56 protein-coding genes and 3 pseudogenes (2 of these 59 running past the window's edge) are annotated in these 55,106 nt (G+C 61.0%); 32 read left to right on the forward strand and 27 right to left on the reverse strand.

The genetic code is table 11. The features are described from left to right. Positions 1–57: the 3' end of a DMT family transporter gene (locus ACZ9DP_RS20325; RefSeq protein ID WP_074069146.1), read on the forward strand. 834 nt of this gene lie to the left of the window's left edge; 57 of the gene's 891 nt are visible here — the last part of the coding sequence; its start codon lies beyond the left edge, outside the window; it ends in the stop codon at positions 55–57. Between the two features lie 6 nt (positions 58–63). Here ACZ9DP_RS20325 and ACZ9DP_RS20330 read toward each other — a convergent pair whose 3' ends face one another. The 3 genes from ACZ9DP_RS20330 to ACZ9DP_RS20340 all read right to left on the reverse strand — a co-directional run bounded on the left by ACZ9DP_RS20330 (position 64) and on the right by ACZ9DP_RS20340 (position 4,524). Next, positions 64–1,839: a B12-binding domain-containing radical SAM protein gene (locus tag ACZ9DP_RS20330; RefSeq protein ID WP_074069145.1), complete on the reverse strand. Its 1,776-nt coding sequence runs from the start codon at positions 1,837–1,839 to the stop codon at positions 64–66. Positions 1,840–2,093: 254 nt separating this feature from the next. Beyond that, positions 2,094–3,749, reverse strand: a complete 1,656-nt coding sequence (locus ACZ9DP_RS20335) for a DEAD/DEAH box helicase (RefSeq protein WP_476203399.1) — start codon at positions 3,747–3,749, stop codon at positions 2,094–2,096. A 334-nt stretch (positions 3,750–4,083) separates the two neighbouring features. Then, positions 4,084–4,524 (reverse strand): hypothetical protein, encoded by a 441-nt coding sequence (locus ACZ9DP_RS20340; RefSeq protein ID WP_239597930.1) that lies wholly within the window; start codon positions 4,522–4,524, stop codon positions 4,084–4,086. A gap of 253 nt (positions 4,525–4,777) precedes the next feature. Here ACZ9DP_RS20340 and ACZ9DP_RS20345 point away from each other — a divergent pair, with 253 nt between their 5' ends. Then, entirely contained in the window at positions 4,778–8,158 is a 3,381-nt protein-coding gene (locus ACZ9DP_RS20345) for a PAS domain-containing hybrid sensor histidine kinase/response regulator (protein WP_476203400.1), read from the forward strand. On the opposite strand, the gene mnmC2 is transcribed toward ACZ9DP_RS20345, so the two are convergent. After that, positions 8,155–8,871 carry a tRNA (5-methylaminomethyl-2-thiouridine)(34)-methyltransferase MnmC2 gene (gene mnmC2 / locus ACZ9DP_RS20350; RefSeq protein WP_476203401.1) on the reverse strand — a complete coding sequence of 239 codons (717 nt, stop codon included), beginning with the start codon at positions 8,869–8,871 and terminating at the stop codon, positions 8,155–8,157. The two genes, ACZ9DP_RS20345 and mnmC2, sit on opposite strands and share 4 nt — an antisense overlap. Here mnmC2 and ACZ9DP_RS20355 point away from each other — a divergent pair. The 13 genes and pseudogenes from ACZ9DP_RS20355 (at position 8,870) to ACZ9DP_RS20415 (ending at position 17,717) form a co-directional block, all read left to right on the forward strand. Next, positions 8,870–10,048 (forward strand): NAD(P)/FAD-dependent oxidoreductase, encoded by a 1,179-nt coding sequence (locus tag ACZ9DP_RS20355; RefSeq protein WP_476203402.1) that lies wholly within the window; start codon positions 8,870–8,872, stop codon positions 10,046–10,048. The genes mnmC2 and ACZ9DP_RS20355 overlap by 2 nt on opposite strands. 114 nt (positions 10,049–10,162) lie before the next feature. Further along, positions 10,163–10,871, forward strand: a pseudogene (locus ACZ9DP_RS20360) (DUF1045 domain-containing protein). 47 nt (positions 10,872–10,918) lie between these two features. Beyond that, a complete protein-coding gene (locus ACZ9DP_RS20365) occupies positions 10,919–11,776 on the forward strand; it encodes an AraC family transcriptional regulator (protein ID WP_194727655.1) in 858 nt (285 codons plus the stop codon). 106 nt (positions 11,777–11,882) lie between these two features. After that, a complete protein-coding gene (locus ACZ9DP_RS20370; RefSeq protein WP_194730170.1) occupies positions 11,883–12,548 on the forward strand; it encodes an AzlC family ABC transporter permease in 666 nt (221 codons plus the stop codon). Next, positions 12,545–12,847 carry an AzlD family protein gene (locus tag ACZ9DP_RS20375; RefSeq protein ID WP_476203403.1) on the forward strand — a complete coding sequence of 101 codons (303 nt, stop codon included), beginning with the start codon at positions 12,545–12,547 and terminating at the stop codon, positions 12,845–12,847. The genes ACZ9DP_RS20370 and ACZ9DP_RS20375 overlap by 4 nt, the downstream gene beginning before the upstream one ends. Positions 12,848–12,962: 115 nt before the next feature. Further along, a complete protein-coding gene (gene puuE / locus ACZ9DP_RS20380; protein ID WP_074069136.1) occupies positions 12,963–13,886 on the forward strand; it encodes an allantoinase PuuE in 924 nt (307 codons plus the stop codon). Further along, positions 13,886–14,383 carry a 2-oxo-4-hydroxy-4-carboxy-5-ureidoimidazoline decarboxylase gene (gene uraD / locus ACZ9DP_RS20385; protein WP_476203404.1) on the forward strand — a complete coding sequence of 166 codons (498 nt, stop codon included), beginning with the start codon at positions 13,886–13,888 and terminating at the stop codon, positions 14,381–14,383. Before puuE ends, uraD begins: the two co-directional genes overlap by 1 nt. Then, the gene (alc, locus tag ACZ9DP_RS20390; RefSeq protein ID WP_476203405.1) at positions 14,384–15,406 is read left to right on the forward strand and encodes an allantoicase; all 1,023 of its coding nucleotides are present in this window, start codon (positions 14,384–14,386) and stop codon (positions 15,404–15,406) included. A gap of 57 nt (positions 15,407–15,463) precedes the next feature. Then, positions 15,464–15,757, forward strand: coding sequence for a nucleotidyltransferase family protein (locus tag ACZ9DP_RS20395; RefSeq protein WP_074069133.1), 294 nt, complete (start codon positions 15,464–15,466; stop codon positions 15,755–15,757). Then, positions 15,754–16,116 (forward strand): HepT-like ribonuclease domain-containing protein, encoded by a 363-nt coding sequence (locus ACZ9DP_RS20400; RefSeq protein WP_074069132.1) that lies wholly within the window; start codon positions 15,754–15,756, stop codon positions 16,114–16,116. The genes ACZ9DP_RS20395 and ACZ9DP_RS20400 overlap by 4 nt, the downstream gene beginning before the upstream one ends. Positions 16,117–16,119: 3 nt before the next feature. After that, on the forward strand, positions 16,120–16,620 hold the full coding sequence (locus tag ACZ9DP_RS20405) for an ureidoglycolate lyase (protein ID WP_476203406.1): 501 nt from the start codon (positions 16,120–16,122) through the stop codon (positions 16,618–16,620). After that, positions 16,617–16,973, forward strand: coding sequence for a hydroxyisourate hydrolase (uraH, locus tag ACZ9DP_RS20410; protein WP_074069130.1), 357 nt, complete (start codon positions 16,617–16,619; stop codon positions 16,971–16,973). Before ACZ9DP_RS20405 ends, uraH begins: the two co-directional genes overlap by 4 nt. Before the next feature lie 3 nt (positions 16,974–16,976). Then, on the forward strand, positions 16,977–17,717 hold the full coding sequence (locus ACZ9DP_RS20415) for a metallophosphoesterase family protein (RefSeq protein ID WP_194727648.1): 741 nt from the start codon (positions 16,977–16,979) through the stop codon (positions 17,715–17,717). Positions 17,718–17,721: 4 nt separating this feature from the next. On the opposite strand, the pseudogene ACZ9DP_RS20420 reads toward ACZ9DP_RS20415, so the two are convergent. From ACZ9DP_RS20420 to ACZ9DP_RS20440, 5 genes and pseudogenes are all read right to left on the reverse strand, one after another. Continuing rightward, a pseudogene (locus tag ACZ9DP_RS20420) lies at positions 17,722–17,943 on the reverse strand (flotillin family protein); the annotation flags it as partial. Next, a pseudogene (locus ACZ9DP_RS20425) lies at positions 17,910–18,077 on the reverse strand (Ku protein); the annotation flags it as partial. The pseudogenes ACZ9DP_RS20425 and ACZ9DP_RS20420, both read right to left, overlap by 34 nt. A 7-nt stretch (positions 18,078–18,084) precedes the next feature. Further along, the gene (locus ACZ9DP_RS20430) at positions 18,085–18,489 is read right to left on the reverse strand and encodes a hypothetical protein (protein WP_476203407.1); all 405 of its coding nucleotides are present in this window, start codon (positions 18,487–18,489) and stop codon (positions 18,085–18,087) included. A gap of 765 nt (positions 18,490–19,254) precedes the next feature. Next, on the reverse strand, positions 19,255–20,397 hold the full coding sequence (locus tag ACZ9DP_RS20435) for an alpha-hydroxy acid oxidase (RefSeq protein WP_476203408.1): 1,143 nt from the start codon (positions 20,395–20,397) through the stop codon (positions 19,255–19,257). 76 nt (positions 20,398–20,473) lie between these two features. Beyond that, entirely contained in the window at positions 20,474–21,439 is a 966-nt protein-coding gene (locus ACZ9DP_RS20440) for a quinone oxidoreductase family protein (RefSeq protein WP_476203409.1), read from the reverse strand. A gap of 95 nt (positions 21,440–21,534) precedes the next feature. Here ACZ9DP_RS20440 and ACZ9DP_RS20445 point away from each other — a divergent pair, with 95 nt between their 5' ends. Next, positions 21,535–22,383 carry a LysR family transcriptional regulator gene (locus ACZ9DP_RS20445; RefSeq protein WP_194727643.1) on the forward strand — a complete coding sequence of 283 codons (849 nt, stop codon included), beginning with the start codon at positions 21,535–21,537 and terminating at the stop codon, positions 22,381–22,383. 4 nt (positions 22,384–22,387) lie between these two features. Here ACZ9DP_RS20445 and ACZ9DP_RS20450 read toward each other — a convergent pair whose 3' ends face one another. The 3 genes from ACZ9DP_RS20450 to ACZ9DP_RS20460 all read right to left on the reverse strand — a co-directional run bounded on the left by ACZ9DP_RS20450 (position 22,388) and on the right by ACZ9DP_RS20460 (position 25,219). Then, the gene (locus ACZ9DP_RS20450) at positions 22,388–22,531 is read right to left on the reverse strand and encodes a hypothetical protein (RefSeq protein ID WP_476203410.1); all 144 of its coding nucleotides are present in this window, start codon (positions 22,529–22,531) and stop codon (positions 22,388–22,390) included. A gap of 139 nt (positions 22,532–22,670) precedes the next feature. Further along, complete coding sequence (guaD, locus tag ACZ9DP_RS20455; RefSeq protein WP_476203411.1) at positions 22,671–23,984, reverse strand: guanine deaminase; 1,314 nt, start codon at positions 23,982–23,984, stop codon at positions 22,671–22,673. Next, complete coding sequence (locus ACZ9DP_RS20460) at positions 23,981–25,219, reverse strand: urate hydroxylase PuuD (protein ID WP_476203412.1); 1,239 nt, start codon at positions 25,217–25,219, stop codon at positions 23,981–23,983. Before ACZ9DP_RS20460 ends, guaD begins: the two co-directional genes overlap by 4 nt. A 537-nt stretch (positions 25,220–25,756) precedes the next feature. Between ACZ9DP_RS20460 and ACZ9DP_RS20465 the strand changes: the two genes are divergently transcribed. Then, a complete protein-coding gene (locus ACZ9DP_RS20465; protein WP_022714113.1) occupies positions 25,757–26,089 on the forward strand; it encodes a hypothetical protein in 333 nt (110 codons plus the stop codon). Positions 26,090–26,095: 6 nt separating this feature from the next. Here ACZ9DP_RS20465 and ACZ9DP_RS20470 read toward each other — a convergent pair whose 3' ends face one another. Beyond that, positions 26,096–26,992 (reverse strand): LysR substrate-binding domain-containing protein, encoded by an 897-nt coding sequence (locus ACZ9DP_RS20470; RefSeq protein WP_476203413.1) that lies wholly within the window; start codon positions 26,990–26,992, stop codon positions 26,096–26,098. A 102-nt stretch (positions 26,993–27,094) separates the two neighbouring features. On the opposite strand from ACZ9DP_RS20470, the gene ACZ9DP_RS20475 reads away from it, so the two are divergent. Continuing rightward, positions 27,095–27,298 carry a hypothetical protein gene (locus tag ACZ9DP_RS20475; RefSeq protein ID WP_476203414.1) on the forward strand — a complete coding sequence of 68 codons (204 nt, stop codon included), beginning with the start codon at positions 27,095–27,097 and terminating at the stop codon, positions 27,296–27,298. On the opposite strand, the gene xdhC is transcribed toward ACZ9DP_RS20475, so the two are convergent. From xdhC to ACZ9DP_RS20500, 5 genes are all read right to left on the reverse strand, one after another. Further along, positions 27,274–28,086, reverse strand: coding sequence for a xanthine dehydrogenase accessory protein XdhC (gene xdhC, locus ACZ9DP_RS20480; protein ID WP_476203415.1), 813 nt, complete (start codon positions 28,084–28,086; stop codon positions 27,274–27,276). The genes ACZ9DP_RS20475 and xdhC overlap by 25 nt on opposite strands. A gap of 169 nt (positions 28,087–28,255) precedes the next feature. Next, positions 28,256–30,595, reverse strand: a complete 2,340-nt coding sequence (xdhB, locus tag ACZ9DP_RS20485) for a xanthine dehydrogenase molybdopterin binding subunit (RefSeq protein ID WP_476203416.1) — start codon at positions 30,593–30,595, stop codon at positions 28,256–28,258. Then, positions 30,595–30,756: a hypothetical protein gene (locus ACZ9DP_RS20490; RefSeq protein ID WP_476203417.1), complete on the reverse strand. Its 162-nt coding sequence runs from the start codon at positions 30,754–30,756 to the stop codon at positions 30,595–30,597. Before ACZ9DP_RS20490 ends, xdhB begins: the two co-directional genes overlap by 1 nt. Then, a complete protein-coding gene (gene xdhA, locus ACZ9DP_RS20495) occupies positions 30,756–32,222 on the reverse strand; it encodes a xanthine dehydrogenase small subunit (RefSeq protein WP_074069117.1) in 1,467 nt (488 codons plus the stop codon). The genes ACZ9DP_RS20490 and xdhA overlap by 1 nt, the downstream gene beginning before the upstream one ends. Positions 32,223–32,251: 29 nt before the next feature. Further along, entirely contained in the window at positions 32,252–33,028 is a 777-nt protein-coding gene (locus ACZ9DP_RS20500) for a 3-hydroxybutyrate dehydrogenase (protein WP_092585026.1), read from the reverse strand. Between the two features lie 221 nt (positions 33,029–33,249). Here ACZ9DP_RS20500 and glpK point away from each other — a divergent pair, with 221 nt between their 5' ends. Then, complete coding sequence (gene glpK / locus ACZ9DP_RS20505) at positions 33,250–34,743, forward strand: glycerol kinase GlpK (RefSeq protein ID WP_476203418.1); 1,494 nt, start codon at positions 33,250–33,252, stop codon at positions 34,741–34,743. Positions 34,744–34,773: 30 nt separating this feature from the next. Here glpK and ACZ9DP_RS20510 read toward each other — a convergent pair whose 3' ends face one another. Further along, positions 34,774–35,799 (reverse strand): acyltransferase family protein, encoded by a 1,026-nt coding sequence (locus ACZ9DP_RS20510; RefSeq protein WP_476203419.1) that lies wholly within the window; start codon positions 35,797–35,799, stop codon positions 34,774–34,776. 165 nt (positions 35,800–35,964) lie between these two features. Between ACZ9DP_RS20510 and ACZ9DP_RS20515 the strand changes: the two genes are divergently transcribed. The 7 genes from ACZ9DP_RS20515 to map all read left to right on the forward strand — a co-directional run bounded on the left by ACZ9DP_RS20515 (position 35,965) and on the right by map (position 41,559). Beyond that, positions 35,965–36,426 carry a nuclear transport factor 2 family protein gene (locus ACZ9DP_RS20515; RefSeq protein WP_074069113.1) on the forward strand — a complete coding sequence of 154 codons (462 nt, stop codon included), beginning with the start codon at positions 35,965–35,967 and terminating at the stop codon, positions 36,424–36,426. Between the two features lie 15 nt (positions 36,427–36,441). Continuing rightward, positions 36,442–36,996, forward strand: coding sequence for a TetR/AcrR family transcriptional regulator (locus ACZ9DP_RS20520; protein ID WP_476205428.1), 555 nt, complete (start codon positions 36,442–36,444; stop codon positions 36,994–36,996). 141 nt (positions 36,997–37,137) lie between these two features. Continuing rightward, on the forward strand, positions 37,138–37,512 hold the full coding sequence (locus ACZ9DP_RS20525; protein ID WP_074069112.1) for a YciI family protein: 375 nt from the start codon (positions 37,138–37,140) through the stop codon (positions 37,510–37,512). Next, positions 37,509–38,768: an RNA polymerase sigma factor gene (locus tag ACZ9DP_RS20530; RefSeq protein ID WP_194727634.1), complete on the forward strand. Its 1,260-nt coding sequence runs from the start codon at positions 37,509–37,511 to the stop codon at positions 38,766–38,768. Before ACZ9DP_RS20525 ends, ACZ9DP_RS20530 begins: the two co-directional genes overlap by 4 nt. A 103-nt stretch (positions 38,769–38,871) precedes the next feature. Next, positions 38,872–39,339 (forward strand): SRPBCC family protein, encoded by a 468-nt coding sequence (locus ACZ9DP_RS20535; protein ID WP_074069110.1) that lies wholly within the window; start codon positions 38,872–38,874, stop codon positions 39,337–39,339. A 358-nt stretch (positions 39,340–39,697) separates the two neighbouring features. After that, complete coding sequence (locus ACZ9DP_RS20540) at positions 39,698–40,759, forward strand: LLM class flavin-dependent oxidoreductase (RefSeq protein ID WP_194727633.1); 1,062 nt, start codon at positions 39,698–39,700, stop codon at positions 40,757–40,759. A gap of 41 nt (positions 40,760–40,800) precedes the next feature. Next, positions 40,801–41,559 (forward strand): type I methionyl aminopeptidase, encoded by a 759-nt coding sequence (gene map, locus ACZ9DP_RS20545; RefSeq protein ID WP_039845544.1) that lies wholly within the window; start codon positions 40,801–40,803, stop codon positions 41,557–41,559. 109 nt (positions 41,560–41,668) lie between these two features. On the opposite strand, the gene ACZ9DP_RS20550 is transcribed toward map, so the two are convergent. Continuing rightward, on the reverse strand, positions 41,669–42,259 hold the full coding sequence (locus ACZ9DP_RS20550) for a PadR family transcriptional regulator (protein WP_194727632.1): 591 nt from the start codon (positions 42,257–42,259) through the stop codon (positions 41,669–41,671). A 157-nt stretch (positions 42,260–42,416) separates the two neighbouring features. On the opposite strand from ACZ9DP_RS20550, the gene ACZ9DP_RS20555 reads away from it, so the two are divergent. Both ACZ9DP_RS20555 and sbmA read left to right on the forward strand, forming a co-directional pair. Then, positions 42,417–43,598: a YbfB/YjiJ family MFS transporter gene (locus ACZ9DP_RS20555; RefSeq protein ID WP_476203420.1), complete on the forward strand. Its 1,182-nt coding sequence runs from the start codon at positions 42,417–42,419 to the stop codon at positions 43,596–43,598. Positions 43,599–43,718: 120 nt separating this feature from the next. Next, the gene (gene sbmA, locus ACZ9DP_RS20560; protein WP_283068744.1) at positions 43,719–44,984 is read left to right on the forward strand and encodes a peptide antibiotic transporter SbmA; all 1,266 of its coding nucleotides are present in this window, start codon (positions 43,719–43,721) and stop codon (positions 44,982–44,984) included. A 219-nt stretch (positions 44,985–45,203) separates the two neighbouring features. On the opposite strand, the gene ACZ9DP_RS20565 is transcribed toward sbmA, so the two are convergent. Next, complete coding sequence (locus ACZ9DP_RS20565; RefSeq protein WP_476203421.1) at positions 45,204–46,202, reverse strand: polysaccharide deacetylase family protein; 999 nt, start codon at positions 46,200–46,202, stop codon at positions 45,204–45,206. A 120-nt stretch (positions 46,203–46,322) separates the two neighbouring features. Between ACZ9DP_RS20565 and ACZ9DP_RS20570 the strand changes: the two genes are divergently transcribed. The 3 genes from ACZ9DP_RS20570 to der all read left to right on the forward strand — a co-directional run bounded on the left by ACZ9DP_RS20570 (position 46,323) and on the right by der (position 49,126). Next, on the forward strand, positions 46,323–46,907 hold the full coding sequence (locus ACZ9DP_RS20570; RefSeq protein WP_476203422.1) for an NnrU family protein: 585 nt from the start codon (positions 46,323–46,325) through the stop codon (positions 46,905–46,907). Between the two features lie 101 nt (positions 46,908–47,008). After that, a complete protein-coding gene (locus tag ACZ9DP_RS20575) occupies positions 47,009–47,692 on the forward strand; it encodes a tetratricopeptide repeat protein (protein ID WP_476203423.1) in 684 nt (227 codons plus the stop codon). A gap of 15 nt (positions 47,693–47,707) precedes the next feature. Next, positions 47,708–49,126 (forward strand): ribosome biogenesis GTPase Der, encoded by a 1,419-nt coding sequence (der, locus tag ACZ9DP_RS20580; protein ID WP_039845538.1) that lies wholly within the window; start codon positions 47,708–47,710, stop codon positions 49,124–49,126. A 104-nt stretch (positions 49,127–49,230) separates the two neighbouring features. Here the strand turns inward: der and ACZ9DP_RS20585 are convergent, their stop codons facing one another. Beyond that, positions 49,231–49,668 carry a hypothetical protein gene (locus ACZ9DP_RS20585; protein WP_074061913.1) on the reverse strand — a complete coding sequence of 146 codons (438 nt, stop codon included), beginning with the start codon at positions 49,666–49,668 and terminating at the stop codon, positions 49,231–49,233. A gap of 497 nt (positions 49,669–50,165) precedes the next feature. Continuing rightward, positions 50,166–50,606 carry a MarR family winged helix-turn-helix transcriptional regulator gene (locus ACZ9DP_RS20590; protein ID WP_239597988.1) on the reverse strand — a complete coding sequence of 147 codons (441 nt, stop codon included), beginning with the start codon at positions 50,604–50,606 and terminating at the stop codon, positions 50,166–50,168. A gap of 158 nt (positions 50,607–50,764) precedes the next feature. Between ACZ9DP_RS20590 and ACZ9DP_RS20595 the strand changes: the two genes are divergently transcribed. Beyond that, entirely contained in the window at positions 50,765–51,778 is a 1,014-nt protein-coding gene (locus ACZ9DP_RS20595; protein ID WP_476203424.1) for an alpha/beta hydrolase, read from the forward strand. A gap of 4 nt (positions 51,779–51,782) precedes the next feature. On the opposite strand, the gene ACZ9DP_RS20600 is transcribed toward ACZ9DP_RS20595, so the two are convergent. The 4 genes from ACZ9DP_RS20600 to ACZ9DP_RS20615 all read right to left on the reverse strand — a co-directional run. Then, positions 51,783–52,961, reverse strand: coding sequence for a glycosyltransferase family 4 protein (locus ACZ9DP_RS20600; RefSeq protein WP_476203425.1), 1,179 nt, complete (start codon positions 52,959–52,961; stop codon positions 51,783–51,785). Between the two features lie 135 nt (positions 52,962–53,096). Continuing rightward, positions 53,097–54,008, reverse strand: a complete 912-nt coding sequence (locus ACZ9DP_RS20605) for a sugar kinase (protein ID WP_476203426.1) — start codon at positions 54,006–54,008, stop codon at positions 53,097–53,099. Positions 54,009–54,148: 140 nt separating this feature from the next. Next, positions 54,149–54,490 carry a hypothetical protein gene (locus ACZ9DP_RS20610; RefSeq protein ID WP_476203427.1) on the reverse strand — a complete coding sequence of 114 codons (342 nt, stop codon included), beginning with the start codon at positions 54,488–54,490 and terminating at the stop codon, positions 54,149–54,151. Positions 54,491–54,627: 137 nt separating this feature from the next. Beyond that, positions 54,628–55,106 carry the final stretch of an ABC transporter ATP-binding protein gene (locus ACZ9DP_RS20615; RefSeq protein WP_476203428.1) on the reverse strand. 505 nt of this gene lie beyond the right edge of the window, so the window shows 479 of its 984 coding nt (coding positions 506–984); the start codon falls outside the window, past its right edge — the gene reads right to left on this strand; the stop codon is at positions 54,628–54,630.

Below are 55,106 nucleotides of genomic sequence, written 5' to 3' on the forward strand. Positions count from 1 at the left end.
GTCGTCACCGGCGTCTATCTGACGAACCGGAAAAGCGCCCGGATGGCTGAGGCTTGATCAAGCCTAATGGTTGGCATGGGTCAACTGCGCGATTTTCCGCACATGCGTGACGGCCGCGGTACCGCCGGCTGTCTTGGTGAACAGATCGAGCTTCTCTTCCTCGCTGTCATCAACCGGCGTCAGCGCCTGGTCCATGTAGTTTTTTGATGCCGGATTTCTTTTGATGAGGAACGCAGTTGCGCTCATGCGCAGGATGGAGCCTGCCAACGCGACGTGCTTGGCAACGGTTTCCCACACGAATTGCGGCCAGAAGACGAGGGGATGCTGCTGCGGCAATCCGGGCCGCCGTTCCGAGGGGTGCTTCAGCCGCAGCAGACCGCTTTGCAGGGGATGCACTTTTTCGAGCGGCACCGTTGTTGCAAAGGACACCAGCACCTTGACGAGGCTTGCAAGCGGCAAGCCGCTCGCAACGGCCCGGCGCAGCAACGTCTTCACATGCTCCGGCGAATAGTAAAGCGACCAGGCCTCGTGATAGATGCTCTCCCATTCCTGCCGGCTCATCTTCTCGTGCGCAGTGCAGACATGTTCGACGTCATAGGTATTGAGGTCGGCGTCCATCGGGATACCCTTGCGCCAGAGTGTCTGGTGATCCTCCGAGCCCGGCAGCGGCGTCAGGACGAAGAACTCGATGACATCGAGCGGCAGCTCGTGCTGAATGATCTTGATGTCGCGGCGAATGGTTTCCGGCGTGTCGGAAGGAAAGCCGAGGATGTAACCTGCGAGCGTCATGATGCCCTGCGCTTTCCAGGCGAGCAGCATCTTCCGGTATTCGGTGATCTTGTTCTGGTTCTTCTTGGCGGCCGTCAGGTTGTCCGGATTGACGTTCTCCAGGCCGATGAAGACCCGCGTGACGCCGGCGCGTTTTGCCTTTTCGATGAAGTGCGGGATCTTGTGACAGAGCGTATCGACCTGGATCATTAGGCCGAGCGGGATGCCATGCCTTTCCTTCAGTTCGATCAGCCGGTCGAAGATCGCTTCCCAGTCCCTGTTGCGGGCGAAGTTGTCGTCGGTGATGAAAAATTTGTGGATGCCCTGCGCCCAGTTCATCCGCACCAGCTTTTCGATATCGTCGGTGGAGCGGAAACGTGATTTGCGGCCCTGCACATTGATGATCGTACAGAACGAGCACTGGTAGGGGCAGCCGCGGCCGGCATCGAAGCTGCTGCTTAGCCCGAGCGTGTGTTCGACATTCTTTTTGGGCAGAAAGGGCACAGGCGTGCCGCCGATGCCCGGAAGGTCGTTCATGAAATTGTAGACCGGCTCGAGCTCGCCATAAGCCGCGTCCTGCAAGACCTTGTCGAGCCTGCCTTCGGCCTCGCCGGCGAACATCGAAATGCCCATCTCCCGGCAGGCGTCGAGTTCGACCGCCTTGCCGTCGAGCATCGAAAGGCAACCGGAAACGTGAAAGCCGCCCATCGAGACTGGAATGCCCGCCGCGCGAAACGGCCGGGCAATGTCGAGCGCCCGCGGATACTGGTTCGACTGAACGCCGACCAGCGCGACCATGCCGAAATTACCGTGCTGCCTCAGCAGCGCGAGCAGTTCCGGAATATGCACGCGTGTATTGGTTTCGTCGATCACCTTGATGTCGATGCCGACGCCGGGGCCGAGCACTTCGCGCTCCGCGCAGTCTGCCGCAATGCCAAAGAGAGCCGCCAGCGAGTTCGAAGGGATCATGGCCCGCCACCAGCGGATCACATAGCCGTCGTCGTCATAATGCGACGGCTTGAGCAGAATGAGCTGAAAGCGGCGGCTGCCGGACGCTACGGGTGATCGCAAGGTCTATCTCTCTTATTGAATAAGCAGTCTGTCGTTGAATGCACTCAATGAGGGCCAGTGTCGCGAAGGCGCTGGCATGCAACCGGAATTGCTAAGATCGGCAGATATGCCCGGAAAATAGCAATGCAGATTGCGATAGTGTTCGCATGTCGCCGGCGCGCAGTCCTTTGAGACCGTCTCGCCGGGGTAAGCCGTTCACCTAGGCTTAAAGCAAAAAAAGGCCGGAAGCTACCCGGCCTCTTTCAGTTCTGTATTCAAGCCTGTTCGCGACGTTGGCCGCCGCCATTGCGGGGGCCTTTGCGACGTATGCCGCCAGAGCCGTCCTGGCGGTGCTCACCGTGAGCCTGCTGGCCGCGATCCTCACCATGCTTGCGGCCAGGGCGGCCGTGTGTGTTACGGGCGCCGCCGGGATGATGGCGGTTCGCATCGGCGCTGCCGTGCGGGCGCTGTTGCGGCTTCTTGGCCGGTCGGAAATCCGAGGTCGATACGAGGTCGTTGTCCGGCCCCTGGGGTGTCGCTTCGCCGCGGCGCTGGCCGCGGAAGTCCTCGTTGCGGGCAGTCTGGCGCTCGGGACGCGGACGGCGCTCGCGGCGTTCCTCGTTGTTCGCGCGGACCTCGCCTGCTTCGCCTTCGCGGCGCGGACGGCGGTCCTGGCGATTGCCGGAGCGCTGTTCACCCGGACGGCCATCGCCGCGACCTTCGCCACCACGGCCCTGGCCACCGCGATTGCGGTTGTTGCCGTTGCCGTTGCCGCGGCGCGGAGCCGCGCGCATGTCTGCCGGCGGTTCGCCGCTGGCAACGATGATCTCGATGCCCATCAGCCTTTCGATATCGCGCAGCAGGCGTGCCTCATCCGGCGCGCAGAAGGCGATTGCGATGCCGTCGCGGCCGGCGCGAGCCGTGCGCCCGATGCGGTGCACATAGGCGTCCGGCACTTCCGGCAGATCATAGTTGAACACATGGCTGACGGCCGGGATATCGATGCCGCGGGCGGCAACGTCGGTTGCAATCAAAGTCTTGATGCCGCCGTCGCGGAATGCCTTCAGGGCACGCTCGCGCTGGCCCTGGCTCTTGTTGCCGTGGATGGAAGCGACCGAATAGCCGACGTGATCGAGATGCTTCATCAGCTTCTCGGCGCCGTGCTTGGTGCGCAGGAACACGATCGCGCGGCCATCCGGATTTTCGGAAAGCGACTTCTTCAGCAGTTCCGTCTTGTCATTCTTGCCGCCGACGAAGTGGACGTACTGTTCGACCTTGTCCGCAGCCTTGCCGGGAGGCGTCACTTCCACCTTGATCGGATCGGTCAGGTATTCGCCCGCAAGATCGGCGATCGCCTTCGGCATCGTTGCCGAGAAGAGCATGGTCTGGCGGCGCTTCGGAACGAGCTTGGCGATCTTGCGCAGATCATGCACGAAGCCGAGATCGAGCATCTGGTCGGCTTCGTCGAGCACGAGATAGCGCACCGTCGTCAGCGTGATGGCGCGGCGGTTGACGAGGTCGAGGAGGCGGCCGGGTGTCGCGACGAGAATGTCGGTGCCGCGTTCGAGCTGCAGCTGCTGCTTGTTGATGGACACGCCGCCGACAACGACATTGATGCGCAGCGGCGACTTACGGACGAAGTTCTTGAGGTTCTCGGCGATCTGGTTCACCAGCTCGCGGGTCGGAGCGAGGATGAGCGTACGCGTCGTGCGGTTGTCGGGACGCCTGTCATCGGCGAGCAGTTTTTCAATCAGCGGCAGGCCGAAGGCAGCCGTCTTGCCAGTGCCGGTCTGGGCGAGGCCGATCAGATCGCGGCCTTCCAGGAGAAGAGGGATTGCCTGCGCCTGAATGGGCGTGGGCGTTTCAATGCCGAGCTGAAAAAGCGTGGCGACGATCGGCTTGGAGACACCAAGCGATTCAAAATTAGTCAAGTCATAACCTTTCGGGGCGCCGAAACGATGTGCCGGATCACACCATGCGGTCCGGTATCATTCTGGCGTCAAGAACCCCGCGTGAAGTGGGAACTTGTGTGTTGGAAAAACTTTCCAGCGCTTCTGGCCGCACTTGGGATCGCGGCATCCTATGAAATGCGCTTTTATCCTTCTTCTTGCGTTTGTCTTTTTTCGCAGGGGCAGCTCACGCGGCGGCCGGAAGGTGAAAGCTGGCCTGCATTTGGTCTAGTTCAGGTTGAAAGTCAAGAGACGAGCGAGAGAAAGGTGCTGCGCCGCCGCCTAAACGAGCGGCGGCGTGCCGCACGCATATTCCTTAATAGCCGGGGCAGACCCGAACGCTGACCCATACGTCCGCTCGGTGATCGTAGCGGCGTTCCACACCGCAATATCCATAATTGCGGTAATAGGCCGGGTAAGGCCGATAGTAGGAGCGATAGTAAGGCCGGTACGGCCGGTAGTAGCTGCGATAGACCGGGTACGGCCTGTAGTAAGGCCTGTAGTACGGTCTATAGTAGGCTCCGTAATAGGGCCCGGAGTCGGCTCCATAGTAAGGTCCGGGATAATAATAGCCGTAGCCAGGGTAGGGACGCGCAGCCTGCGAGAGCAGGATGCCGCCGATTGCTCCGGCCGCAACACCGCCCCAAAAGGCATCGCGTCGCGAACGGGCGTCCGCCGGCGTTGCCGGAATGAGGGAGGTGCCAGTCAAAGTCAACGCCATCAAGCCCGCCGCCATGCTTTTGTGAAGTACGGACATGATCGTCTCCTTTCATAGACGAACTTGTTTCTTGAAGCCGTCAGGAGAAACCGTGGCGAAACGCGGCCAACTGATCGAGTTCAGTCTTACAACGTGGGAGATTATAGCATAGTTCCTGATACTCTTGGGCCGAACTTCGTTGTCCCGGGGTCGGATTTCCGGAACGTGTCATGGTTAAAACCTTGTTAAACGGCTTACACCTATAGTGGATGCCAGAACAAAACTCCTTCTCCTGACAGCGAGGCGAGATCTTTTGACATCGAGCGGGGACCTTCTCGAACTGGCATGCAGCCGGATCGCAGATCTGGATACGCCTGCCTATGTCAAGAACAGCGAGCTTCGCTACGTTGCCGTCAACGAAGCCTATGCCCGCTTCTTCGGCAAGGAAATTTCCGATTTCATCGGCCGCCGGACCCGCGAAATTCTCGATCGTCCGGAAGAGGAGGAGCGTGAAGACAAGGAGCGCCGCGCGCTCGTCTTCGGCACCGAAGAAACCGCCATCTGCTTCGATGCTGCCGCAACCGAGCATGAGCGGATCCGGATCGAGAGCTTCATGCCGTCGGAAGACCGGGCCTATGTTCTCGGTATCTTCGAGGCGCGCGCGCAGCCCCGCCGGCCGGTTCTCTCGGGGCCGGATCAGGCTTTGCTCGCCGATTTCGAGCGCGTCCGTGCCACGCTGGAAAAACTCGATCATCCGGTCGGCATTTTCGCTGACGACGGCCGCCCGCTGATCGTCAATTCGGCCTATCGAAGTGGAGGCAAAGCATCGCCCGCTGAAACCGGATGGCACGAGAGCGTGAACGAGCTCGATCTCCTCCAGACCATCATGGAAGACCTGCCGGTCGCCGCCTTCGCGCGCGATGAACAGCACCGCCTCGTCTATGCCAACCAGTATTACGAGACCTTCACCGGCCATGTCCGGTCAAAGGTGCTTGGCCTCACAGAGTCTGAGATGTTCGGCGAGGAGAGTGGCGCCAGCATCTATGAGGAAAACGCTCTGGCGCTCAAGGACGGCTCGCTAACGGAGGTGGAAGGTAAGCTTCCAAGCACGGACGGAACAGTTTATCCGATCTTGACGCGCGTCAATCGCGTGCAGACGCCCGACAGCAGGGTCTATGTCGTCGGCTCTTTTTCGGACATCTCACCGCTCAAGGAGCGTGAAGCCAAGCTGATCGAGGCGCAGAAGCATGCCGAAATCCTGCATCGCGACATTGAAAACATCCTGCGTTCGCTGCCGGTCGGCGTGCTGATCCTCGATAACAATCTCGATATCCTCTACATAAACGACGAATTCTACACGATCTGTGATCTGCCGCCTGACGATCGTTTTGACGGCCGGCCGTTCATCGATGTCATCCGCCGCAATTGTGAACTCGGGCGCTATGGCCACGAGCACAGCCCGGAAGAGATCCTGGCGGAGCGCCAGCGCCATTTCGGTTCGGATGGGGAGCAGGAGCCGATCGAACTCAGCTGGTCGGGCGGCAAATCGATCATCTTCGACAGCCGCCGCATCTCGAACGACCGCATTCTTCTCTCCTATTCCGATATGAGCGCCATTCGCGCGAGCGAGAAGGAAATCCATGAAGCGCGCGCTGCCCTGGAGCAACTCGGCGAACTGATGCGGGATGCGACGCGGGCCATGCCGCAAGGCCTGACGATCGTCCAGGACGGCATCATCAAGCTCTCCAACGATGCGCTTTCGGACGTTCTGCGTATTCCGCCGGAATACCTCGTTGCAGGCCGCGGCTGGATCGACCTCTTCAATTTCTGCGCCGATCGCGGCGACTTCAAGAGTCCCGCCGCCGAGGTGTTGCACTATTGGCGTTCAAACATCGCTGCGAAGCAGCCGATCGCCACTGTTTTTCATGTGGCCGGCGAGCGCTGGGTGAACATGGAGGCGACGATCAGCGAGCGCGGCCATTGGGTCGCGCTCTTCACCGACGTCACCGAAATGAAAGAGCGTGAGGAAGAGCTTGAGAGGCTGCTGGCACGGGCTGAAGCTGCCGATCGCGCCAAGTCGGAATTTCTCGCCAATATGAGCCATGAAATCCGCACGCCGATGAATGGCGTGCTCGGCATGGCCGAGCTGATGGCGAAGACCGATCTTGACGCGCGGCAGAAGACCTTCATCGACATCATCGTCAAGTCCGGCAACGCGCTTCTGACGATCATCAACGACATTCTGGACTTCTCCAAAATCGATGCCGGACAGATGACGCTGCGCAAGGCGGCCTTCGATCCGGTGGAAGCGGTCGAGGATGTCGCGACGCTGCTTTCTTCGCCCGCGGCGGAGAAGGATCTCGAGCTTCTGGTGCGCGCCGATCCGAACCTGCCTGCCGCCGTCATCGGCGATGCCGGGCGGTTTCGCCAGATCGTCACAAATCTCGTCGGCAACGCCGTCAAGTTTACCGAGAAGGGGCATGTCTTCGTCGATATCGGTTTCCGGCCTGGCTCGGACGGCGAGGTCATGGTCGAGATCAGGATCGAGGATACCGGCATCGGCATCCCGGCAGACAAACTGCAATCGGTCTTCGACAAATTCTCGCAGGTCGATTCCTCTTCGACGCGGCGCCACGAGGGTACCGGCCTTGGTCTTGCCATCACTGCCGGTCTGGTCGATCTCTTTGGCGGCTACGTCAACGCCGAGAGCGAACCGGGCAAGGGCTCGGTCTTCACCGTCAACCTGCCCTTCGCCATCGCTGCCGCCCGCCTCGATCCCAAGCCGCTGCCCGTCAATGTACGCGGCGCACGCGTGCTCGTCATCGACGACAACGAGGTGAACCGCCGCATTCTCTCCGAGCAGCTGTCGCTTTGGGGTTTTGACGGCGTGGCTGCGGAAGACGGCAGGACCGGCATTGCCATCCTTGAGGCCGCACACCAGATCGGCGTCCAGGTCGATGCCCTGGTGCTCGACTATCACATGCCGGAAATGAACGGTGCGGAAGTCGCCCGCAGGCTCAGGGACGACGCCCGCTTCGAGAGCCTGCCGATCATCTTCCTGACCTCAATGGATATCTCCGGCACGGAAAAGGAGTTCGCAGCCCTCAACGGCCATGCGCATCTGATGAAGCCGGCCCGCGCCAACCTTCTTCGCAACACGATCGTCGAGGTCGTGCGCGCAAGCCGCGTGAAGCGGGCTTCTGCAGCCGAAATCGCCCGCCTGCAGGCAGAAACCGAGATGAGGGAACCGGAGCCTTCTGCGCCGCCGGCATCAAAACAGCGCAAGACTGCCTTCATCGATGTGCTCGTCGCCGAAGACAACGAGGTGAACCAGATCGTCTTCACGCAGATCCTGCAGGGCACCGGCCTGAGTTTCCTCGTCGTCAACAACGGCCAGGAGGCGGTCAACGCCTGGGAAAGCCATGCGCCGCGGATCATCATGATGGACGTCTCGATGCCGGTGATGAACGGCCACGACGCGACCCGCGCGATCCGTGTCCGAGAGCGCGGACAGGGCCACCGCGTGCCGATCATCGGCGTAACGGCGCATGCGCTCGAAAGCGACCGCGAGCTCTGTCTCGACGCCGGCATGGACGATTGCATGTCGAAGCCGATCAGCCCCGAACTGCTGGAAGAGAAAATCCAGGTCTGGCTCGGCAAGAGCGCGCAGTTGCCCGGCCGCTCAGGCCACTAGGGTTTTACGCCGCAGAGCATCTCGCGCTTGCCGGCGAAACCCTTGCGCCGCTCGACCGCAAATCCCGCCGCCATCAGATTGCGCCTGACGAAGCCGGCCGCGGCATAGGTCGCGAAGCTTCCTCCAGAGAGGGTCTTCTCGCAGATGAGTCGCATCAGCTCTTCCGACCACATGTCGGGGTTGCGCGACGGCGCGAAACCATCGAGATACCAGGCGTCGAAGCCGGGTTCGGCGGCCGCAACGCCATCGATTGCCGGGCCGCAGACAACGCTCAAGGTCGTCTGCTCGTCCAATGCCAGCGTCACGGTGCCTTGCGGCTGGCCGGGCCACAGCGCCGTCAGCGCCTGCCGCTCGGCATCGATTTGCGGCCAGTGCGAAAGCGCGCGACCGATCTCCTGCGGGCGCATCGGGTAAAGCTCGAAGGAAATGAAATTCAGATGTTGGTCCCTTTGGCGATGCGCTTTCCATTGCCGCCATGTTTCCGCGAAGTTCAGCCCGGTGCCGAACCCCAACTCTCCAATGCGGAAATTGTCCTTGCCGGTCCACCGTTCCGGCAGGCCATTGCCCGCCAGAAAGACGTGGCCGCATTCGAGCCGCCCGTCCGTCTGGCAATAAAAGTGGTCGCCAAAAGCCTGCGAATAGGGCATATCGCCGTCGCGCCATTCGAGCGGCTGGCTCGTGCTGCCAATCTGATCGGGATCAATCTCTGTCATGCCTAAAGCCGATAGTGCGGCCATCTCCTCCGGTCAATCGTCCGTCAGCCTGCTGATTGCCGGCGGCGGCATCATGGGGCTGTGGGCGGCGGTTCATGCCGAGCGGCTTGGCATCGACACGCTCCTCGTCGATGCCGGTGAATTGGGGCAGGGTGCGAGCGGCGGGCTGCTCGGGGCGCTGATGCCGCATTTGCCGGACAAATGGAATGCCAAGAAGCAGTTCCAGTTCGATGCGCTGGTTTCCCTCGAAGCCGAGATCGCTGCGATCGAAGCTGCCACCGGCCTTTCCACCGGCTTCCGCCGCTCCGGCCGCATCATCCCGCTGCCGAAGCCGCATCTGCTCAAGATCGCGCTTACCCATTCCGCCGATGCCGAAACACATTGGCATCGGCACGGCCGCAGCTTCCATTGGTATGTCGCCGATGCCCCGCCGGTTGCAGGTTGGATCGACCCTGCCGCTGGTGCGAGCGGCTTCGTGTACGACACGCTCGCTGCCCGCGTCGCACCCCGCTCGCTGGTCGCCGCTCTTGTCGCCTTTCTGAGGCAGGCAAAGCGTGTGAGCATTATCGAGAATGCTACAGTTGGCGGTCTCGAACCGGAACGCGGGATCGCCGACGCCGGTGGGAGAACAATCGCCTTCGGCCGCTGCATCGTCGCGGCAGGTCACCAGTCATTTCCACTTCTGCAGCGGTTCACGCCCGGATTGGAAAGGCCGCTCGGCCAACCGGTCAAGGGGCAGGCGGCGCTGTTGAAGGCCGAGATCGATCCCGCCTTTCCCACCATCTTCCGCGACGGCCTCTATATCATTGCTCATGAGGGCGGCCATGCTGCGATCGGCAGCACCAGCGAGGACCGTTTTGACAATCCCAATACGACCGATGCTCAACTCGACGCTCTGATCGAAGCGGCGCGCGAGATGGCCCCCGTGCTTGGCGAGGCGCCGGTCGTCGAGCGCTGGGCCGGCCTTCGTCCGAAGGCGATCGACCGCGATCCGATGATCGGTCCGCATCCGATGTATCCGAAGCTCATCGCCTTGACCGGCGGCTTCAAGGTCAGCTTCGGCCTTGCCCACCGTCTTGCCGAAGCTGCCGTACATATGGCCGACGGCCGTTCCGCACCTTTCGCCCTGCCGGAAAGTTTCGCGTTTTCGAGCCATATCGCGGCTGCTTCACGTTAAACGTGAATTAGAAGCTGGTGCTTTTCGTTATTCTGTCATGCAAATCACCTATCTGCTTGCGCATCGACGGCGCCGGAATCGTCTGCGCGCCCTTCCTTTGGTGGAGGAGATTGCATGCGCTACGCCATTTGCTTCACCGCCGACGCCGAGCGATCCGCTCAGCCAGGTGGCGGCCAATTGGCTTGGCCGCAACGTCTTTTCCGGCGAGATGGTCGAACCTCCGGCCATTGGCGGCATCGGCATCCACGATATAGCGTTCCATACTGCCGTGCCGCGCCGCTACGGTTTCCATGGTGTGCTGAAGGCGCCGTTTCATCTTGCACCCGATGTTTCGGAAACGCAACTTTTACGCGATATGATGCGCTTTTCCGGCAGCTTCCGGCCGTTCCGGATTCCAAGGATCGAGGTCGCGCGCCTGCGCAATTACTTCAGCCTCGTGCCGTCGGTCCCCTGCGAACACATGCACTATCTCGCTTCTGCGGTCGTGCAGCATTTCGACCGCTTCCGTGCACCCCTTTCCGAAGCCGAGATCGAGCGCATCGATCCGGATGGGCTTTCGGCCGCGCAGTTTGCCAACCTGCATCGCTGGGGCAATCCCTATGTGATGGACGAGTTCCGCTTCCACATGCCTGTGACGGGTCCTGTCAATCTTGTCGATATGCCGCGCATCGAGCAGGCGCTGCGTAACGTCTTCGAGCCTGTTCTCGCTGAGCCGGTCACCGTCGCCAACATCGCGCTGATGATCGAGGAAGGCACAGGCGGGCCGTTCCGCGTCCATTCGCTGCATCCGATGGGCAAGGTCAGCGCGCGCAAGATCGCCTGATCACTTTTGTTCAAGAATGGGGGGCCCAAAGATGCTATATCCGGCCGATGGACAACATCTCCCAGGAACAGGCAACCGAAGCCATGCCGCTGTCTGGAGCGGAGACGACGCGATTCTGGCGTGACAGCCGTTTCGGCGGCATGGAGTGCCTGAGCGCGACGTTCCTGACGCATGAGTTCGCGCCGCATGCCCACGAGACCTTCAGCATTGGCGCTATCGAAAGCGGCAGCCAGATTGCGACGATCCGGGGGGCGCGCGAAAGCTCGGGGCCGGGCGATCTCTATCTGATCAATCCGGGCGAAATCCATGACGGCGTGCCTGTCGAGGGCGGCTATCGCTACCGGATGATCTACCCGGACACGTCACTCTTCCGCGAAATCCTGGAAGATGTCACCGGCCGCACCTTCAGCGGCATGCCGGCCTTCGGCAAGCAGATCCTTCACGATCCCCGGCTTGCCGAGGCTTTTTATGATGCGCACCGCGCGCTGGAATTGGGGGCCGGTGCGCTGGAGACCAGTCAGGGCATGTTCCTTGTGCTCGAGGCCATGTTTCGGCATCACGGCAGTTCAATCATCGTACCGATCGACACGCAGGAGCGGTCGGCCGTGCAGCGCGCCCGTGACTACCTGATGGAAAACTACGCCTTTGATGTCGGACTTGAAGAACTCGCCGCCGTGGCGGGCCTCAGCCGTGCGCATCTGATACGCGCCTTCCGCAAGGAATTCCACATCACGCCCCACGCCTTCCTCACTGATATCCGCATTCGCGTTGCCCGGCGCAAGCTGCAGGCTGGCGGACAGCCGGCGGAGATTGCGCTCGAATGCGGTTTCGCCGACCAGGCGCATTTCAGCCGGCATTTCAAGGCGCGCACCGGCGTGACGCCCGGCCAATACCGCGCGCGGTAGTCACTTTCGTTCAAGACGACCATTCATCTCCATTCTAAAACCTCCGCATCAAATCGGAGATCCTGTCGTGAATGAGAATGGAAAATGGGCGGAGTTCCTGGGCGGCATGAGAGCCATTTCGCCGCTCATCGCTGCCGTCATACCGATCGGCCTCGTCTTCGGCGCGGTCGCAGTCACGAAAGGGCTTTCCCCGGTCGAGACGGCACTGATGAGCGCGTTGGTCTTTGCCGGCGGTTCGCAGTTCGTGGCAATGGATATCTGGACGCATCCGGCCTCGTGGACGAGCGTCGGTTTTGCGGCCCTGCTCGTCAATATCCGCCATGTGCTGATGAGTGCTTCGCTCGGCACCAAGATGCAGGCTTTTGGCGGACGCAGGCGCTATTTCGCATGTCTGTTTCTTGCAGACGAGATCTGGGCGATGGCGGAATTCCGCGCCGGTCTTGCGCGGCTCACGCCCGCCTGGTTCGCTGGGCTTGCCGCGCCCTTCTATCTCGCCTGGGTGCTTTCGAGCCTTGCGGGCGCGACGCTCGGCGCTTTCCTCGGTGATCCCGTGGCGCTTGGACTGGATTTCGCCTTTCCGGCCGTCTTCATCGTGCTCGTCATGGGCTTCTGGAAGGGACCGGAAACCGGCGCTGTGCTTATCGCAAGCGGTGCGGCCGCGGTAGCGACCCAACATTTCGTACCGGGCGTCTGGTACATCGCAGCCGGCGCCGGCGCCGGTCTGCTTGCGGCAGTCGCCAGCGGCAGTCGGCGCGTGGAGGTAACGCAATGACAGTCGATTTCTCCACCCTTGTCGCGATCATCGCCATGGCAGCCGTGACGGTGCTCACGCGCCTGAGCGGTCTTGTGCTCGTGTGGCATGTGTCCTTGGAGGGAAGCCGCCGAAAGGCGATCGAATCCATTCCGCCTGCCGTTCTGATGGCGGTCGTCGCGCCGACCGCCTTTGCCACCGGCATTGCGGAAACGATCGCCTGCGCGCTCACCGCCATTGCCGCACTCCGTCTGCCGATGCTCGTTTCCGTGGCGCTTGGCGTCTTCTGCGTCGCGCTATTGCGGGCCGCAGGCATATGATCCAGCCGCAGAGCCGGCGACTTGTGCCGTAGCGGCGAAAGTCAGTTTCGCATTTCCGTCTCGACATTCCGTCTCCGGGTGCTACCGTTTCGCCTGACTTTCAAAAGGTGATTTGATGGCTTCCGATACCTATCCGCGCAATCTCGTCGGCTATGGTCGCAATACCCCCGATCCGAAATGGCCGGACGAGGCCCGCCTCGCCGTGCAGTTCGTCATCAATTACGAAGAGGGCGGCGAGAGCTCGATCCTCGATGGTGATCCGTCGTCCGAGAACCTGCTGTCGGAAATCGTGGGAGCGGCGCCCTGGCCCGGCCAGCGCAACTTGAACATGGAATCGATCTACGAATACGGTTCGCGCGCCGGGTTCTGGCGGCTCTGGCGCATGTTCACCGAGCTCAAGGTTCAGGCGACCGTCTACGGCGTGACGCTTGCGATGGCCCGCAATCCGGAGGCCGTCGCGGCGATGAAAGAAGCCGGCTGGGAGATCGCCAGCCATGGCTACCGCTGGCTGGAGTACAAGGATTTTCCGGAAGACCTCGAGCGCAAGCACATTCTCGAAGCGGTGCGTCTCCACACCGAACTCACCGGCGAGCGCCCCTTCGGCATGTACCAGGGAAAGCCCTCCGACAATACGCTGCGGCTGGTTCAAGAGGAGGGCGGGTTCCTTTATTCGTCAGACTCTTATGCCGATGACCTGCCCTACTGGGTGAAGGGGGTTGATGACAAACCGTTCCTCATCATTCCTTATACGCTTGAAACGAACGACATGCGCTTTGCGACGCCGCAGGGCTTCAATTCCGGCGATCAATTCTTCACTTATCTCAAGGATGCCTTCGATACGCTCTACGAAGAAGGCAAGGCCGGCAACCCGAAGATGATGTCGGTCGGCCTGCATTGCCGTCTGGTCGGTCGGCCCGGCCGCGCTGCAGCCCTGAAGCGTTTCATCGAATATGTGCTGAAGCACGACAACGTGTGGATCCCTCGCCGCATCGAGATTGCCGAGCATTGGCACAAGAACCACAAGCAGGACATGACCTGATGATCCGGCGGGATGAATTCGTGTCGCGTTTCGGCGGTGTCTTCGAACATTCGCCCTTCATTGCCGAGCGCGCCTATGACGACGGTTTCATTGGCGATGAGTTGACTGTGGACAAGGTGCACATTCCGCTCGTCGCGATCTTCCGCGCGGCAAGCGAGGACGAGCGTCTTGGCGTGCTTCGCGCCCATCCCGATCTTGCCGGACGCCTGGCAGTCGCGGGCGAACTGACGGAAGACAGCAAGAAGGAGCAGGCAAGTGCCGGACTTGACCGGCTGAGCCGCGAAGAGCATGCCCGCTTCACCGAACTCAACGCCGCCTATGTCCAGAAATTCGGCTTTCCCTTCATCGTCGCCGTGAAGGGACTGAACAAGGACGATATTCTTGCGGCTTTCGAAAAACGCATCGGCAACAGCCGCGACGAGGAACTTGCGACCGCCTGCGCTGAGGTCGAAAAGATTGCGCTTTTGCGCCTGACATCCATGCTTCCGGAGAAGTGAATGACCGAGAATACCAATGCCAGCCTGCCGTCCTTCGCGAACGGCGCGATCAACCTTGCTTCCGCGCGCCTCGGCGCCAGGGGCCTCTATGCGACGGACGAGTTCTTTGCGCCGCTGGAGCGCATGCTGCAGGATGTGCCGGCGAGCTTCGATCCGGACCTTTACGACGACAACGGCAAGTACATGGACGGCTGGGAAAGCCGCCGCAAGCGCGTGCCCGGCCATGACTGGGCGATCGTCAAGCTTGCCATGCCCGGCCGCATCTTCGGCTTCGACGTCGATACCAGCTATTTTACCGGCAACTATCCGCCGCATTGCTCGATCGAGGCCGCTTTCGTCGAAGACGGCGATCCGACCGATGCAACGGTGTGGACCGAAATCCTCGCGAAATCCCCTCTGGGGCCAAGCGCGCATCACTTCTTCGAGAATGCCGGCAAGGAGAAGATCTGGACGCATCTGCGCCTGCATATCTATCCCGATGGCGGCGTCGCGCGCCTGCGCGTCTACGGCTCGGCCTATTTCGACTGGTCGAAGGTCGGTGCGAGCGAGGAAGTTGACCTCGGCTATATATTCAATGGCGCGAAGTCGCTTGCCTGGTCGGACGCCCATTACGGCCACCCGGACAAGATGCTCGGCCCCGGACGCGGCATCAATATGGGCGACGGCTGGGAAACCAAGCGCCGCCGCGGCCCGGGTCACGACTGGGCTGTTATCCGCCTCGGCCACCCCGGCACAATCAAGCGCGTCATTGTCGATACCGCCTTCTTCAAGGGCAATTTCCCGGACACCTGCGAGCTTCTCGGCGCTTATCTGCCCGATCTTGGCGATACGCTGAGCGAAGTGGACACAGCGGCTTCGGAGAACTGGAAGCCGATACTGACACGCACCAAGTTGCAGATGGACCACATCCACGAATATGGCGAGGATGCCATCGCCGATATCGGGCCGGTGACGCATGTCCGCATCGCGATGCATCCGGATGGCGGCATCATGCGGCTGCGGCTCTTCGGGGTGAAGGGGTGAGTTCTTTCTTCTTTATCGCCGCTCACCTATATTCGAGGCATCAGGAGTGATGCCTCGATGAAGCCATCGGAAGTGCTGGAAAAGAACAGGCAGGCGATCCGCGACGCCACGACGCGTTTCAACACGGCGAACCCGCGCATCTTCGGTTCCGTCGCCCGCGGCGAGGACAGACCGGACAGCGATCTCGATATTCTCGTCGATGCGCTGCCGGGGACGACGCTTTTCGATCTCGGCGGGTTGCTGGAGGAGTTGCAGGCGCTGATGTCCGGGACGGAAATCCACGTTCTGACGCCAGGCGATTTTCCCGAACGTGTCCGCAGCCGGGTCCTGCAGGAAGCCAAGCCTGTATGAGTATCGATCGGCTTCGAACCTATCTCGACGAGATGCAGCAGGTCGCATTCGAAACCATCGATTTCGTCAAGGACATGAGCAAGGATGAATTTCTGAAGGACCTTGTGAGACAGCGCGCAGTTGGAATGAACCTCCTGATGATCGGCGCGGCAACATCGCGCATCATGGAGGAATATCCCGAGTTTGCAGCGGAATTTTCCAACGTGCCCTGGCAAAAGATGCGCGGAATGAGAAGCCGGATCGCTCACGGCTATATGAGCATGAACCTAGACACCGTTTGGGACACTGCGCAAACAGCCATCCCCGATCTTCTCGATCAACTGCACGGATTGCGTCACTGGCACGCCCAGGGTGAATGACATTTGACAAACCTTCTCGACATCCAGCCTCTCACCAAAACTGCTTTCGCGCCGTTCGGCGACGTTATCGAGGCCGATCCGGCAACAATGCGGTATATCAACGGCGGCACGACGGAACGCTTTCATGCGCTGGCTACGGCCGAGGCGGCAGGCGAGGGCGCACGCGTCATCATCAATCTCTTCCGCGGCCAGCCGCGCGCCTTTCCCTATGAGATCGGCATGATGGAGCGGCATCCTTTCGGCAGCCAGAGCTTCTCGCCGCTTTCCGGGCGGCCGTTTCTGGTCGTGGTTTCGGAAGATCAGGACGGAAAGCCCGGCAGGCCGCAGGTGTTTCTCGCACATGGCGACCAGGGCGTGAACTATCGCCGCAACGTCTGGCATCACCCGCTGCTCGTGCTCGGCCAATCAAGCGACTTTCTCGTTGTCGACAGGGACGGTCCCGGCGACAATCTGCAAGAGCATTTCTTCGAAACCTCATACACGATCAGCGAGCCAGCTCTATGACCGGACTGACGACCCATGTTCTCGACACCGCCTCCGGTAAGCCTGCTGAAAGGCTGAGGATCGACCTTTTTCGCCTGGAGGGGGATATCCGCCACCACATCAAGACGGTCGAGACCAATTCGGACGGCCGTGTCGACGGCGGCGCGATCCTCTCAGGCGCGAATTTCCAGGCAGGAACCTACGAACTGCTGTTCCATGCCGGCGATTATCTGCGCGCGTTAGGCATGCCGCTGCCGCATCCGGCCTTTCTCGATCTCGTACCCATCCGCTTCGGCATCGCCGACACCGGCGCGCATTATCACGTGCCGCTGCTGATCTCGCCTTACGGCTATTCCACCTATCGCGGGAGCTAGCCGATGCGGTTTGCGGCGATCGCCGATATCCACGGCAACCATCTGGCTCTGGAGGCCGTGCTTGCCGATATCCGCGCGCAGGGCATTTCGGATATCGTCGATCTCGGCGATTGCTTCAGTAGCCCCCTGGAAGCAGGAAAGACCGCCGAGCTGCTTCTCTCGCTCGCCCTTCCGACAGTCCGCGGCAACCACGACCGCTACCTGATCGAGCAGAAGCCGGAATCCATGCATGCTTCCGATAAAGCTGCCTATCAGCAGCTTCTACCGCGTCATCTCGATTGGCTGCGATCTCTGCCGAGCGACCTCATCTACAAAGGTGAAGTCTATCTCTGCCACGCGACGCCTAAGGATGACAATCTCTACTGGCTGGAATCCGTCGCTCCGGAGGGCCATGTGTTTCTGAAGCCGTTGAAAGAAATCGAGGCGCTCGCGGACGGGATCGATTTGCCGCTGATCCTGTGCGGCCACAGCCATATTTCGCGCCTTGTCCAGCTTCGCGACGGCCGCCTCATCGTCAATCCCGGCAGCGTCGGCGGCCCGGCTTATGACGATGACAAACCCTATCCGCACAAGGTGGAGACCGGCCATCCGATGGCAAGCTACGCCATCCTGGAGAAATCCGCGTCCGGCTGGACACCCTATTTCCGCAACGTCGCCTACGATCACATGGCGATGTCGAGACTTGCAAAAGCAAACGGCCGCCCCGACTGGGCGGCCGCGCTGGCAACGGGCTGGATTCGATAGCTGTTTAGTCGTCTTCGTGAAGCGCCTTCGGTGCGCCAGGCTTCGCCTTGGCGGCATCCAGATTGTCCAGCAGAGACGAAACGGCATTGTCGCCATCGAAGCCTGCTTCCTTCATGAGCCGGTCCAAGATGGGTTTGTTGGCCTGATAGGATAGCAGTTGCGCTGCAAGGCCTTCGCCCATGCCGATGCCGTTTTGGGCATCTCCTCTAAAGCCTTTTCCGAGGACCGGACTTCGTAGTCGTAATGCATCGTGGTCGCGATCAGCCCTTTTCCATGCGGGCGGATGAGCACGGTTCGCATCCGGCGAAAGAAAACCGTCTGCGCGATAGCAGCGACGTTTGACTTCCGCATGCCGTCTCGCCTTGATTTATGCACCATTCTCTGGCGATTGCACTGGAAGGTAGCTCATAGGAACGAGGCGGGTATGCAGATCGGGGCCATCTGATTGCCCAGGATCATAGAAGATGCCGTTATCGGCGTCGTAGAGGATAAAGTGGTCTCCTTCGACATGGACTACCGCTACCCCCCGAACATCGCCCCAGCTCTCTGCCTTGCGTAGTCCGCGAGTATGCCAGCCCAACTCGGTCAGGACGCCGCGCAGTTCTTTCCACGTTGTGTAATGATTGGTCTGAACGCCCCAATCGATCATGCTGGCAATTTGGTCGTAGGGTTTGCCCGTCAGCATCTGCAAGACGAAAATGCCGCAGCCATCATCCCTTGGACATTGCGTGACAAATTTAAAGCGGACCTTATCGGCTGCGGGTTGTGTCAATGCTCAGTTCCTTAACTCAATTCCATAATGCACAGCATCAGAATGGTACCATAAAGGCCTATGCGGTTACTCGTCAGAAGGCGCTCTGAGTAACCGACGCCCATGACACCTACGCAACTGGTTGCTCCGAGTTGGAACTGCTTTCCATAATGGAGACTATTGTGTCGGCGGAGCGGCCGCAATTGGCGCGAAGGAGGCCGGACTGTCTTCAGCTTCGGCCCGAAGCGGCCATTCAGCTTTCCCTTGCAAGCCAGGATGAATCGACCGTTCAGTGTCGTGGTTTCGCCAATTTCTAGCCTCGAACGCGAAGTAACGGGAACAGCCCGACGCCAGGAGATCCGCGATCGGCACCGCGGTTTTTATCTCGCTGGGAGGGCGTGCAAGCGAGGTCGTTGTATTAACGCCGGAATTTGATGGTTGTTTGTGGCGTTGCATCGCTCGAAGATTGGTTTCAAGTGACACAAGTGTTGGATAATTCGTTCGTCGGCGCAAGTTGAAGATATTGTTCGCGGGCGTTGACCCTGAGCCGCCGACACACATGCGACACCGCGCCTTCAGAAAGTTCCGGAGTCAGATCTATCGGAGCTTAGCTCTCGTCAGCCGTCACCGCGATGAACTCGACTAGGGGCGACATCAAATATGGCCTCAAAAACGCAACATGGCTTAAAGCCGTGGTTTTTCAGACCGTGTCGTCAATGAGCCAGCCATCGCGACAGCGATCCTGGGATTCGTGACTCTTCTGAGTAGGCTTCTCACTTGCGAGCGCTACTGCCGCCCGGCGATGATTGAGGAGTTGACGTCGTTGATGTCGCGTTTGCCGCAGAGCGCCATGGTGATGTCCATCTCCTTGCGGAGGATGCCGAGCGCCAGCGTCACGCCTTCTTTGCCCATGGCGCCGAGGCCATAGAGGAAGGGTCGGCCGATATAGGTGCCCCTGGCGCCGAGCGCCACGGCCTTCAGCACGTCCTGGCCGGAGCGGATGCCGCCGTCGAGATGGATCTCGATTTTATGTCCGACGGCATCGACGATCTGCGGGAGCATGCTGATCGAGGAAGGGGCGCCGTCGAGCTGACGGCCGCCATGGTTGGAGACGACGATTGCGTCGGCCCCCGTCTCGGCTGCGGCCTTCGCGTCCTCGACATCGAGAATGCCCTTGATGATCAACGGGCCGCCCCACTTTTCCTTGATCCAGGCGACGTCGGCCCAGGAGAGCTGCGGATCGAACTGCTCGGCCGTCCAGGAAGACAGCGAGGAGAGGTCGGAAACATTCTTGGCGTGGCCGACGATGTTGCCGAAGGTGCGGTGCTTCGTCTTCAGCATGTCGAGGCACCAGAAGGGGCGCGTCGCCATTTGCCAGATATGCTTCGGCGTGAATTTCGGCGGGGCCGAGAGGCCGTTGCGCAGGTCCTTATGCCGCTGGCCGAGGATCTGCAGGTCAGCCGTCAGCACCAGCGCCGAGCACTTGGCCGCCTTGGCGCGATTGATGAGGTCCATGACGAAGTCCTTGTCCTTCATCACATAGAGCTGGAACCAGAACGGCCGTGTCGTCACCGAGGCGACATCCTCGATCGAGCAGATGCTCATGGTCGAGAGCGTGAAGGGAACGCCGAATTCCTCGGCCGCGCGGGCAGCCAGCATCTCTCCGTCGGCATGCTGCATGCCCGTCAAGCCGGTTGGCGCGAGCGCCACCGGCATCGAGACTTTCTGGCCGATCATCGTCGTTTCCAGCGTGCGGTTCGTCATGTCGACGAGTACGCGCTGGCGCAGCTTGATCTTGGCGTAATCGCTCTCATTCGCCTGATAGGTCGACTCCGTCCAGGCACCGGAATCCGCATAGTCGAAGAACATTTTCGGCACGCGGCGCTGGGCGAGTTGCTTGAGGTCAGCGATGGTGAGAGGAGTGGCCATGGACGAGACTTTCGCATCTGGATAGTGCCGTGGCCCTTAACATGATTTCCAAGCTGTTGGGTATCTCTTTCGTCGCCTATGGAACAAGAATGAGACTACCCGCAGCACGTCCTTCTTCGAGGACTTGCTGCGCCTTGGCGGCGTCGGGCAAAGCGTATTCTCCGGCAATCGTTGCGGTGATGCCGGAACGCAGAATCTCGACCACGGCTTTGGCCGCCCCTCTGTAGTTATCGAGGTCGGCGACATAGGCGATGATGCTCGGATGGGCGAGAGATTTTCCGGGGCGCAGCTCCTCGACAGCGACAGGCGGTATCGGGCCGCCAGCCTGGCCGATCGTTGCGGCGACGCCGAATGGCCGCAGGCATTGGATGGTCTTGGACAGCATGCTGCCGCCGATGCCGTCATAGGCGGCATCAACGCCGCGGCCGCCAGTCAGCCGCTTCACTTCGCCGACGACATCCGCATCGCGCCCGACGATCAGGTGGTCGGCGCCATGGTTGCAGGCGAGCACTGCCTTTTGCGCTGAACTGACGGTCCCGATAACTGTTCCTCCGAGATGCCTTGCCCATTGAACCAGAATGGCGCCGAGCCCGCCGGCTGCCGCATGCACGAGGACGATCGTGCCGGGGGCGACCTTGTAGGTCTGCGTCAGCAGCATGTAGGCAGTCATGCCCTTCAGCATCGAGCTTGCGGCGAGGCGTGATGGAATTTCGTCCGGAAGTCGGATGGCGCGCGCGGCGGGGAGCAGGCGCGTTGCGGCATAGGCGCCGACCACGCCGGCATAGGCAACGCGGTCACCCGGTTTCACCTCGACGGCGCCGGTACCAACAGCCTCTACGATGCCCGCGCCCTCGACGCCCAGGACTGCCGGATAGGCTGGCAAGGGATAGATGCCCTTCCGATGGTAGATGTCGACGAAATTCATGCCGATCGCTTCATGCCGTATGCGGATCTCATTGGGGCCAGGCTGCTGCGGTGTGTGCTCCAGGACCTGCAATTGCTCGATACCGCCCGGCGCCTGAAGTGTAACGATCTTGTCCATGACTGTGCTCCGGTTTGCTGTCGCAGCAATCATGGCCGATGGCCTGTTGATCGGAAATTCCCTATTGTCTGCCAATTAATGGGAAAAAATGATCAATGTTCGATTGGGAAAATCTTCGCTATTTCGCGGCCCTGGCGCAGACTGGCACTTTGCTCGGCGCTGCCCGCTCGCTCGCCGTGGAGCATGCGACGGTCGCCCGCCGCGTCGCCGGCCTGGAGGCGCAGATGGGCGTGAAGCTAGTCGACCGGCGCGGACGGCGCATATCGCTGACGGCTGAGGGGCAGCGGGTCGCGGCGATGGCCGAGCGCATGGGGGAGGAGGCGCGGGCGATCGAACGTGTGAGCCTTGCTGCCGGCGGCAGGCTTGCCGGCGATGTCAAGGTAAGCGCACCTCCGACGCTTGCGGCCGCGCTGCTTGCCGGACCGCTCGTCGAGCTCCGGCGCAACCATCCGGACATCGCCATCACCATTGTCGGCGAGACGCGATACGCCTCGCTCGACCGGCGGGAGGCGGACATCGCGGTCCGCATGACGAAACCGGAACAGGGCGACTTTACCATCACCAAGCTTGGCGACGTGGCATTTGGCTTCTATGCGGCGCCAACTTATCTGGCTTGTGTGCCGGAAGAGGACTGGAACTTCATCGCCTATGACGAAACCATGTCGAGCTCGCCGCAGTCAACTCGCCTGCTCGAGGTGGCGAATGGGCGAAAACTGTCCATCAAGGCCACGACCCTCGAGTTCCAGCTTTCCGCCGCGAGGGCCGGCGGCGGTGTCGCCCTCCTGCCGAATTTCCTCCTTGCCGGCTTGGATGGCCTCGTGAAGGCCGTTCGGGAGCCCAAGCCGCTGACGCGCGAAGTCTGGCTTGTCGTTCACTCCGACATCAGGAATGTCCCGATCATCCGCGCAGTGATGGGGGCTTTGAAGAAAAGCTGGTCGTATTGATATCCTATGCCGTGTTGTTGGTACGGATCGGCTGGATCAAGATGTCGGTCGGAATCTCGAGATGCTCATGCAGCCGGCGGATCATTTCAAGCGAGAGGGATCGCCTGCGATTGAGAATTTCCGCCACGCGTCCAAGCCTGCCGAGCATCGGTTGAAGGTCCTTGCAGCTCAAGCCCTGTTGATGCATGCGTAAATAGAATGGCGGCGACTGGGTCGGGCAGATGGATTGGAGAGTGTGACGCCTCATAAGCATCGATCAGCGTCGCGAGAATGTCCAGTTTGTCTCTTCAGAGAGTGAGGTTGCTCTTCGCTGCCTTGCCCGCCACATAAGTCTCCGCGACCGCCCGGTCGTCGCCCATCGTCTGGAGCAGGAAAAGTTCTTCCGGCAGCGTTTTCACCACGTCCATCTTCAACGCCATGGCAGGCGTTGCCGCGGCGTTCAGGACGACGAGATCGGCGTCCGTGCCTTCATCCAGGGTGCCGATGCTATCGGCGAGCGAGAGCGCCTCGGCGTTGCCGAGCGTCATGTAATAATAGCTTTCGAGCGGGTTGAGGCGCTCGCCGAGGAGCTGCTGGATTTTGTAGGCTTCGTCCATGGTGCGCAGCATCGAATAGCTGGAGCCGCCGCCGATGTCGGTGGCAACGCCGATCCTGACGGTTTTTTCGCGGCGCGCCAGTGCCTTCAGCGGGAAGAGGCCGGAGCCGAGGAAGAGGTTCGAGGTCGGGCAATGGACTGCAACCGAACCGGCTTCGCTCATGGCATCTGCCTCGCGCTCGGAGAGGTGAATGCAGTGGCCGAAGAGGCTCTTCGGGCCTAGCAGGCCGTAGCGGGCGTAGATATCGGTGTAGTCGATCGCGTCCGGATAAAGCTCGCAGGTGAACCTGATCTCATCGTGGTTTTCCGAAAGATGCGTCTGGATGTGCAGGTCCGGAAATTCCTGGGCGAGAGCCTGGGCCGCCGCCATCTGCTGCGGCGTCGAAGTGATGGCGAAGCGCGGGGTGATGGCGACGTGGTTTCGGCCCTTGCCGTGCCAGTCGGCAATCACCTGCCGCGTTTCGTCATAGCCCATCTCAGGCGTGTCGAGTAGGCCCTGCGGGGCATTGCGGTCCATCATCACCTTGCCGCCGACCATGCACATGTTGCGGCGCATGGCCTCCGAGAAGTAGGCGTCGGCGGAGGTCTTATGGACGGAGCAATAGGCGGCAGCCGTCGTCGTGCCGTGGCGGGCCAGTTCGTCGTAGAAATGCGACGCGATCTTTTCGGCATGCGCGGTTTCGACGAAGCGGCATTCTTCCGGGAAGGTGTAGGTGTTCAGCCATTCGAGCAGGTTGGCTGCGTACGAGGCGATCACCTGCATCTGCGGAAAATGCAGATGCGTGTCGATGAAGCCCGGCATAATGAGGTATGGGCGGTGGTCGATCTCGACCGCATCTGCCGGAGCCTTCTTCCTGATGTCGGAATAAGCGCCGATCGCCGCGATCTTGCCTGCCTCGATCAGCAGGCCGCCGTCGCTCTCGTAGCGGTAGCTGTCCGTATCAGTGACGCTGAGGGGCGCGCGCTTGAACGAGAGCAGGCGCCCGCGCAGGAGTTTCGTCATCATTGCTGTTTGCCTTCGACTGCGCTTTCGAACCAGGCGACGAGCAGTTTCCGCTCGTCCGACGTGATCTCCGTCACGTTGCCGGGCGGCATGGCATGGCTGCGGCCTGCCTGTATATAGATTTCACGCGCATGGGCGGCGATTTCCGCGTCGTTTTCGAAGATGACGCCGTTCGGCGGCCGGGCAAGGCCCTCATAGACTGGCTCGGCGGCATGGCACATCGAACAGCGCGTGCCGATCACCTCCTTGACCGCAGGGAAGTGGGGATCACCCGCAAACTGCTGGAAGGCCGGCGCGACGGCAGCCGTTTCGCTTCCACCGGTCAGCACCTTAGGCACCGTCGAAAGCCACATGATGATGATGAAGAGGATGACTGTCGCGATCCAGGTCCAGGTCGGGCGCCCCTTGCGTGCGTGCGTCGTGTTGAACCAGTGGCGGATGGTGACGCCCATCAGGAAGACGAGGGCTGCGATCACCCAGTTGAAGGCGGTGCCGAAGGCCAGCGGATAGTGGTTCGACAGCATGAAGAAGATGACTGGCAGCGTCAGGTAGTTGTTGTGTAGTGAGCGCTGCTTGGCGACCGCGCCGTATTTCGGATCCGGCGTGCGTCCGGCGATAAGGTCGGCGACGACGATCTTCTGGTTGGGGATGATGATCATAAAGACGTTGGCCGACATGATCGTCGCCGTGAAGGCGCCGAGATGCAGGAAGGCGGCGCGGCCGGTGAAGAGCTGCGTATAGCCCCAGGCCATGAAGACGATCACGCCGTAGAGCACCGCCATCAGGCCCCAGGTGTTCTTGCCGAGCGGCGACTTGCAGAGCAGGTCGTAGACGATCCAGCCGACGGCCAGCGAGGCGAGCGAGATCAGGATCGCGACAGGCGCGCTGATGTCCAGCACATGGCGGTCGATGAGGAAGAGATCGGCTCCGCCGTAATAAACGATGCAGAGCATCAGGAAGCCGGAGAGCCAAGTGAAGTAGCTTTCGTATTTGAACCAGGTCAGATGCTCCGGCATCTGCGCCGGCGCCACCAGATACTTCTGGATGTGGTAGAAGCCGCCGCCATGCACCTGCCACTCCTCGCCATAGGCGCCCGGCGGAAGATGCGGACGCTTCACCAGCCCGAGATCAAGCGCGATGAAATAGAAGGACGAGCCGATCCAAGCGATCGCGGTGATGACGTGAAACCAGCGTGTCGCAAAAGCCAGCCATTCCCACGCTATGGCATATTCATACATTCAGTTCCCCTGTCTTCCTCCGACTCGCCACATTGCAGAAAGTTGCTGCGGGAGGGAAGGGGAAAGACGTCAGCCGCTTGCTTGCCGAGGAGCACGCATCGGCGATTGTTTCCCTCGATTATTGTGAAGGCAGAGGATTTGCTGTCCGCGCAATTCATTTCTGTGAAATTCCTGGCGGTTTAATCGTCAGGGGTGGCTTGATCGAAGCAGGGCTGCCAAAAAGTCGAGCTCTGCCGAGCGTCTCAAACGGGTAACACCGATCTTTCGGCCGCGATTGAGGCTGCCCCCGAGAGCATTGCCGTCACGCATTTCCGCACGACAAGCCTCAATTCGGTCTCCGTCAGCATGGATTATGTGACCGTGAGGTCATTGAAAGTTGCGGACGGTTTAAGGCAGCAAGTCTGGTTTGAGTATGTTGCACTGCAGAATTTAGTGATCCTTGAAATGTCACGACTCGGTTACAATTACCATTATGGGCCGCCAGGATGAGGTGGAAACCGCATTGAGGCGGCGCATTCATCGACGGAGAAGATGCCCATGCGCAGCATTCTGGCAGGTGTGATGATTGCGTTCGCGTCGAGTGTAAGTGCCCACGACGCGCCGGCGGGTTGGTCTTACGAACCCTTCTGTTGCAATGGCGACAACCATACTGGCGATTGCCAGATGATTCCTTCGAAAAGCGTCAAGGTGACGCCCAGAGGGTATCGGGTGACGCTGTTGCCCGGCGACCACCGGCTGGTGACGCGGGCGCATGTCTTCATGCTGCCGATGACGAAGGCGATGCAATCCGGCGATGGCGAATATCACCTCTGCCTGTTCCCGAACGAGGACACGCCGCGCTGCTTTTACGCGCCGGAAATGGGCTATTGAGCGCGCTCAGAGAGCGTGCGCGTCCATCTCGCCGATGATCCAGTTCCGGAAGGCCCTGATCTTCGGCACATTCCTTCGGCTTTCCGGATAGGCGAGCCAGTAGTCGGCGCCGTCGTAGCAGACGAGGTCGAAGGGCTGGCAGAGCCTGCCGGCGGCGAGATCGTCCGAATAAAATTCCGGCGTCAAGATCGCAACGCCTTGGCCGGCAATTGCGGCACTTGCTTCAAAGGACTGCGCGCCGAGCCTTGAGCGAGGACGACCGGCAAGATCGGGGTTCGGTACGCCGGCCTCGGTGAACCACTGGAGCCACCAAGGGTCTCCGGCATCGATCAGCCGCAGCTTCAGCAGGTCGGCCGGTGAATGGATGCCGCCGATCGACTCGGCCAATGCGGGCGCCAGCATCGGCGTAAACGTCACCTTCATCAGCATATGGGAACGCAGGCCCGGCCAGTTGCCTTTGCCGCTGCGGAGTGCGAGATCCGCGGATTCGCGCGAAAAATCGATCAGCGTGTCTGAGGTTTTCAATCTTACGGCAGTGCTCGGATATTTCAGGTGAAACGAGCCTATATGTCTCGCCAGCCACTGCGCCGCAAAGGTCGGAGTCGAGTGGATAAGCAGCATTTCTTCTGCTGCGGCGCTGACGGAGGCGACTGCTTCGCTCAGGATGGCAAAACCTTCCGTCACCCTCGGCGCCAGCCGTTCGCCGGTATCCGTCAGGCTGATCTGGCGCGGGCGGCGCAGGAACAGCGGTTCGCCGATACTCTCCTCCAGCAGTTTCACCTGATAACTCACAGCCGTCTGCGTCATGCCGAGCTCTTCGCCCGCCTTCGTGAAGCTGCCGAGCCGCGCCACGGCTTCGAAGACGCGCAGCGCATTCAGCGGGAACTGTTTCGACAGCTTCATGGATAAGTTCTCTTTATGCACATAGACGGTTGTTCGATTGGAATTGCAGCATTTTTAGCGGCAATCTGCAAGCCTTAGCATCAGTTGAACAAGGGTGACGTCATGGATTGCCATGCTATCGAAGAGAGCACAAATCTCGTCAATCTTTCGCTTTTGTCACTTGTTTCAGGCGTGACAGGGTGGGCCTATGGCAAGATCTTCCACCCGTCGCGGCTCGATCTCGACGGCATTCCCGATCGTGTAAAGCGCGATCTTGGCTTCCTGGACGGGCGCGATCCCCGTTACGAGAGCGATCTCTGCCGATAGGCCGAAAGTGCCGTCAGTATTTCGGCAGCGGTCATGGCGGCGATCACGTCCGGCCGCTTGTCCCTGACAACCGAGCCGCCGATCGGCAGGGTGAGGCGGTCGAGCCAGTTCCGCTCGCCGCCTTCGCGCGAAAGCCAGTTTGCAAAGGTTGCCCGTTTCGTGGCCGAGCCGATCATGCCGGTATAGGCAAGATCGGTTCTCGCCAGCGCCTCGCGGGCGATCAGAAAGTCCAACGCATGGTCGTGCGTCAGGATGACGACGGCGGAGCCCGCGGGCATCTCCTTCACCAGCGCTTCCGGCATCGGCGTAAGCTGTGTCTTCGCTTCCGATGGCAGGTTCGCAAGCTCTTCCTTACGCGTCTCGACCACTGTCACGAAGAGCGGCAGCGGCGCAAGTGCGGCCGCGAGCGCATGCCCGACATGGCCTGCGCCGAAAACATAGACCTCCGGAAAGCGTGACGTTTCTTCGGCCTGCCTTGCTTTCAGCTCTGTCATCAGATCATCCGTCACCCGCCGGAACCGCAACTCAGCACGCCCGCCGCAGCATTGCCCGATCTCCGGCCCAAGCGGAATATTCATGGTCGCCCTGCCGCTGCCCATAAGCAGGTCTCGTGCGTTGCGGATCACCATGAACTCCAATTGCCCGCCGCCGATCGTGCCCCAGGTGGCATTTTCGGCGACGAGCATGAAGGTGCCGGCTTCGCGCGGCGTGGAGCCTTGGGTTTCGACAATGTCGATGAGGATGATGGCGGGGTGAGCGGACGTGAAGGCGAGGAAAGAGGACGTCATGGCGCGAAAGCACCCCCCTCCGTCCTGCGTGACACCTCCCTCACAAGGGGGAAGACTGATATGAAATTATCGCAGCCTGCTGATTGCAGGGAGCCACCGCCTCTAGCCGGGCAAGTCTTGCTCCCCCGCTCATTCACCTTGGCTTGAGGCATCAGTAAGCCAGCCACTCTCACACCCGCTTCATCCGCTCCACCGCCATCAGGACCCGCTCCGGCGTTGCCGGGGCGTCGAGCCGTGGGCAGACCTTGTAGTCGGCGACGCTGGCCACCGCCATCGAGAGTGCTTCGAGCACGGAGATCGCCAGCATGAGCGGCGGTTCGCCGACGGCCTTTGAGCGGCCGATGGTGGGCTCGGCATTTTCCGACCATTCGGCGAGACGGACGTTGAAGATCTTCGGCCGGTCGGAGGCAAGCGGGATCTTGTAGGTCGAGGGCGCATGCGTGCGCAGCCGGCCCTTGTCGTCCCACCAGAGTTCTTCCGTCGTCAGCCAGCCCATGCCCTGCACGAAGCCGCCTTCCACCTGGCCGATGTCGATCGCCGGATTCAGCGAGCGGCCGACGTCGTGCAGGATGTCGGTGCGGGCGATCAGGTATTCGCCGGTCAGGGTGTCGATCGAGACTTCGCTGCAGGCGGCGCCATACGCGAAATAATAGAACGGCGTGCCGCGCCCTGCTGCCCGATCCCAGTGGATTTTCGGCGTCTTGTAGAAGCCCGCTGCCGAGAGCTGCACGCGGGCGAAATAGGCTTGCTTGATGAAATCGGGGAAGGGGACTTCCTTCTCGCCGACGCGCACCCGGTTCGGCAAAAAGACGATTTCTGCCGGATCGACGCTCCATTTGTCTGCGGCGAAGGCAACGAGCCGCTCCTTGATCTGACGCGCAGCGTCATAGGCGGCCATGCCGTTCAGGTCGGAACCGGAGGAGGCGGCGGTCGCAGACGTGTTCGGAACCTTGCCGGTGGTCGTCGCGGTGATCTTCACGCGGTCGATATCGACCTGGAAGCTGTCGGACAGCACCTGCGCCACCTTGGTATAAAGGCCCTGGCCCATCTCCGTGCCGCCATGGTTCAGATGGATCGAACCGTCCTGATAGATATGCACCAGGGCGCCCGCCTGGTTGAAGGCGGTCATCGTGAAGGAGATGCCGAATTTCACCGGCGTCAGCGCAATGCCCTTGCGGATGAAGCGGCTGTCGCGGTTGAAACCGATGATGGCATTGCGGCGGGCCTGGTAATTGGCGCTCTCCTCCAATTCCTCGACGATGCGCAGGATGATGTTGTCTTCAACGTCCTGGTGGTAGGGCGTCGTCGTGCGGCCGGAACCGGGCTGACCGTAGAAGTTCAGTTTGCGGATTTCGAGCGGGTCCTTGCCAATCGCATAAGCGATCTCTTCGATGAAGCGCTCGGCTCCCAGCATGCCCTGCGGCCCCCCGAAACCGCGGAAGGCAGTATTCGAGGGGGTATGCGTCTTCAGCGGCATCGAGGTCAGATGCACATGCGGATAGAAATAGCTGGAATCGGCATGGAAGAGGGCGCGGTCCGTCACCGGGCCGGACAGGTCCGACGAGAAGCCGCAGCGCGCCGCGTAGGTTGCGTCGACGGCGTGGATGCGGCCTTCATTGTCGAAGGCGAGCTCGTAATCCACCAGGAAGTCGTGGCGCTTGCCGGTGGCGCTCATGTCCTCGTCGCGGTCGGGGCGGAATTTAACGGCACGTTTCAGCTTTTTGGCGGCAATTGCGGCAAGCGCTGCAAACTGGTTGCCCTGCGTTTCCTTGCCGCCGAAGCCGCCGCCCATGCGGCGCACATTCACCGTAACGGCATTCGACGGAATGTTCAGCACGTGGCCGACGATATGCTGGATTTCGCTCGGGTGCTGTGTGGAGGACCAGACGGTCACCTCGTCGTCCTCGCCGGGGATCGCCATGGCGACGTGGCCTTCGAGGTAAAAATGCTCCTGCCCGCCGATGCGCATTTGGCCTTTCACCCGGTGCGGGGCATTGTCCATCTCGGCCTTGGCGTCGCCGCGCTGCAGCGTCATCGGCGCGATGACGAGCGGGCTGCCGTTTTCGAGCGCGCCGTCGATATCGCTCCAGTGCGGCAGATCGCGATACTCGATCTTCGCCTTTTGTGCGGCCTTCCGTGCTGCATCGCGGGTCTCGGCGATCACCGCAAAGACCGGCTGTCCGTGGAACTCGACCTCGGTTTCGGCAAGCAGCGGCTCGTCATGGCTGCCGTTTGAACTGACGTCGTTGACGCCCGGCACGTCCTTGCCGGTGAATACCCAAACGACGCCGGGGTGCCGGCGGACTTCGGAAAGGTCCATGCTGAGGATCTCGGCATGGGCGCGGTCGGACATTCCGAGCGCGCCGTGCAGCAGGCCCGCGGATTCCGGAATATCGTCGATATAATCGGCAGTTCCGGTGACATGCTTATGCGCTGAATCATGTTTCAGTGCGCTGTGCATGGGACCGCTGATGATGACCTTGGCGGTGTCGAAGGTGGATTTATCCATCAGATGGCTCCTCCGAGTTGCCTGCACTGGCGCTTGGTTTCCACTCTAGCCGCTCGGACGTGGATGCTCGGCTCAAGCCCGAGCATGACGGAACCCGGCGGGGAGAAGGTGGCGGCAGCCGGATGAGGGGGCCTGCTTGCGGCGATGTTGATGATCGTCATCACGCCACCCCCTCGAACCGCTTCAATTCCACTGGCGTTCCAACCGTTTCCAGGTAAAAGCGCCTCAGCAGGTTCTTTGCCGTCAGTTGCCGGTACTCGGCGGTGGCGCGCCAGTCGGTCAGCGGCTGGAAATCGGCGTCGAAGGCGTCGCGTGCTCTGTCGACGGTTTCCTCGTTCCACGGCTTGCCGATGAGATCGGATTCGACGGTGCGGGCGCGCTTCGGCGTTCCGGCCATGCCGCCGAAGGCGATGCGGATGTCGTTGACGTCGCCTGCCTCGTCGAGTGTTAGATAGAAGGCGCCGAGCACGGCAGTGATGTCCTCGTCGCGGCGTTTGGTGATCTTGTAGACCGCGAACTGGCTGCCTTCGGCCGGGTAGGGCATGAAGACGCTCTCGACGAATTCGCCAGGCTTGCGGTCCTGGTTGCCGTATTCGATAAAATAATCCTCGAGCCGCAGCATGCGCGTGCCCGTTGCCGAGCGCAGCTTCAGCGTGGCGCCGAGCGCAATCAAAGGCGGCGGGCTGTCACCGATCGGCGAGCCGTTGGCGATATTGCCGCCGATCGTACCCATATTGCGCACCTGCTCGCCGCCGATGCGGTTGATGAGATTGCCGAGCGTCGGTACCTTCGGCGCAAGGATTTCGAAAGCCTTGGTATAGGTGACGCCCGCACCGATCGTCACGCCGCCATCCGTGGTCTTGATCGCCTGCAGTTCATTCAGGTGATTGATGAAGATGGCGGGGCTCAAGGCGCGCATCTGCTTCGTCACCCAGAGTCCGACATCGGTGGAACCGGCGATGACGGTTGCCTGCGGTTCATCGGCCAGAACGCGCGCCAACGCCTCGACCGAGCCGGGAACGATCAGCCGGTCCTCGCCGGAAACAATGGTGATCGTTTCGCGTGTCTGCATCGCCCAGAGCCTGGAGACGATTTCGGAGCGGGTCTTTTCGAGCGGATCAAAGAGCGTGCTCGGACGCGCGCGGCTGACGGCTTCGGCCGCCTTGACGATCGGCTCGTAACCGGTGCAGCGACAGAGATTGCCCTGAAGCGCCTTTTCGATCTCGGGCCGTCCGGGCTTCTCGTTGGAAAGCCACAGGCCATAGAGCGACATCACGAAGCCCGGCGTGCAGAAGCCGCATTGCGAACCGTGGGAGTCCACCATCGCCTGCTGTACCGGATGCAGCGTGCCGTTCCTGGCGGCCAGATGCTCGACGGTGACGACATGCGTGCCGTTCAGCGATCCTAAGAAGCGAATACAGGCATTGACCGTCTCATAGAAGAGCTTGCCGTCGAGCAACCGGCCGACGAGCACCGTGCAGGCGCCGCAATCACCCTCGGCGCATCCTTCCTTCGTGCCGGTCAGCCGGCGCCTCAACCGCAGAAAATCGAGAAGCGTCTCGGAGGGGTGGACATCGCTCAGCGTGATGTCCTCGCCGTTGAGGATGAAGCGGATGCTGTCTTTCATGTTGTTCCTTGTTCTTGTTTTTGAAATGGTTATGCCGCAGTCCAGCCCCCGTCAATCGAGATGTGGGTGCCGGTCACCTGCCGGGCGTCGTCGCTGGCGAGGTAGAGCGCCATGGCGCCGATCTCCTCGGCCTTGACGAATTCGCGCGTCGGCTGGGCCTTGAGGATGACCTCGGTCTTCACCTGTTCCTCCGTCATTCCGCGGGCCTTGGCGGTATCCGGTATCTGCTTTTCGACGAGCGGCGTCAGCACATAGCCGGGGCAGATGGCGTTTACCGTCACGCCGAATTCGGCAAGTTCGAGCGCCGCTGTCTTCGTCAGGCCTAATATACCATGTTTTGCGGCCACATAGGCGGATTTGAAAGGCGAGGCGACGAGGCCGTGCGCCGAGGCGATATTGATGATGCGGCCATGCTTCTTCGCCTTCATCTGCGGGATGGCGGCGCGCATCGTATGAAACGAGCTCGACAGGTTGATGGCGATGATCTGGTCCCATTTCTCGATCGGGAAATCCTCGATCTTCTCGACATGCTGGATGCCGGCATTGTTGACCAGCACGTCGACGGTGCCGAAGGTCTTCGCCGCCGTGGCGATCAGGTCTGCGATCTCCGCGGGTTTCGTCATATCCGCTGGGTGGTAGAGCGCACTTCCCTCGGAAAGCGATTCAAGCCGCTCCACTATCGCCTTGATTTCGTCCGCCTTTCCGAAGCCGTTGATGACGACATTGTCGCCCTTTCCGGCAAAGGCGGTGGCGATCGCAAGCCCAATGCCGCTGGTGGATCCGGTGACGACAACGGTTCTCTTCATGCTGTTCTCCCCTATGGCTTGTTTTCGCGACGCAATATCGCGAAGGTTATGCCCAAAGCGGCGCTTCTGGCAATCGCGCGGGAGAGACGATTTGCAGGCTGGAAGGAGAGCAGCCGAGGGCGGGACGGGCGTAGCTTCTTTTTCGTTTTATTTTCTTTTCAGGTTCGCTTTGGTGCCTTATTGATTTCTGCAACAAAGCAATGCGCATGGGAGGGACAGGCGTGAGCGGATATGTTTTGGCGATCGATCAAGGCACGACATCGACGCGGGCGATCATTTTCGATAGCGAGATGAGGATCGCCGGCGCGGGCCAAAAGGAGTTCACGCAGATCTATCCGCGTTCCGGCTGGGTCGAACACGATCCGGAGGAGATCTGGGATTCGGTGGTCTCCACCATCCACATGGCGCTGCGCGAGGCGAAGATCGAAGCCAAAGACATCGCGGCACTTGGCATCACCAACCAGCGCGAGACTGTTGTCGTCTGGGAACGCGAGACCGGCAAGCCGATCCAGAACGCCATCGTCTGGCAGGACCGCCGCACGGCGAGCTACTGCGACAATCTCAAGCGCCAGGGCCTCGAAAAGACGTTCACGAAGAAGACCGGGCTGATCCTCGATCCCTATTTCTCCGGCACCAAGCTTTCCTGGCTGCTGGCCAATGTGAAGGGAGCTCGGGCGCGTGCCGCCAAGGGCGAGCTTTGCTTCGGCACCATCGACACCTTCCTGATCTGGCGGCTCACCGGCGGCAAGAACTTCGTCACCGACGCCACGAATGCCTCGCGCACGTTGATGTACAATATCGCCGAGAACAAATGGGACGAAGACCTGCTCGAAATCCTGCGCGTGCCGGCCGCCATGCTGCCGCAGGTGAAGGACTGTGCGGATGAGTTCGGCGTTGCCGATGCCTCGATATTCGGCGCCGCGATCCCGATTCTCGGCGTAGCCGGCGATCAGCAGGCCGCGACCATCGGACAGGCATGCTTCGAGCCTGGCATGATGAAATCGACCTACGGCACAGGCTGCTTCGCGCTCTTGAACACCGGCGCCGACTTGGTGCGCTCCAAGAACCGGCTGCTCACCACGATCGCTTACCGCCTAAACGGCGAAACGACCTATGCGCTCGAAGGCTCGATCTTCATTGCGGGCGCGGCCGTGCAGTGGCTGCGCGACGGCCTCGGGATCATCGACCGCGCTTCGAGGACCGGCGAGCTTGCGGAACGGGCCGACCCGACACAAGAGGTCTATCTCGTCCCCGCCTTCACCGGACTTGGCGCGCCGCATTGGGACCCGGAGGCGCGCGGCGCGATCTTCGGCCTCACCCGCAACAGCGGTCCAGCCGAATTCGCCCGCGCGGCGCTCGAAGCGGTCTGCTACCAGACCCGCGACCTGCTTGATGCCATGCAAAAGGACTGGAAGAACGGCAAGGACGACACGGTGTTGCGCGTCGACGGTGGCATGGTCGCCTCCGACTGGACGATGCAGCGGCTGGCAGACTTGCTCGAAGCTCCCGTCGATCGCCCGGTCATCCTCGAAACCACCGCCCTCGGTGCTGCCTGGCTTGCCGGGAGCAGGGCGGGTGTGTGGCCCGACCGCAAGACCTTCTCCGCCACGTGGAAACGCGACCGGCGCTTCGAGCCGGACATGGATGAGAAGACGCGGGCCGCGAAGGTCAAGGGATGGCGCAATGCTGTGAAGCGGACGCTGAGCGAACTTTAGCGTTTGTTTTGGCGCAGGCTATCGCCCGCTTCAAGCGGCAATCGCTTGCCGCTTGCGCCTTGCGGGGGGAACGTAGAGCCAGCCGGCGCCGCTGCGATCGGCAACGGCCTTGATGGCGAGCGACAGGCCGATCGCGACGATCGCGACAAGAGGCGCGGTCACATAGCCGCTTGCCGCGTTCGCCTTCACCAGCGTTGCGATCGCCGCCACCAGCAGCGAAACAATCATGACGTGCGTCACATAGACCGGAAGCGTGTTACGCCCGAAATAGGCGAAAGCGTGCCGAACTGGCTGCAGCCGCGACATCAGTACGGCGGTTCCGCAAAGCCATGCCAGACCGGCGATGGAAGAGAGCAGCGCCCAACTGCCTTTCTCGATGGCCTGTAGCCGCCAGCGCAACAGATAGAGTGCCGCAAACAGCAGGAAGCCGCCGAATGCCATCAGAAGCGGGCGCTGCGTGATCGTGCCGACCACGGATTTTCCGTACCAGCAACCGAAGAGGAAGAAGACAAAATACTGCAGCACATTGCGATGGGTAAAGAGATCGATCTGCAGATGCTCGCCGAAAGTCAGGATCGAGACCATGGCGGCGATCGCGATCGTCGTCGCATGATGGGCGGAAGAAAGAAGCTTCGTGGCGACCATGAAGATCGCCAATGCCCAGATGAACCAGATGCCTGTATTGGGCGCCCACCACATCTCGATCAGCTGGTAGGGATCGCTGCCTTCGGCCGGTACCAGGGCATTGGTCTGGATATAATGGAAGAACAGCCAGCGCGCGGTGCTCCAGACGGCGAAGAGATAGATGAGAAGCCAGATCTTCCGGCTCAGGAAGTCGCGCCAGGGCGCCCGTACGGCCGATGCCGCAAGAAAGCCGGAGACGGTGAAAAACAGCGGCATCCGGATCGGCGTCATGATGCCGCTGATGCGGGCATAAATGTCCGGCGCAATCTCGTGGAAGTCGTGGTAGAGGAGCGTGTGGTAGATGACCACGAGGATGATCGACATTCCCTTGGCGATGTCGAGCCAATCGATGCGGGTCTTTTCCTGCCGCATGGTTCCCTCTCTTAACCGTGCACTGCAGCAGGAAACAAATAGACGAAATGCGTCAAAAGCGTGGGCGTATCGCCAATCTCTTCATGGGATGGAACGCGCAGCACGGCCGCTTGCTAATTCTGTACTGATAGGTACAATCCATTCTAATCAGTACAGGAGTTGATCATGAGTGCACTCGTCCCGCCTTTCACACTGGAAACCGCAACGCAGAAAGTCCGCATGGCAGAAGACGGCTGGAACAGCCGCAATCCGGAAAGGGTATCGCTCGTCTACACGCCGGACAGCAGCTGGCGGAACCGGGCGGAATTCATAAACGGCCGCGCGGAGATCGTTGCGTTCCTGACGCGCAAATGGGCAAAGGAGCTGGATTATCGCCTGATCAAGGAGCTCTGGACCTTCGGCGAGAACCGCATTGCCGTGCGCTTCGCCTATGAGTGGCATGACGACAGCGGCAACTGGTTTCGCTCCTACGGCAACGAGAACTGGGAATTCGATGCAGCGGGCTTGATGCAGCGGCGTTTCGCCTGCATCAACGATCTGCCGATCAAGGAATCGGACCGCAAATTCCACTGGCCGCTCGGCCGGCGGCCGGATGATCATCCCGGCCTCTCCGACCTTGGTCTCTGAAGGAAGGTGGCAGCTCTGAGAACGCTCTACGAACGCGCTGATGTCGTACCGTTGCTTGCGGAAATCTTCCGCGAGCTGGGCTTCGAAGGGGCGACGCTCAGCCGGATCACCGAGCGGACGGGCATCGGCAAGGGCAGCCTCTATCACTTCTTTCCCGGTGGAAAGGAAGAGATGGCAGCAGCCGTACTCGCCGATGTCGACACCTGGTTCGAACAATTCGTTTACGAGCCGCTGCGCCGCGACGATCCTGCCGAAGCGATCGCGGCAATGTGGAAGAACGCCGACGCCTATTTCCGCTCCGGCGGCCGTATCTGCCTGGTCGGCGCCTTCGCGCTGGATGAAACCCGTGAACGATTTGCCGCCACCATCAACGGCTATTTCCAGCGGTGGATCGATGCGCTCGCCGGTGCCCTTGTCCGCAGCGGCCGCCCGGCCAGCGAGGCGAGGGCGACGGCGGAGAACGCCGTGCTCGGAATACAGGGGGCTCTTGTGCTGTCGCGTGCGCTCGATGACAAGGCCATGTTCAAGCGGGCGCTGGATCAGATGGCGAAGCGGTTGATCACGTCTTGAACATAGCCGGTGCGGCAACGCGGCTGCCGGCGCTCGCGGGTCTTTCACCATTACGGCTTGCCGATCTTCTCAACGATAATTTTTGCTGCGCCCTGTCGGATGCCGGGTTACTTCTTCGTCATTGAGGAAGAGGAGTGAGAGATGCTTTACGCAATCCTTTGCTATGCCAATGAAGAGACGGTTTTCTCCTGGTCCAAGGAGGAAGAAGACGCCGTCATGGCCAAGCTCCATGCAGTGCAGGCCCCCGTCGCTCGGGCCGGAAGACTCGGTCCGACTGGCCGGCTGATGCCGACGACAGCGGCGACCACCGTGCGCAAGGGCAAGGAAGAACCGCTCGTGCTCGACGGTCCTTTCGCGGAAACCAAGGAAGCGCTTCTCGGTTTTTACGTCGTCGATTTTGAGACCCTGGACGAGGCGATCGCTTTTTCGAAGGAGCTGTCGGCGGTCAATCCAGGCTCGACGTCCTATGAAATTCGGCCGTTTTACGTTTTCCGGCCCGGAGAAGCCTCGACATGACGGATATCGCCTGGATCGACGTTGCGCTGACTGCTGCCCGGCCGAAGGCGCTGGGCGCGTTGCTGCGTTACTTCCGCGATCTCGACATTGCGGAAGAAGCGTTTCAAGAGGCGTGTCTGCGGGCAATCCGCACTTGGCCGGACAAAGGCCCGCCGCGCGATCCGATCGCTTGGCTGATCTTCGTCGGCCGCAACAGCGGTATCGACGCCGTGCGCAAGCAGGCAAAGACCCAAGCGTTGCCGGACGAAGACCTGATTTCCGACAAGGAGGATGCCGAAAGCGATATCGCCGACCGGCTGGACGAATCCAACTATCGCGACGATATCCTGCGGCTGCTCTTCATCTGCTGTCATCCGGATCTGCCGGCCACCCAGCAGATCGCGCTGGCATTGCGCATCGTTTCCGGGCTCTCCGTGCAGCAAATCGCGCGGGCCTTTCTCGTCGGCGAAAGTGCCATGGAGCAGCGGATTACCCGCGCCAAGGCACGCGTCGCGAAAGCCGGCGTGCCGTTCGAGACGCCGGGTCCCGAGGAGCGGGCGCAGCGTCTGTCGATCGTCTCGACGATGATCTACCTGATCTTCAACGAGGGCTATTCGCAGGGCGATCCGAAACGCGAGGCTGCCGCCTTCAGCGACGAGGCGATCCGGCTCGGCCGTCTCCTGCTTCGCATCTTTCCGGGCGAGCCGGAGATCATGGGGCTCTTGGCGCTGATGCTGCTGCAGATCTCGCGGCGCGACGCGCGCTTCGACGCAAATGGCGAACTGGTGCTGCTCGAAGATCAGGACCGCTCGCGTTGGAATCATGCTTTGATCAACGAAGCGCTGAATCTGCTCGACAAGGCGATCCGCCACCGCCGGCCCGGACCCTATCAGTTGCAGGCGGCAATTGCGGCTATCCATTCTCGGGCGAAGCGAGCTGAAGACACGGACTGGGAAGAGATCGATCTGCTCTACCGCGTGCTCGAGCGCCTTCAGCCGTCCCCGGTCGTCACGCTCAACCGGGCGGTTGCGATTTCGAAGCTCAAGGGACCGGAGGAGGCCTTGCGGCTTGTCGAAACGCTCGGTGAAAAGCTCGACGGCTATTTCTACTATCATGGCCTGCGCGGCGGCCTGCTGAAGCAGATGGGCCGGGCGAGGGAGGCGCGCGAAGCCTTCGACCGCGCGATCGCGCTTGCAAATTCCGCTGCCGAAGCGGCTCACATCCGCCTGCAGATCGACAAGCTGCAGAGCGAGCCGGCACACCCGGTTGCGAAATAAACTTCAAGAAATAATCGTGGGCGATGTCGGAACGGCAAATGGCGACACGTCTTTGTAACAACCTGATGGAAAACAGGTTTCGCTCAACAGGAGGAATGCCGAAATGATTGCCGATGCAAAACATGAACTCGTTCTCGTCCGCGAATTCGATGCCCCGCGCGAAAAGATATTCAAGGCCTGGACCGATCCGGAACTTATGAAGGAATGGTTCGTCCCGCGCCCCTGGACCGTGTCCAAGGTCGAAAGCGACGTTCGCCCGGGCGGTTCGAGCCTTGTCGTCATGCGCAGCCCGGAAGGCCAGGAATTTCCAAACCACGGCGTCTATCTGGAAGTCGTCGAAAACGAGAAGATCGTCCTGACTGACGCCTATACCAGCGCCTGGGTTCCATCCGAAAAACCCTTTATGACCGCCGTGGTGCTTCTCGAAGACCTCGGCAACGGCCGGACCAAGTACACCGCCAAGGCACTGCATTGGCGGGCCGAAGACAAGGAAGAGCACGAAAAGATGGGCTTCCACGAAGGCTGGGGCAAGGCTGCCGATCAGCTCGCCGAGCTTCTGGCCCGCATCTGACTTTCCGCAATGGAGCAGGAGATCGGTGCTGAACGCCGCTCTCCTGACCGGTCATGATCATTGTAAAGCTGTTCGGAAATTGATTCCGTTGAAGCTGCGAAGTGGTTCATTTTACAGTAGAAATGCGAGTTTTTCGCCCGCTGACGTGCTGTGGCTGTTCCTTGGCGAGCACAGGAATCCAGCCCGCTTGCGTCCGCAAGCCGAGAAACTCTGCAGCCTGCCAGAGGACTTGCAGCTTCCCATTCAAGTACCGGGCAATGACCCATCAACTCCATCGAACGGTCCGTTCCAGAATTTCCGGTTGCCCTCCGCTGCTTGTCTTCTTATCTCCATGGGCACATTCAACGGGATGCCGATTATGGAATTGGGCCTTTATACCTTTGCCGACGTCAATCCGAACCCTGAGCGCAGCAAGGGTGCGGAGGGAGCCGATCGGCTCAAGCATCTGATCGAGGAGATCGAGCTTGCCGATCAGGTGGGGCTCGACGTCTTCGGGCTCGGCGAACATCATCGGCCCGACTATGCAGTCTCCGCGCCCGCCGTTGCGCTTGCCGCGGCTGCGGTCAAGACGAAGAATATCCGGCTGACCAGCGCCGTGACCGTGCTCTCCTCGGACGATCCGGTTCGCGTGTTCCAGCAGTTTGCGACGCTTGACCTGATTTCCAACGGTCGTGCCGAGATCATGGCAGGACGCGGCTCGTTCATCGAATCCTTTCCGCTCTTCGGCTACAACCTCGAAGACTACGACCAGCTTTTTGAAGAGAAGCTTGATCTGCTGATGACGCTCCGCGAAAGCGAGACCGTCAAATGGCAGGGCGAGCTGCGGGCGCCGGTCAACGGCCGCGGTGTCTATCCGCGCCCGCTGCAGGACCCGTTGCCACTCTGGATCGCTGTTGGCGGCACGCCGCAATCGGTGGCGCGCGCCGGTGCGCTCGGCTTGCCGGTGGCGCTTGCGATCATCGGCGGCGAGCCGCGCCGCTTTGCACCGCTCTTCGATCTCTATCGCGAGGCTGCGCGCCGGGCAGGGCAGGACCAGGCGAAGCTGAAGACCAGCATCAACGTCCACGGTTTCATCGCCGACACGACGGATGCGGCCGCCGATCAATTCTACGGCCCGCAGGCGGAGGTCATGAACCGCATCGGCCGCGAGCGAGGCTGGGGACCGACGAGCCGGGCGCATTTCGATATGTCGCGCGGCCCTTCCGGCGCGCTCTTCGTCGGAGACCCGGAGGTCGTGGCCGAAAAAATCGTCGCACATCACAAGATCTTTAGGAACGATCGCTTCCTGCTGCAGATGGCCATCGGCCTCATGCCGCATGATCAGGTGATGCGGGGCATCGAGCTTTACGGCACGAAAGTGGCCCCGCTTGTCAGAAAGGCATTGACTGACAAGGGCGAAGGGGCGAAAGCCACGGCCTGAACCCGCAATGGCCTGCGCCTTGCGGCCGGCCGGGAAAAGCGATGGTAATCGAAAACGACGACGAACTGGTAAAGCTCAAGGAGATCGGCCGCATCTGCGCCAATGCCATTCAGGTGATGGCGGCAGCAGTCGAGCCCGGCATGACGACGCTGGAACTCGACCAGATCGGCCGCAAGGTGCTGGAAGATGCGGGCGCGCGTTCGGCGCCGGAATTCTGCTATCAGTTTCCGGGTGCGACCTGCATCAGCGTCAACGAGGAAATCGCCCATGGCATTCCGGGATCGCGCATGGTCCGCCCGGGCGATCTCATCAATATCGACGTCTCGGCCGAAAAGGACGGTTTCTTCGCCGATACCGGCGCCTCCTTCACCGTGCCGCCGGTCAAGCCGAAGATCGAGAGGCTCTGCCGCGACGGCAAGCGGGCGCTCTGGGTCGGCCTCAATCAGGTGAAGGCCGGCGAGCCGCTGGCGAAGATCGGCAAGGCCGTCGGCGCCTTTGCGGCAAAGAACCGCTATACACTGGTCGCCAACCTCGCGAGCCACGGTGTCGGCCGCTCGTTGCACGAGGAGCCGGCCGAGCTTTCCACCTGGCCCGATCCTTCCGAAAAGCGGATGATGACCGAAGGCCTCGTTTTTACCGTCGAGCCTTTCCTGTCGCTCGGCGCGACATGGGCCGAAGGCGGCGACGATGCCTGGACGCTCTACGCCGACCCGCAGGCCCCAACCGTGCAGTTCGAGCACACGGTGGTGGCGACCCGGAACGGGCCGCTGATTTTGACGCTGCCGGATGGCGGGGTTTAGCGGCGATTTCTCGCGAGGTAGTGTCACCCTAACCAACGAGCTCTAATCCTTGGCCGGTGGCCAAGCACAAGATTTCGTATCCTCTCGCCTGTGGGAGAGGAAGCCTGCCTTACCGCTTCGTCTCCGGCTTGCCACCCTGCAGAATTTCCGTGGCGGCGCGTTCCAGGATGCCGGCGATGCGGGCGGCTTCTGCATTCGACCACGGGTAACGCATCCTGAGTGCGGCACGCAGCAGTGTGCGGGCGGCGCGAATGTCGCCGTTGTCGCGCATCAAATCCTCCTCGTCCTCGGCGTCGCGGTGGCGGCCGTGGTGGTCCGGATCGAACATGCGGTTGACGAAAGCCATCTTCTCGCCGATGCGCTCGAGCTTGTTCAGCGTGTGCTGGATCATGGCGCGATTCTCCTCGACTTTTTGCCTGCCGCGTTCGGTGATCTTGTAGAGCTTCTTGGTGCCTTCGATCTGGACTTCCGCCAGTTCCGTCTCTTCGAGATAGGTCAGCGCAGGATAGATGACGCCCGGGCTTGGAACGTAGAATCCGCCCGAGCGCTCCTCCAGGGTCTTGATCAGCTCGTAGCCATGACGTGGCCGCTCGTCGAGCAGCGCCAGCAGCACCAGTTGAAGATCACCAGCCGAAAACTTGCGGCCCATTCCCATCCGCATCGCTTCACCGAACATACCGCTACCTCTGAAACCTCTCATGGTTCGTTCCTTTGTCACTCGATGTATCGTTCACTATATCGTAAAACATATATTGTAAGATATGTCGTTTCAAGAGGCGCCGAGGATTTGTGGAATTGATCGATCGATCAGATTTTCTCGTTTGTCCCGGCTGTTGTGCAGCGCGATAAAGCCAAGCATGTTGGTACGCAGCGATACCGAACCAGTGAACCTCTTCCGGACGGCGCTTGCCGGCATGATCGCGATGTCGGCGGCCATGGGTTTCGGGCGGTTTTCCTATACGCCGATCCTGCCCGGCATGATGAGCGGCGTGCCGCTTTCGGCGGCCGATGCAGGCTTCATCGCTTCGGCCAATTTCGCAGGCTATCTCGCGGGCGCCGTGCTTGCCACTTACAGCTGGGCCGCTGGCCGCGAACGCAAGGTCGCGCTCTCGGCGCTTCTGGCGAACGCGCTGCTGCTTGCCGCCATGGCCGCCACGAATTCCGTTCCGGTCTTCGCTACCATCCGTTTTCTGGCCGGATTGGCAAGCGCATTTGCGATGATCTTCACCTCGTCGATCGTCTTGAGCCATGGCGCTGCGGCGGGCAACGATCACGTTCAGGCGGCGCATTTCGGCGGCCCGGGGGCTGGCATTGCGCTCTCTTCGGTCATGGTGATGCTGATCGGTCTCATCTTTGCCGGCGCCTCCGGCTGGCGAGCCGACTGGATCGGCGGTGCGATCTTTTCGGCAATCAGCTTCGCCGCCGTCTGGCTTTTGCTGCCATCTGCGCCGATACGCTCAGGCAATGCCGGCGTGGAGCCGCCGATCGTCTGGAAACCGCCGGTGGCCCTGCTCACGCTTTCCTATGGCATCTTCGGTTTCGGCTACGTGATCACCGCGACCTTCCTTGTCACAATCGCGCGCATGGACGCGGCGGGGCAGACGGTCGAATTCCTCTGCTGGTTCATCGCTGGGCTCACGGCAGCCGTTGCGCTTTTTGCATGGCGGCCGCTGGTATATCTGCTTGGCCTCGGCTGGGTCTATGTCGCCGCCCTGCTGATGGAGGCGGGCGGGGTTCTCGCGACCGTGCTTTTGCCGCATTCGATGGCGCCGCTGATCGGCGGCGCTCTCTTCGGCGCCACCTTCCTCGCCATCACCGCCTACGGGCTGCAGATCGGCCGCAAGCTGGCTCCGGAAAGCGCGCGCCGAATCTTCGCGACAATGACCGCCGCCTTCGGTCTCGGCCAGATCATCGGCCCCATAGTTGCCGGCTGGATTGCCGAGCAGACCGGCAGCTTCACCATGCCAACTTTTATCGCTACCGCAGCCCTCATCCTGTGCGCCACCCTCGTACTGCCCGTCATCAAGAGATTGGGATAAGCCGTTACAAATGCGTAACAATGGGCCGAACCCATTGCTGCCTTCTTCGAACTGCCATAGTTTCCGGCACAATCAGTTAGCTGATACTCCCAAGATTCCAGTTCAGGAAAGCGACTGCTCGTGTTCCATTCCTTCTTCCCGCAGCCGAAACTCTTCTTCCCGTCAGTAGCCATCTGGGCACTTATCTGTATCGCCATTTGGTATGGCGTCGGAGAATCGACGGGACTTTCTCTTGGTTTCGGTCCGCTTCCCGAGGGGCAGGCGCCCCCAATCGGACTCGACTTTTTCCTCTTGCCCGACAATCTGTTTTTTTATGCTTTCTTCCTGATATGCGTTGGTCTCTTCTGCGGTTTTTGGCACCTGCGAGCGAAAGACCATCCTTGGAGGATCTGGTCCGTTTGGGGTTCTGCGCTCATTATCATGGCGACATATTTCGGGGTTCAGATTTCCGTTGCCATCAACAACTGGCGCCGTCCGTTTGGTGATACGTTGCAGAATGCGCTAGCGAAAACGGCCCCTGTCACCGTCTGGGACTTCTATAGCCTTATGCTGATCTTTGCGCAGATCGCGTTTCTCAGCATGTTCGTTTCAATCATCACCGACTTCTTCACCAGCCATTATGTGTTTCGCTGGCGAACGGCCATGAATGATTTCTACATGTCCAAGTGGGAGAAGCTTCGCCATATCGAGGGTGCTGCGCAGCGCGTTCAGGAAGATACGATGCGTTTCTCGAGCATTCTTGAAGGTCTTGGCATCAACTTGATCAATTCGGTGATGACGCTCATCGTCTTCCTGCCGATCCTGTTTGCCCTTTCAAGTTACGTCTCAGAACTGCCGATCGTCGGTGAAATTGGGCATACGCTGTTCTGGCTGGCACTCTTCTGGTCCGCGTTCGGAACGGTGCTTCTCGCCGTCGCCGGTATCAAGCTGCCGGGATTGAACTTCCGCAACCAGCGCGTGGAAGCTGCTTACCGCAAGGAACTGGTTTACGGCGAAGATTATGCCGACCGGGCCCAGCCGCCGACGGTCAACGAGCTGTTTGCGAACGTCCGCCGCAACTATTTCCGGATGTATTTCCACTATCTCTATTTCAACGTTGCCCGCTACTTCTATCTGCAGGCCGACGCGCTGTTCGTGACCTTCATGCTAGTGCCGACGATCGTGGCGGGAAAGATCACCTATGGTATCTATCAGCAGATCCTGACGGCCTTCGGCCAGGTCAGCAACTCCTTCCAGTATCTCGTCAATTCCTGGACGACGATCATCGAGCTTCTGTCGATCCACAAGCGTCTCAAGGCCTTCGAGGCGGCGATCGACGACGAGCCGTTGCCGGAGATCGATCAGCGCTATCTGGAGCGTGAGGGCGTCGTCCAACCGGACGGCTAAGACTTGGGTCGCGCTAAGCTGGAGCGTCCCGTTTGCGGCAACCCCTCATCCGCCTGCCGGCACTCGTGGTGACGTTTGCGTCACTCGAAAGATGGAGGGCGGCGGTGTCGCTGATAAGAGTGGCGCCGCTTTGCTCTTCTCCCCAGCGGGGAGAAGGTGCCCGAAGGGCGGTCGAGGGCGCGGCCGGCAGGAGTTTCAAAGGGCGCGCAGAGGCGTCGCTCAAAGCCCCGAAGTTTCCTGTTCGTGCAATTTCCCGCGCGCCTCGATCATCGGGATCGCTTCCGCGTAGCTGACGCAGGCGACATCCGTTCGGCGGCAGACGTCGCTCACCAGGCGGTCGAGCGCGCGCCAATAGGCGCCGCCGTTCATTTCCACGAAGTGGAACCCGAGCTGGAGGGGAATGCGGTCTCCGGCATATTGCTTGTCGAATGCTTCTTTGAAAGCCACGTAGGCGCGCTCTTCGAAGACCTTGCTGTCGGTCTTGTCTTCTTCGCCCTTGGAGTGGCGGATGAAGAGGTTGTAATCCATGCCGATAACCGGCTTTTCCTTCGGACCTTCGGGGATCAGCGGCAGGCCGAAGCGGATGATGCCGTCTTCGACGACGGGCGTGGCCGGACCCTTGGTGACGAGGCTGGCGTCATAGGAAAAGCCCGCCTTCTTCTCCGCAGCGATCATGTCGCCGCCCGCCGTCGCGGAAAGATAAGGTGCTCGAAAACCCTTGATGCCGCGCTCGACCAGATCCTGCCAGCCTTGCGGCTCTTTGAGGTCGACGCTTTTCCAGGCGTTCTTCAGCGTCGCCTTGAAAGTCGCGTATTCGGCGGACCAATCGGCCTCGCTCCATTTGCGGCCGTCGAAATGGCCACAGGCGTGGCTCGAAATATCGTGGCCTTCGAGATGCGCATGCCAGATGTTGCCGAGCCGCTCGCGGATTTCGTCGTCGCTTTGGGCAAAGCCGACATTGGACTTTCCGCGTTTCTGATGTGGGGCTTGGTAGGCTTTCTTCGCAACCTGATTCATCAGGAACGTGCAGGAGAGAAAATAGGTGAAGTGCGCGCCATTCCTTGCTGCCATCTCGCGGCTCTTCTGCCACAGCGCGTTGTCATGGGCGCCATCGAAGGACACGATCACCAGCTGCTTCGGCGGCTGGTCGGCTGCCTGGGCGGGAAGGGAGGTGACAAAGGAAAAGGCGAGGCAGGCAGAAAAAATGAAACGAAACATGGGCACCGCGAAAATTTGTTTGCGGCTTTCCTGTTACAGAATTGCGGCAAAGCTGCGGTGCCGCTGGCATTTTCCTGCAGCTACGGCTAAGCCTCGGGTAACGGATAGGAGACGCGCGCCATGGCCTTGCTTATCGTCGGCATCATACTTTTCCTCGGTATCCATCTGGTGCGGGTGGTCGCGCCCGGTTTCCGCCAATCGATGATCGCAAGCCTCGGGGAGAACGGCTGGAAGATCGCCTATTCGATCGCAAGCCTTCTTTCGCTGATCCTGCTGGTCTACGGTTTTGGCCAGGCGCGGCAGGTGACCGGCATGCTGTACATGCCGCCGGTGTGGATGGCGCATATCGCCGTGACGCTGATGCTGATTGCGCTCATCTGTCTGGCCGCCTCGCTGCTGCCGGCGGGGCACATCGCGGTTCGGACCAAGCATCCGATGGTGCTCTCGGTGAAGATCTGGGCGCTTTCGCATCTGATTGCCAATGGCGAGACCTCGTCCGTTCTGCTGTTTGCGGCCTTCCTCGCCTGGGGCGTCATTCTCCGCATCTCCCTGAAGCGGCGCGAGCGGGCGGGCGAGTTGACGCTGCGGCCCTTCGTTTCAGCCAAGTATGATCTTTATGCCGCCGTCATCGGCGTTGTTGCCTGGGGGCTGCTGATCTGGAGAGTGCACGAATGGCTGATCGGCGTTTCGCCGCTTGCCGTGTGACGAATCTTTGCGATCCCCCTTACAAGTGGCGCAAAATGGAGTAGAAGGCCCCACAATATGCGGCAACGCATGCAATGGGCTTATCCGTGCCGGAGACGAGAATGGCATTCAACGACGACAGCTTCATCCGTGAAGTCAACGAGGAACTTCGTTCCGACCAGATGAAGGGCGCCTGGCGCCGTTTCGGCCGCTATGTCATCGCCATCGCCGTTCTGATCGTGGTCGGTACGGCTGGCAAAGTTGCCTTTGACTACTGGGACGACAACCGCTCGTCCGGCACCGGCGACCAGTTCCTGGCGGCGATGAAGCTTGCCGACGAGAACAAGAGCGACGAGGCACTTGCCGCGCTCGCCACGCTCGAAAAGGAAGGCCACGGCGCCTATCCGGTTCTCGCCCGCATGCGTGCAGCCTCGGTTCAGGCGCAGAAGGGCGACAATGCCGCGGCCATCGCCACCTTCGAAGCGATCGGCAAGGACCAGTCCGTTCCGGAAGCCGTCCGCGATGCCGCCAGGATGCGCGCCGGCTGGCTGCTGATCGAAAGCGGCACTTACGAGCAGGTTTCCGCCGCCGTCGAAGAAATGGCCATTCCGGCGAACGCCTTCCGCCACTCGGCCCGCGAAGCGCTGGGCCTTGCCGCATACAAGGCCGGCAACCTGGCGCAGGCCCGCCAGTGGTATCAGGCGATCGCCGACGATGCCGCAAGCCCGCGCAACATTGCAAACCGCGCCCAGATCATGCTTGATAATATCACCGCATCCGGCAAGGCGCCCGCCGCGCAGGGCTGAATCTAAGGATCTCTAATGAGCTTTACGGTCGCGATCGTCGGTCGCCCGAATGTCGGCAAGTCGACGCTTTTCAACCGCCTGGTTGGGAAGAAGCTGGCGCTCGTCGACGATACGCCGGGCGTTACCCGCGACCGCCGGCCGGGCGATGCGCGGCTGATCGATCTTAAGTTCACGATCGTCGACACCGCCGGTCTCGAAGAGGCCGATGCCGAAAGCCTGCTCGGCCGCATGCGCGCCCAGACGGAAGCGGCAATCGACGAGGCCGATCTATCGCTGTTCGTCGTCGATGCCAAGACCGGTCTGACGCCGGTCGATACCGCCCTGGCCGAAATGCTGCGCCGTCGCGGCAAGCCGGTGGTGCTTGTTGCCAACAAGGCCGAAGCGAAGGGCTCCGACAGCGGTTTTTACGACGCCTACACGCTCGGTCTCGGCGAACCGACGCCGATCTCGGCCGAACACGGGCAGGGCATGCTCGACCTGCGCGATGCGATCGTCGCCGCGCTCGGCAAGGAGCGCGCCTATCCGCCTAAGGAAGACGTCGCCGTTACCGACGTGGACGTTGCGCGGTCCGAAGTGGAGGGGGAAGAGGACGAAGAGCCCGCCTACGACGATACCAAGCCGCTACGCGTTGCAATCGTTGGTCGGCCGAATGCCGGCAAGTCGACGCTCATCAACCGCTTCCTCGGCGAAGACCGGCTGCTGACCGGGCCGGAAGCTGGCATCACGCGCGATTCCATCTCCGTCGAGTGGGATTGGCGCGGCCGCACGATCAAGATGTTCGACACCGCCGGCATGCGCCGCAAGGCGAGGGTGATCGAAAAGCTGGAGAAGCTTTCGGTTGCCGATGCGCTGCGCGCGATCCGTTTTGCCGAACTTGTTGTCGTCGTCTTCGACGCGACGATCCCCTTCGAGAAACAGGATCTGCACATCGTCGACCTGGTACTGCGCGAAGGCCGTGCGGCCGTTCTCGCCTTCAACAAGTGGGACATGATCGAGGATCCGCAAGCGGTCCTCGCCGACCTGCGCGAAAAGACCGATCGCCTGCTGCCGCAGGCACGCGGCATCCGCGCCGTTCCGATTTCCGGCCAGACCGGCCGCGGGCTCGACAAGCTCATGCAGTCGATCATCGATACCGACAAGGTGTGGAACAAGCGCATTTCGACGGCGCGGCTCAACCGCTGGCTGGAGCAGCAGCAGGTGCAGCACCCGCCGCCGGCCGTTTCCGGCCGCCGCATCAAGCTGAAATACATGACGCAGGTAAAGGCCCGCCCGCCGGCCTTCATGATTTCCTGCACGCGTTCCGATGCGCTGCCGGAATCCTATACGCGCTATCTCATCAATGGTTTGCGCGAGGATTTTGACATGCCGAGCGTGCCGATCCGCATCCATTACCGCTCGCCGGACAATCCGTACGAGTCGAAGAAGAAGCGATAGCCGCCTTTCGCTCCTGTTCGGAAATGCGCGCCGCACGGCGCGCGGAAAAGCTGGAGCTGCCTACCGGGCCGCTCCAGCAATGACCCTACGGAACCTTGGCGCTCCTAGTCGAGGAACGCCGCGCGCAGCCGATGGAGCATGCCGCGCTTTCCTTCAGCGTAGAAAGAGCGGATTTGCCGGGCAGCGGTTGCAGCGTTTACCGTAGCGCCGAAGTGGCAGTAGCAGATGACCTTATGCAACTCCCTGTCGGTCAACTCGAAAAACCGCTTTGCTTCGCCATAGGTGTCGTTTTCCATCCCGGCTGCACGCAGCACAGGATCCTTGAACGCGACGGAGATCGGCGAATTGTCGGCGCGCATGATGTCGCGCCCTGCTTCCGGCTGATATTCTGTCTGGTGCAGTGTCGAGAGATGCCGGTTCGGGAACTGCTCGAGGATCTCTGCCCAGCGCTGCAGGCGCTCGCTGCGCGACATCGGCCGGCGCGGCTGATCCGGGTTGACGTTTGCGACGGTCCGCAGTTGGTCAAGTGCTTGATGTTTCATTTTAGCCTCCGATTCAGACGATGGCTGCTCCGCCCCCTTACACTTTTGCCCTGAAATAAGATTGACTCCAGCGGGCGCGGAAGTCCAATCACGATGCTCATCGAGGCGGCTTTTTGCGTCATCGGCAGCGTTTTCGGGCAGGGGCCTGATTTGCTGGGCAGGCGATCATGATCCACCGACCGGCAAAGTCATCGTTTTTTGCTCTGCAAAACATGCTGGGACGAACAAAAGTGAAAGGGCAATCATGGCACTGCCGACTGCCGACACACATGGCACCTCAGATTACGCGTGGCTCCTGTCATTGGGGCGCTGCGCGCTCAAAGTTTCGAGCACAGATATCGGTGCCACGATTTGCGATTGCGCCGTCTGCCGCCGCTATGGCGTTGCGCACCGTCGCTGATGTCTGGTTCTGAGAGAGTCGTCGACGTTTTTGGTATGGCCGTTTAAGCCGGAAGGCGAAGTCGGTGGCTGTCACTCAAAGCTAACATTCGCCCTTCTCAGGCCGCCACACTCCTATTCAACGCCTCGCGTAACGCCACGATCTCGGCCTGCAGGCGCGCGAGGCCGGCGGCGTCCCGGCCGGTAGCGCCGGCGATGCAGTTGGGTATCGCGCAGGCCTTTTCTTGCAGTCCGATGCCTTCGCCGCTCAGGCGGATGACGACGACGCGTTCGTCTTCCTTACTGCGCTCGCGGCGGATATAACCGGCGGCTTCGAGGCGCTTCAGCAAAGGGGTAAGCGTGCTCGATTCCAGGAAGAGCTTTTCGCCAAGGCCGCCGACGGTCTGGCCGTCTTCCTGCCAGAGCGAGACCATCACCAGATATTGCGGATAGGTGAGGCCGAGCGCGTCGAGCAACGGCTTGTAGACGCGGTTCATCGCGTGGCTTGCCGTATACATCGCGAAGCAGATGAAATTGTCGAGTTTTGGTTGCTCCTGCATGGCATTTCTCCGGAAAAACATCAATTTAAATCGCGCGATAAATAATAGCAAGCGATTTTAGAGCATGGCAGCTATGCGTCATTTTTAATTGTGCAATAATCAATCGTGCGCGATACAAAGACCGTTCGCAACGAACAGCAAACTGAGAGGACAAGACGATGTCGACCATCAAGACCGCACTTTCCGCAGCAACGATCCTGGCCGCCTCCGCCCTTGGCGCCGCTGCCGATCCCGTGCTGGAACCGGCCACGCAGAAATTCATCGATGCACTTGCCGGCAGCAAGCCGATCTACACCTTCTCTCCGGCTGAGGCCCGCAATATTCTCGTCGGCGCGCAGAAGGGCGAGGTGAAGAAGCCCGCAGTCCATCAAGAAAACAAGACGATCAAGGCCGGCCCGACGGGCAGCATCAAGCTCCGGATCGTCCGCCCTGAAAATGCCAAGGCTGCGCTGCCGGTCGTCATGTATTTCCACGGCGGCGGCTGGGTGCTGGGCGATGCCGATACGCATAACCGCCTCGTCCGTGAGATTGCCAATGGCGCCAACGCTGCGGTCGTTTTCGTCGACTACGAGCGTTCACCCGAGGCGCGCTATCCGATCGCCATCGAGCAGGCCTATGCCGCAACGAAGTATGTCGTAGAGCATGCCAAGGAGTTCAAGGTCGATGCGAGCCGCCTTGCCGTTGCCGGTGACAGCGTCGGCGGCAACATGACAGCGGCCGTCACCCTGCTTGCCAAGGCGCGCGGCGGCCCAGCCATTAATCAGCAGGTACTGTTCTACCCGGTCACCGACGCCAACTTTGAGACCCGCTCATACAATCAATTCGCCAACGGCCCGTGGCTCACGAAGGAAGCGATGAAGTGGTTCTGGAACGCATATCTGCCGGACGAAGCCAAGCGTAAGGAGCCGACGGCAACGCCGCTCAACGCTTCGCTGGAACAGCTGAACGGCCTGCCGCCGGCACTCGTCATCACCGATGAGAACGACGTGCTGCGCGACGAAGGCGAGGCCTATGGCCGCAAGCTGTCGCAGGCCGGCGTGAAGGTCACCTCGGTCCGCTATAACGGCACGATCCACGACTTCGTGCTCTTGAACGCCATCAGCGAAACCCCGGCCGTCCGCAGCGCCATCACGCTTGCCAACGACACGCTGCGCAGCGCCCTGCACAAGTAAAAAATCAGGTTCCGGATTTCATCGGGTCGGCGGCATCGCCGGCCTTTCTGCTTTTGGGCAAGGTCTTGGCATATTGCCAGGCCTTCTTCCATTTCGGCGTAATGACGCCGTTGGCGGCGCGGATATTGTTGATGAACTGCTGCGTTGCCGCTTCCCAGGAATATTGCAGGGCAAGATCCCGTGCCTTCTCGCGTGAGGCGGACAATGCGCCGAGGCAGGCCGCCTGCAGGTCTGCGTCCAGTGCGCCGACCTCGCCATCCTCGCCGATGATGTCGAGCGGGCCGGTGACGGGAAAAGCGGCAACGGGAACGCCGCAGGCGAGCGCTTCCAGGATCGTGTTGCCGAAGGTATCGGTCAGCGACGGGAAGACGAATACATCGGCCTGTGCATAGATCCTGGCAAGCTCCTCGCCGAATTTCAGGCCGGTAAAGAGCACGTCTGGATAGCGCTTTTCCAGCTCGGTGCGGGCAGGGCCGTCGCCGACCACGACTTTGGAGCCGGGCAGGTCGAGATCGAGGAAGGCGGGCAGGTTCTTTTCCAACGCCACCCGTCCAACCGTCATGTAGATGGGGCGATGCAGGCCGAAAGGCTTTTCTTCCAGTTCCATCGGGCGGAACTGCGCGGCGTCGATGCCGCGGCTCCAGGGCATCAGGTTGCGGATGCCTTTTTCCGATAGCTCGCGGGCAAGGCTCGGCGTTGCCACCATGCAGCCGGCGCCGGAATTGTGGAACCACTTCACGAAGGCGTAGAGCCAGCGCTTCGGGATGGGCAGACGGGCCGAGACATATTCCGGGAAGCGCGTGTGGTAGCTGGTGGAAAACGGCATGCGGTTCCTCAGGCACCAGCGCCGCGCCGTCAGCCCGAGCGGGCCTTCGGTGGCGATATGCACATAGGACGGCTTGTGCTTTTCGATCTCGCGGGCGACCCGGCGGTAATTGGCGATCGAAAGGCGAATCTCCGGATAGGTCGGGCAGGGGAAGCTACTGAAGCGCTCGGGCGTCACCATGGACACTGCGACCCCCAGTTTCGCGAGTTCGCGGTTGGTATTCTCGATCGAGCGGACAACGCCGTTGACCTGCGGATGCCAGGCGTCGGTGACGATCACCAGCCTCTCGGGCAAGCTTCCAGGCGCGGTATCGGCCCAGCTCTCGCCGCGATAGTTATTCGACGGATGTTGCAGCATGTCCCGTTTTCCATCCACGCCACGCCATATCGGACGGCTGCGGCACAACCCCAAGCGGGCGTAAGGAACGTGATTCCCGCGTGCTTATTTTGAGGCTTCTCTGTGATGGATTTATTACAGGCCGCCGATCGAGGCTCAGAGCCCGAGCTTATCCTTCGCCACGAGTGCACCGTGCTCGCTGACGACACGCGCGGCAACCTTCACTGCGACACAGGCGCTGGCGACCGCATCCTTCGTCTCGAGATATTTGGCGAGGAACGCGCCGTTGAAGCTGTCGCCGGCGCTGGTGGTATCGACGACCTCGTTGACCGTTTCGGCCGGCACGAAGTTCTGCTGGCCGGCGAAGTTCAGCGTCGCGCCGTCGGCGCCGTTCTTGATCAGCACGTTCGGTGCGCCGAGGGCACGGTAGCGATGGATGGTGGCTTCGATAGAGTCGTCGCCGAAATGCAAGGCCTCGTCGTCGAAGCTCGGCATGACGAGGGAAGAGGAGCGGGCGCCTTCGCTGATCGTCGTATGCATGACGTCATAGCTCGCCCACAGGCGCGGGCGGATGTTCGGATCGAAGACCACGAATTTTCCCGCGGCCTTGGCGCGGCGGGTTTCGGCAAGCAGCGTGTCGGCGTCTTCGCGCGGTAGAATGGCGAGCGTGATGCCCGAAAAATAGACGACGTCCGAGCCTTCGATCGCTTCGCGCAATCGGTCGGGATCGGCGGCAAGCTGCCTGGCGGCGGAGTTGTCGCGCCAGTAGCTGAAGGAGCGTTCGCCGTTCCTGAGGTTGATCATGTAAAGGCCGGGCGCTTTGCCCCTGATGCGCCTGATGAGCTTCGTGCCGATGCCTGCTTCTTCGAAGAAGGCGATCATCTCGTCCGACATGGCGTCATCGCCAAGCGCGGTGAAATAATCGACGCTCCAGGCGGGCTGCATGCAGGCGCGAGCGTACCAGGCGGTGTTCAACGTATCGCCGGCGAAACCCTTTCTTAGCAGGCCGCCGCCTGCCTGCGAAAGCTCCACCATGCACTCACCGATCGATAAGAACCGTCCGTTCAAAACTGCCTCCCGAAAAATCTCCGCGTCTGCTGATTACGCGCAGAGACGTTTGGAGGCAAGTGCAGGCGCCGACCCAGAAATAGTTGGTGAAAAAGCCCGCCGGCGTGACGACGGGCTCATGTCGCAGATCGTTCGTTTGCCTATCCGATCTCCGGGCAGCCGCGGCGGTTGGCGAAGACGATGCGGTCCGGGCCATAACGGGTCCAGCCTTGCACCGTGACGCTGCGCCTCGTCACACGGACGACCTCAGGCCGGCGAAGGCCGGAATCGCGAGCGGCGATTTGTGCCTCGCGCGGGCTGCAGCCCCGGCGGTCGTCGTCGCGATAACGATCATAGCGATCGCGATCGCGTTCGTAGATACGCACGCCGTCCGGGCCGATACGGAACTGGAGGTCCTGAGCCTGAGCAAAGGACGCGGGCGCGACAGCGCCCCCGAGTGTGAGCGCCAGCACAAGGCCGGCATTGGATATCAGCTTGAGCAATTTCTCCTCCTTCGGAACCCTGCTGTGACCCGCATGCTTGTGTAAGGAGAACTGCCCCGGAGCGCGATTGTTCCGCTCCGGGGCAGGCGCTGGGCAACGCGCGTGTTGCGCGCGAGCTGACCCAGAGCGGACGCGATTTACCGGTCCATATGGTAACAGGCTGCCGTTTGACCCGGGCGCACATGCTCGGTCGGCGGCATTTCCGTCCGGCAGATATCCGTCGCCTTCCAGCAGCGGGGCGAGAAGACGCAGCCCTTCGGCGGGTTCAGCGGCGAGGGCGGATCGCCCAGAAGGCGGATGCGTGTGCGCTGGCGGGCAAGCTTCGGATCGGGGATGGGTGCGGCCGAAAACAGTGCCTGCGTATAAGGGTGCGCAGGATGTTCGAAGACCGTCTGGCAATCGCCGGCTTCCACTACCTTGCCAAGATAGAGCACCAGCACGTCGTCCGAGATCAGCCGCACGACGGAAAGGTCGTGGCTGATGAAGATCAGCGTCAGGCCGAACTCTTTCCGGAGCTTGCGCAGGAGCGTGATGACCTGCCCCTGGATCGAAACGTCGAGGGCCGATACCGGCTCGTCGCAGATGATGAGCTTCGGCCTTGTCACGACCGCGCGGG

This window comes from Rhizobium sp. USDA 4016, from assembly GCF_056279705.1.

What these genes read in the sequence shown, in the direction of transcription:
- uraD (WP_476203404.1), top strand. Translation starts at nt 13,886, where the DNA reads ATGATCCGGCGGGATGAATTCGTGTCGCGTTTCGGCGGTGTCTTCGAA.
- ACZ9DP_RS20370 (WP_194730170.1), top strand. Translation starts at nt 11,883, where the DNA reads ATGAGAGCCATTTCGCCGCTCATCGCTGCCGTCATACCGATCGGCCTC.
- ACZ9DP_RS20460 (WP_476203412.1), bottom strand. Translation starts at nt 25,219, where the DNA reads ATGTATGAATATGCCATAGCGTGGGAATGGCTGGCTTTTGCGACACGC.
- ACZ9DP_RS20555 (WP_476203420.1), top strand. Translation starts at nt 42,417, where the DNA reads ATGTTGGTACGCAGCGATACCGAACCAGTGAACCTCTTCCGGACGGCG.
- ACZ9DP_RS20590 (WP_239597988.1), bottom strand. Translation starts at nt 50,606, where the DNA reads ATGCAGGAGCAACCAAAACTCGACAATTTCATCTGCTTCGCGATGTAT.
- ACZ9DP_RS20535 (WP_074069110.1), top strand. Translation starts at nt 38,872, where the DNA reads ATGATTGCCGATGCAAAACATGAACTCGTTCTCGTCCGCGAATTCGAT.
- ACZ9DP_RS20450 (WP_476203410.1), bottom strand. Translation starts at nt 22,531, where the DNA reads ATGCTCGGCAGGCTTGGACGCGTGGCGGAAATTCTCAATCGCAGGCGA.
- ACZ9DP_RS20585 (WP_074061913.1), bottom strand. Translation starts at nt 49,668, where the DNA reads ATGAAACATCAAGCACTTGACCAACTGCGGACCGTCGCAAACGTCAAC.
- ACZ9DP_RS20475 (WP_476203414.1), top strand. Translation starts at nt 27,095, where the DNA reads ATGGATTGCCATGCTATCGAAGAGAGCACAAATCTCGTCAATCTTTCG.
- puuE (WP_074069136.1), top strand. Translation starts at nt 12,963, where the DNA reads ATGGCTTCCGATACCTATCCGCGCAATCTCGTCGGCTATGGTCGCAAT.
- ACZ9DP_RS20340 (WP_239597930.1), bottom strand. Translation starts at nt 4,524, where the DNA reads ATGTCCGTACTTCACAAAAGCATGGCGGCGGGCTTGATGGCGTTGACT.
- ACZ9DP_RS20500 (WP_092585026.1), bottom strand. Translation starts at nt 33,028, where the DNA reads ATGAAGAGAACCGTTGTCGTCACCGGATCCACCAGCGGCATTGGGCTT.
- xdhB (WP_476203416.1), bottom strand. Translation starts at nt 30,595, where the DNA reads ATGGATAAATCCACCTTCGACACCGCCAAGGTCATCATCAGCGGTCCC.
- ACZ9DP_RS20600 (WP_476203425.1), bottom strand. Translation starts at nt 52,961, where the DNA reads ATGCTGCAACATCCGTCGAATAACTATCGCGGCGAGAGCTGGGCCGAT.
- ACZ9DP_RS20510 (WP_476203419.1), bottom strand. Translation starts at nt 35,799, where the DNA reads ATGCGGCAGGAAAAGACCCGCATCGATTGGCTCGACATCGCCAAGGGA.
- ACZ9DP_RS20465 (WP_022714113.1), top strand. Translation starts at nt 25,757, where the DNA reads ATGCGCAGCATTCTGGCAGGTGTGATGATTGCGTTCGCGTCGAGTGTA.
- alc (WP_476203405.1), top strand. Translation starts at nt 14,384, where the DNA reads ATGACCGAGAATACCAATGCCAGCCTGCCGTCCTTCGCGAACGGCGCG.
- ACZ9DP_RS20525 (WP_074069112.1), top strand. Translation starts at nt 37,138, where the DNA reads ATGCTTTACGCAATCCTTTGCTATGCCAATGAAGAGACGGTTTTCTCC.
- ACZ9DP_RS20540 (WP_194727633.1), top strand. Translation starts at nt 39,698, where the DNA reads ATGGAATTGGGCCTTTATACCTTTGCCGACGTCAATCCGAACCCTGAG.
- ACZ9DP_RS20530 (WP_194727634.1), top strand. Translation starts at nt 37,509, where the DNA reads ATGACGGATATCGCCTGGATCGACGTTGCGCTGACTGCTGCCCGGCCG.
- der (WP_039845538.1), top strand. Translation starts at nt 47,708, where the DNA reads ATGAGCTTTACGGTCGCGATCGTCGGTCGCCCGAATGTCGGCAAGTCG.
- ACZ9DP_RS20470 (WP_476203413.1), bottom strand. Translation starts at nt 26,992, where the DNA reads ATGAAGCTGTCGAAACAGTTCCCGCTGAATGCGCTGCGCGTCTTCGAA.
- mnmC2 (WP_476203401.1), bottom strand. Translation starts at nt 8,871, where the DNA reads ATGACAGAGATTGATCCCGATCAGATTGGCAGCACGAGCCAGCCGCTC.
- uraH (WP_074069130.1), top strand. Translation starts at nt 16,617, where the DNA reads ATGACCGGACTGACGACCCATGTTCTCGACACCGCCTCCGGTAAGCCT.
- ACZ9DP_RS20565 (WP_476203421.1), bottom strand. Translation starts at nt 46,202, where the DNA reads ATGTTTCGTTTCATTTTTTCTGCCTGCCTCGCCTTTTCCTTTGTCACC.
- ACZ9DP_RS20355 (WP_476203402.1), top strand. Translation starts at nt 8,870, where the DNA reads ATGCCTAAAGCCGATAGTGCGGCCATCTCCTCCGGTCAATCGTCCGTC.
- ACZ9DP_RS20550 (WP_194727632.1), bottom strand. Translation starts at nt 42,259, where the DNA reads ATGAGAGGTTTCAGAGGTAGCGGTATGTTCGGTGAAGCGATGCGGATG.
- ACZ9DP_RS20490 (WP_476203417.1), bottom strand. Translation starts at nt 30,756, where the DNA reads ATGACGATCATCAACATCGCCGCAAGCAGGCCCCCTCATCCGGCTGCC.
- ACZ9DP_RS20445 (WP_194727643.1), top strand. Translation starts at nt 21,535, where the DNA reads ATGTTCGATTGGGAAAATCTTCGCTATTTCGCGGCCCTGGCGCAGACT.
- ACZ9DP_RS20400 (WP_074069132.1), top strand. Translation starts at nt 15,754, where the DNA reads ATGAGTATCGATCGGCTTCGAACCTATCTCGACGAGATGCAGCAGGTC.
- ACZ9DP_RS20375 (WP_476203403.1), top strand. Translation starts at nt 12,545, where the DNA reads ATGACAGTCGATTTCTCCACCCTTGTCGCGATCATCGCCATGGCAGCC.
- ACZ9DP_RS20575 (WP_476203423.1), top strand. Translation starts at nt 47,009, where the DNA reads ATGGCATTCAACGACGACAGCTTCATCCGTGAAGTCAACGAGGAACTT.
- ACZ9DP_RS20570 (WP_476203422.1), top strand. Translation starts at nt 46,323, where the DNA reads ATGGCCTTGCTTATCGTCGGCATCATACTTTTCCTCGGTATCCATCTG.
- xdhC (WP_476203415.1), bottom strand. Translation starts at nt 28,086, where the DNA reads ATGACGTCCTCTTTCCTCGCCTTCACGTCCGCTCACCCCGCCATCATC.
- xdhA (WP_074069117.1), bottom strand. Translation starts at nt 32,222, where the DNA reads ATGAAAGACAGCATCCGCTTCATCCTCAACGGCGAGGACATCACGCTG.
- ACZ9DP_RS20595 (WP_476203424.1), top strand. Translation starts at nt 50,765, where the DNA reads ATGTCGACCATCAAGACCGCACTTTCCGCAGCAACGATCCTGGCCGCC.
- ACZ9DP_RS20435 (WP_476203408.1), bottom strand. Translation starts at nt 20,397, where the DNA reads ATGGCCACTCCTCTCACCATCGCTGACCTCAAGCAACTCGCCCAGCGC.
- ACZ9DP_RS20365 (WP_194727655.1), top strand. Translation starts at nt 10,919, where the DNA reads ATGGACAACATCTCCCAGGAACAGGCAACCGAAGCCATGCCGCTGTCT.
- ACZ9DP_RS20395 (WP_074069133.1), top strand. Translation starts at nt 15,464, where the DNA reads ATGAAGCCATCGGAAGTGCTGGAAAAGAACAGGCAGGCGATCCGCGAC.
- map (WP_039845544.1), top strand. Translation starts at nt 40,801, where the DNA reads ATGGTAATCGAAAACGACGACGAACTGGTAAAGCTCAAGGAGATCGGC.
- ACZ9DP_RS20415 (WP_194727648.1), top strand. Translation starts at nt 16,977, where the DNA reads ATGCGGTTTGCGGCGATCGCCGATATCCACGGCAACCATCTGGCTCTG.
- ACZ9DP_RS20515 (WP_074069113.1), top strand. Translation starts at nt 35,965, where the DNA reads ATGAGTGCACTCGTCCCGCCTTTCACACTGGAAACCGCAACGCAGAAA.
- guaD (WP_476203411.1), bottom strand. Translation starts at nt 23,984, where the DNA reads ATGATGACGAAACTCCTGCGCGGGCGCCTGCTCTCGTTCAAGCGCGCG.
- ACZ9DP_RS20440 (WP_476203409.1), bottom strand. Translation starts at nt 21,439, where the DNA reads ATGGACAAGATCGTTACACTTCAGGCGCCGGGCGGTATCGAGCAATTG.